The 57,671-nt window shown below is 32.2% G+C and carries 37 protein-coding genes, 5 tRNA genes and 2 pseudogenes; 18 read left to right on the forward strand and 26 right to left on the reverse strand.

All coding sequences use genetic code 11. The features are described from left to right. Positions 1–679 precede the first annotated feature (679 nt). The 4 genes and pseudogenes from cobO to CFPG_RS05500 form a co-directional block, all read right to left on the reverse strand. Positions 680–1,195 carry a cob(I)yrinic acid a,c-diamide adenosyltransferase gene (gene cobO, locus CFPG_RS01895; RefSeq protein ID WP_012573353.1) on the reverse strand — a complete coding sequence of 172 codons (516 nt, stop codon included), beginning with the start codon at positions 1,193–1,195 and terminating at the stop codon, positions 680–682. Beyond that, a pseudogene (locus tag CFPG_RS05795) lies at positions 1,195–1,655 on the reverse strand (anaerobic ribonucleoside-triphosphate reductase activating protein). The gene cobO and the pseudogene CFPG_RS05795 overlap by 1 nt, the downstream one beginning before the upstream one ends. 69 nt (positions 1,656–1,724) lie before the next feature. Next, positions 1,725–3,293: pseudogene (nrdD, locus tag CFPG_RS05495) on the reverse strand (anaerobic ribonucleoside-triphosphate reductase); the annotation flags it as partial. A 13-nt stretch (positions 3,294–3,306) separates the two neighbouring features. Continuing rightward, complete coding sequence (locus tag CFPG_RS05500; RefSeq protein ID WP_265348040.1) at positions 3,307–3,483, reverse strand: hypothetical protein; 177 nt, start codon at positions 3,481–3,483, stop codon at positions 3,307–3,309. Positions 3,484–4,457: 974 nt separating this feature from the next. On the opposite strand from CFPG_RS05500, the gene mutY reads away from it, so the two are divergent. From mutY to CFPG_RS01920, 4 genes are all read left to right on the forward strand, one after another. After that, positions 4,458–5,549 (forward strand): A/G-specific adenine glycosylase, encoded by a 1,092-nt coding sequence (gene mutY, locus CFPG_RS01905; protein WP_012573354.1) that lies wholly within the window; start codon positions 4,458–4,460, stop codon positions 5,547–5,549. 78 nt (positions 5,550–5,627) lie between these two features. After that, on the forward strand, positions 5,628–6,086 hold the full coding sequence (locus CFPG_RS01910; RefSeq protein WP_012573355.1) for a single-stranded DNA-binding protein: 459 nt from the start codon (positions 5,628–5,630) through the stop codon (positions 6,084–6,086). 76 nt (positions 6,087–6,162) lie between these two features. Next, positions 6,163–7,230 (forward strand): tRNA 2-thiouridine(34) synthase MnmA, encoded by a 1,068-nt coding sequence (gene mnmA, locus CFPG_RS01915; RefSeq protein ID WP_012573356.1) that lies wholly within the window; start codon positions 6,163–6,165, stop codon positions 7,228–7,230. A 90-nt stretch (positions 7,231–7,320) separates the two neighbouring features. Next, positions 7,321–8,394 carry a mannose-1-phosphate guanylyltransferase gene (locus tag CFPG_RS01920; protein ID WP_012573357.1) on the forward strand — a complete coding sequence of 358 codons (1,074 nt, stop codon included), beginning with the start codon at positions 7,321–7,323 and terminating at the stop codon, positions 8,392–8,394. A 194-nt stretch (positions 8,395–8,588) separates the two neighbouring features. Here CFPG_RS01920 and CFPG_RS01925 read toward each other — a convergent pair whose 3' ends face one another. Beyond that, a complete protein-coding gene (locus CFPG_RS01925; protein WP_012573358.1) occupies positions 8,589–11,210 on the reverse strand; it encodes a valine--tRNA ligase in 2,622 nt (873 codons plus the stop codon). A gap of 186 nt (positions 11,211–11,396) precedes the next feature. Between CFPG_RS01925 and CFPG_RS01930 the strand changes: the two genes are divergently transcribed. After that, positions 11,397–11,705 (forward strand): HU family DNA-binding protein, encoded by a 309-nt coding sequence (locus tag CFPG_RS01930; protein WP_012573359.1) that lies wholly within the window; start codon positions 11,397–11,399, stop codon positions 11,703–11,705. A 468-nt stretch (positions 11,706–12,173) separates the two neighbouring features. Here the strand turns inward: CFPG_RS01930 and ilvC are convergent, their stop codons facing one another. Then, positions 12,174–13,220, reverse strand: a complete 1,047-nt coding sequence (gene ilvC, locus CFPG_RS01935; protein ID WP_012573360.1) for a ketol-acid reductoisomerase — start codon at positions 13,218–13,220, stop codon at positions 12,174–12,176. Positions 13,221–13,496: 276 nt separating this feature from the next. On the opposite strand from ilvC, the gene secA reads away from it, so the two are divergent. The 4 genes from secA to CFPG_RS01955 all read left to right on the forward strand — a co-directional run bounded on the left by secA (position 13,497) and on the right by CFPG_RS01955 (position 21,885). Next, positions 13,497–16,856 (forward strand): preprotein translocase subunit SecA, encoded by a 3,360-nt coding sequence (secA, locus tag CFPG_RS01940; RefSeq protein WP_012573361.1) that lies wholly within the window; start codon positions 13,497–13,499, stop codon positions 16,854–16,856. Positions 16,857–17,202: 346 nt separating this feature from the next. Beyond that, complete coding sequence (locus CFPG_RS01945; protein ID WP_012573362.1) at positions 17,203–18,759, forward strand: Rne/Rng family ribonuclease; 1,557 nt, start codon at positions 17,203–17,205, stop codon at positions 18,757–18,759. A gap of 76 nt (positions 18,760–18,835) precedes the next feature. Further along, entirely contained in the window at positions 18,836–21,565 is a 2,730-nt protein-coding gene (ppdK, locus tag CFPG_RS01950) for a pyruvate, phosphate dikinase (RefSeq protein ID WP_012573363.1), read from the forward strand. Between the two features lie 245 nt (positions 21,566–21,810). Beyond that, positions 21,811–21,885: transfer RNA gene (locus CFPG_RS01955), tRNA-Gly, on the forward strand. Between the two features lie 360 nt (positions 21,886–22,245). On the opposite strand, the gene CFPG_RS01960 is transcribed toward CFPG_RS01955, so the two are convergent. Further along, a complete protein-coding gene (locus CFPG_RS01960; RefSeq protein ID WP_041572512.1) occupies positions 22,246–23,949 on the reverse strand; it encodes a glutamine--tRNA ligase/YqeY domain fusion protein in 1,704 nt (567 codons plus the stop codon). A gap of 86 nt (positions 23,950–24,035) precedes the next feature. Here CFPG_RS01960 and CFPG_RS01965 point away from each other — a divergent pair, with 86 nt between their 5' ends. Continuing rightward, positions 24,036–24,344 carry an FtsB family cell division protein gene (locus CFPG_RS01965; RefSeq protein WP_012573365.1) on the forward strand — a complete coding sequence of 103 codons (309 nt, stop codon included), beginning with the start codon at positions 24,036–24,038 and terminating at the stop codon, positions 24,342–24,344. Between the two features lie 297 nt (positions 24,345–24,641). On the opposite strand, the gene CFPG_RS01970 is transcribed toward CFPG_RS01965, so the two are convergent. Beyond that, complete coding sequence (locus CFPG_RS01970; protein WP_012573366.1) at positions 24,642–25,751, reverse strand: NAD(P)H-dependent flavin oxidoreductase; 1,110 nt, start codon at positions 25,749–25,751, stop codon at positions 24,642–24,644. Positions 25,752–25,861: 110 nt separating this feature from the next. On the opposite strand from CFPG_RS01970, the gene nadB reads away from it, so the two are divergent. Further along, positions 25,862–27,430 carry an L-aspartate oxidase gene (gene nadB / locus CFPG_RS01975; protein ID WP_012573367.1) on the forward strand — a complete coding sequence of 523 codons (1,569 nt, stop codon included), beginning with the start codon at positions 25,862–25,864 and terminating at the stop codon, positions 27,428–27,430. An 802-nt stretch (positions 27,431–28,232) separates the two neighbouring features. On the opposite strand, the gene gap is transcribed toward nadB, so the two are convergent. The 6 genes from gap to CFPG_RS02005 all read right to left on the reverse strand — a co-directional run bounded on the left by gap (position 28,233) and on the right by CFPG_RS02005 (position 35,295). Further along, positions 28,233–29,231, reverse strand: coding sequence for a type I glyceraldehyde-3-phosphate dehydrogenase (gap, locus tag CFPG_RS01980; RefSeq protein ID WP_012573368.1), 999 nt, complete (start codon positions 29,229–29,231; stop codon positions 28,233–28,235). Positions 29,232–29,482: 251 nt separating this feature from the next. After that, on the reverse strand, positions 29,483–30,490 hold the full coding sequence (gene mltG / locus CFPG_RS01985) for an endolytic transglycosylase MltG (protein ID WP_041572392.1): 1,008 nt from the start codon (positions 30,488–30,490) through the stop codon (positions 29,483–29,485). A gap of 51 nt (positions 30,491–30,541) precedes the next feature. Beyond that, positions 30,542–31,444 carry a GTPase Era gene (gene era / locus CFPG_RS01990; protein ID WP_012573370.1) on the reverse strand — a complete coding sequence of 301 codons (903 nt, stop codon included), beginning with the start codon at positions 31,442–31,444 and terminating at the stop codon, positions 30,542–30,544. Further along, positions 31,434–32,390, reverse strand: coding sequence for an N-acetyl-gamma-glutamyl-phosphate reductase (gene argC, locus CFPG_RS01995; RefSeq protein WP_012573371.1), 957 nt, complete (start codon positions 32,388–32,390; stop codon positions 31,434–31,436). Before argC ends, era begins: the two co-directional genes overlap by 11 nt. 1,113 nt (positions 32,391–33,503) lie before the next feature. Continuing rightward, complete coding sequence (locus tag CFPG_RS02000) at positions 33,504–34,706, reverse strand: argininosuccinate synthase (RefSeq protein ID WP_012573372.1); 1,203 nt, start codon at positions 34,704–34,706, stop codon at positions 33,504–33,506. Between the two features lie 49 nt (positions 34,707–34,755). After that, entirely contained in the window at positions 34,756–35,295 is a 540-nt protein-coding gene (locus tag CFPG_RS02005) for a GNAT family N-acetyltransferase (protein ID WP_012573373.1), read from the reverse strand. 216 nt (positions 35,296–35,511) lie between these two features. Between CFPG_RS02005 and CFPG_RS02010 the strand changes: the two genes are divergently transcribed. Next, complete coding sequence (locus tag CFPG_RS02010; RefSeq protein WP_265348042.1) at positions 35,512–35,742, forward strand: hypothetical protein; 231 nt, start codon at positions 35,512–35,514, stop codon at positions 35,740–35,742. A 2,244-nt stretch (positions 35,743–37,986) separates the two neighbouring features. Here CFPG_RS02010 and trxA read toward each other — a convergent pair. Beyond that, complete coding sequence (trxA, locus tag CFPG_RS02015; protein ID WP_012573374.1) at positions 37,987–38,301, reverse strand: thioredoxin; 315 nt, start codon at positions 38,299–38,301, stop codon at positions 37,987–37,989. Positions 38,302–38,355: 54 nt separating this feature from the next. Next, positions 38,356–42,045: a DNA polymerase III subunit alpha gene (dnaE, locus tag CFPG_RS02020; protein WP_012573375.1), complete on the reverse strand. Its 3,690-nt coding sequence runs from the start codon at positions 42,043–42,045 to the stop codon at positions 38,356–38,358. A gap of 523 nt (positions 42,046–42,568) precedes the next feature. Here dnaE and CFPG_RS02025 point away from each other — a divergent pair. Together CFPG_RS02025 and CFPG_RS02030 are read left to right on the forward strand one after the other, a co-directional pair. Next, positions 42,569–43,516, forward strand: a complete 948-nt coding sequence (locus tag CFPG_RS02025) for an AEC family transporter (RefSeq protein WP_012573376.1) — start codon at positions 42,569–42,571, stop codon at positions 43,514–43,516. 45 nt (positions 43,517–43,561) lie between these two features. Next, positions 43,562–43,637, forward strand: a tRNA-Thr gene (locus CFPG_RS02030). 216 nt (positions 43,638–43,853) lie between these two features. Here the strand turns inward: CFPG_RS02030 and CFPG_RS02035 are convergent. The 3 genes from CFPG_RS02035 to dapB are packed head-to-tail and all read right to left on the reverse strand — an operon-like array spanning position 43,854 to position 46,620. Beyond that, positions 43,854–44,477, reverse strand: a complete 624-nt coding sequence (locus CFPG_RS02035) for a WbqC family protein (RefSeq protein WP_012573377.1) — start codon at positions 44,475–44,477, stop codon at positions 43,854–43,856. After that, a complete protein-coding gene (gene lepB / locus CFPG_RS02040; RefSeq protein ID WP_012573378.1) occupies positions 44,477–45,895 on the reverse strand; it encodes a signal peptidase I in 1,419 nt (472 codons plus the stop codon). The genes CFPG_RS02035 and lepB overlap by 1 nt, the downstream gene beginning before the upstream one ends. Before the next feature lie 23 nt (positions 45,896–45,918). After that, positions 45,919–46,620, reverse strand: a complete 702-nt coding sequence (gene dapB / locus CFPG_RS02045) for a 4-hydroxy-tetrahydrodipicolinate reductase (RefSeq protein ID WP_012573379.1) — start codon at positions 46,618–46,620, stop codon at positions 45,919–45,921. 169 nt (positions 46,621–46,789) lie between these two features. Between dapB and CFPG_RS02050 the strand changes: the two genes are divergently transcribed. The 3 genes from CFPG_RS02050 to CFPG_RS02055 all read left to right on the forward strand — a co-directional run bounded on the left by CFPG_RS02050 (position 46,790) and on the right by CFPG_RS02055 (position 49,690). After that, positions 46,790–46,863: transfer RNA gene (locus CFPG_RS02050), tRNA-Ile, on the forward strand. A 2,480-nt stretch (positions 46,864–49,343) separates the two neighbouring features. Continuing rightward, the gene (locus CFPG_RS05505; protein WP_265348043.1) at positions 49,344–49,466 is read left to right on the forward strand and encodes a hypothetical protein; all 123 of its coding nucleotides are present in this window, start codon (positions 49,344–49,346) and stop codon (positions 49,464–49,466) included. 23 nt (positions 49,467–49,489) lie between these two features. Beyond that, positions 49,490–49,690, forward strand: coding sequence for a hypothetical protein (locus tag CFPG_RS02055; RefSeq protein ID WP_041572394.1), 201 nt, complete (start codon positions 49,490–49,492; stop codon positions 49,688–49,690). A gap of 544 nt (positions 49,691–50,234) precedes the next feature. Here CFPG_RS02055 and CFPG_RS02060 read toward each other — a convergent pair. The 7 genes from CFPG_RS02060 to CFPG_RS02090 all read right to left on the reverse strand — a co-directional run bounded on the left by CFPG_RS02060 (position 50,235) and on the right by CFPG_RS02090 (position 57,411). After that, positions 50,235–51,437 (reverse strand): pyridoxal phosphate-dependent aminotransferase, encoded by a 1,203-nt coding sequence (locus CFPG_RS02060; protein ID WP_012573380.1) that lies wholly within the window; start codon positions 51,435–51,437, stop codon positions 50,235–50,237. A gap of 156 nt (positions 51,438–51,593) precedes the next feature. Continuing rightward, positions 51,594–51,848 carry a 30S ribosomal protein S20 gene (gene rpsT / locus CFPG_RS02065; protein ID WP_012573381.1) on the reverse strand — a complete coding sequence of 85 codons (255 nt, stop codon included), beginning with the start codon at positions 51,846–51,848 and terminating at the stop codon, positions 51,594–51,596. Positions 51,849–51,882: 34 nt separating this feature from the next. Beyond that, a tRNA-Val gene (locus CFPG_RS02070) sits at positions 51,883–51,957 on the reverse strand. Positions 51,958–52,012: 55 nt separating this feature from the next. Next, positions 52,013–53,788: a (E)-4-hydroxy-3-methylbut-2-enyl-diphosphate synthase gene (gene ispG / locus CFPG_RS02075; protein ID WP_012573382.1), complete on the reverse strand. Its 1,776-nt coding sequence runs from the start codon at positions 53,786–53,788 to the stop codon at positions 52,013–52,015. 31 nt (positions 53,789–53,819) lie between these two features. Further along, entirely contained in the window at positions 53,820–54,326 is a 507-nt protein-coding gene (purE, locus tag CFPG_RS02080; protein WP_012573383.1) for a 5-(carboxyamino)imidazole ribonucleotide mutase, read from the reverse strand. Between the two features lie 647 nt (positions 54,327–54,973). Beyond that, on the reverse strand, positions 54,974–55,615 hold the full coding sequence (locus CFPG_RS02085) for an MBL fold metallo-hydrolase (RefSeq protein ID WP_012573384.1): 642 nt from the start codon (positions 55,613–55,615) through the stop codon (positions 54,974–54,976). 143 nt (positions 55,616–55,758) lie between these two features. Beyond that, positions 55,759–57,411, reverse strand: coding sequence for a S41 family peptidase (locus CFPG_RS02090; RefSeq protein WP_265348044.1), 1,653 nt, complete (start codon positions 57,409–57,411; stop codon positions 55,759–55,761). Between the two features lie 92 nt (positions 57,412–57,503). Between CFPG_RS02090 and CFPG_RS02095 the strand changes: the two genes are divergently transcribed. After that, positions 57,504–57,578, forward strand: a tRNA-Asn gene (locus tag CFPG_RS02095). The last annotated feature ends 93 nt before the right edge of the window (positions 57,579–57,671 follow it).

Genomic DNA, 57,671 nt, shown 5'->3' on the forward strand with positions numbered 1-57,671 from the left:
TACTAACGTTGCCTGCTCAATATTTTTCACAGACTTTTTTCAATTCACGCTGGTTATCAATGTGCAGATAGCCGAGGTTGTGCGTTCGCATATTTTTAACTTTTAATGGATGATAAATCAGCTAAAAGCTCTTTTGAACTCAATGCTTTATATGAATAAACAAAGGAGAAAAGACATGAGTTTGCCATAGTAAACGCCAAATAGAAACGAAAAGCACACTAACTCGACTCTACTTTTTACAAAAGTATCGTCAAGCCGGATTAAAGAAAGTCTTCTGGATTACTCTATTTCATGTATATTTCATCAATCGAAAGTAGTTGTATTGTACAGAACTCTTTCATAGTTTATAATTGTACGACAGTCCGTGATTTTCAAACGATTCCATTTCAATTAAAAAAGTAAAAGAATAGCTTATAATAGCTAATTATAATTGTAAGTTTCATGGAGAGTAAAAGTAAGTATATTGCTCGATAAGAATAATAACGTAAAAAACATTTTTATACTATGGAGCTTTTATTCAAATCAATATTTAGCAGTTTGGTAGAAATAGGAATTGATATAAAGTAAAAAATTAAAAAATTCGAAAAATGGGAAAGTTTTAATTGGTGGCATATACTAAGATTGTTTATTATCTACATACATTTTCTGACAAAGTATATTTGGCAGATTTCGAATATTTTCAATATTCTATTCCTAATCGGGCTTTAATCCCTTTGTTGTAATAATGTTTTATTTCTTTCATTTCCGTTACTAAATCGGCTATTTCTACTAGCTCAGGGACAGCATACCTACCCGTTATGATGATTTCGGTTTCTTCTGGTTTTTGCTTTAATATCTCAATCAGTTCTTGTACTGAAAAAAAATTATAGAATATAGCAATATTGGCTTCATCAAGTACAATAACATTGTATTTACCAGAAAAGATAGTATCGGTTATTTCTTGAAATCCTTTCTTCGCGGAATTTATGTCTGTCTGCGTTGGTTTGTTGTATATGAAGTAATTCGAACCATATTGTCGAATCTCTATCAAGGGAATGTATTGCTGCAAAGCTTTAATTTCCGAATAGATTTGTCTTTTTAGAAATTGAGCAAAAAATACTTTTTTACCAGCTCCTGTGGCTCTCAATGCTAAACCAAGTGCCGCAGTAGTCTTTCCTTTTCCGTTACCTGTATAAATTTGAATATATCCTTTCATTATTTTTTACAAAATATTCTTGTCATGTCTACCATCGTTTCGTTTTCGATGCAGTAAAATAGTTGGTTGGTAGATGTACTGTCCAATCCGCCTAAATGTTTTATGTAAAGGCCTAACTTGATAAAATCAAAGTGTCGAAAACCAAAGTTTTCAGGCAAATGCTGTTTACCAGAATACCAAGCCGTTTAATGCAATTATTGGTTATCTCATGAAGGAAAATTGACAGTTTTTCAACTTCCTGTGGGGCAAAACATCACCTCTCATAAAACAGACACAAGTAATAGCATTACTGTATTTTTTAAGTAGTTCTATGAGAATATCTTCATCTAATATTTCATCCATATCTGTCATTAGGTAGGGCTGTGACATCCTTTACAAAAAAATTGGGCAAGTTGGAAATATTAATAGCCAAGGTTACTTCTCCGGGGATTTCCTGAAAGACTACGTCATAATTGTGAATCTTAGCATAATGACGCCGTTTAGCCTCTTCTTGCCTAGTTTTTGAAAAATTGCTGACACGTTTCAAATATCCGATAATGCGAGTCAAATAGTCTACGTTTTGACTTTTACATGAAGGACATATTTTCAGGTTGTATTTGTCTGTATGTCCGCAATCGTTACAAACCGTATTTGGTATATTGAACGTAAAATAATTACATCCTTCCTGTACTGCTATATATAGTAATTGTTTGTATTGTTTTTTATCTAAAAACTCTTCCAGATTCAAATGCAGGGCAGAACCTCCTGTCAGGTGTTCTATGTCCCTGCGACCATGTAAGCGGAACTTATCTATAATATTCACAGAGCTGTTTTCCACAATATAAAAATAACTATTATAACATTTACGCTTAACAATATATCCATCCAGTTTGTCCCATTTGGTATGTTTTACACCTACGTTTTCGGCAGGAATCATTTCACAGTTAAACATCACTTCTTTTATCCGGTATTTTTTGTTGTATCGCTTTATAAGTATCAATACTTGCTGAACAAAATTTTCATATTTAAGATTGTCATTTATTTCGATTCCCAGAAACTCTGTAGCTTCCACTATACCGTTCCACTCCTATGGTCAAGTTATGGTCAAGTATTGACGGTTAAGGCTAATATAACCTGCATCAAACAAGGGCAACATTCCTTTTTCATTCAGATATTTCAAGTTTTCGTTATATGTCAACTGTGCCTTATGTACCAAATCCATTATTTCTTCCAAAAAAGGTTGAAATGGTATCTCTTTGCCGACAGCGTGTTGATGCAGAGGGTCAAGTTGATAGTCAGTACACTTTTTGATCCTGTAGAAATACCACCCTGCTCCAAGTGTATAACTGAACTCGTTATCCTGAATTTCGTTTCGAAGTCGGCAACAGCTACTTAAAGAATCGGCATTATCACTTATGTAAGTGAAGAATGAATGTCCCTCGGAATACATTTCGGCAGTAAAATCACTGTATTCTCTATCTTTCATTTCTCCATTTTTAGTTAATAATGCCATTGTTTCAATGGGGAACGTTAGAATAGAACGTGTACGCTCCTTATTAAACCATTTCATAAAACGCTTTTGCAACCAACTAAATGATTTCCAATCAGGAAAACTTTTGTCAGGAAATACAAAGTTTCCGAATAAAGATTTGAAATAAAAGTGGTCGTAATACGAAATATTCCAAAATATTGCCTGAAGGTTTCTTACTCCGTTTGGTTGATTGATAGAGTAGACATTTTGTCCCAAATGGTCGGTAATAACTTTATCAACAGTGCGTTGTTTTTCAGATAAACAGACTACTTTATCAGTATGCAAATAATAATCCTGATCGTATTCCAAACGGATGAAATAGTTCATATACATCAAGAATTCTGGAGTAGCACAAGCTCCGCTTAACATACTAGCAACCATAAAGACCATGTTCACAAATCCATCGCAGAATGACCGAAGGTTATTTGGTGCTTTCGAGTTGCTACCTATGGAAATTGTTCCACCAATCAACCAAGGATGCATGGTTATGCTAGTACAGTAATTGGCTAAACTAGTTTCGTCATTTTTATAAGTGTAGTGGTTATTCAGTAATTCTATATATTTATCAGCAGTTCTTCTACCGAACATTTCTTTCAGACGTTCATTCAAAATAAGACGATTCAAATGTATAAAATTGCGTTTGGGCAGCTTCTCCTACAAGTGTAACTATATTCTTGTTTTCTACATTGGCATTTGCATCAAACTTACTGCTTGAGGCAGCATTCGCTGTGCCACAATAATCTAAATAATCTATTAGAAATTTGAGATTGTTGTACATTCCACGTTTTGTTACTATAATTGATGAATTGGCACTTGCATAAGAGCGATCATAAGAATTATGAATATTTAAACTGTATGAAAAGTGGCTTCTCCGTAAGAAAATATGTAAGTTATTGAGAGTTATACAGTGTTGCTATACTTTTCATTCGTAGTGATAGAATGAAATCAAATTTCATATACCAGTCTACCAGTCCAACTGAATTCTTAAATGGTTTCAACTTTTTCCACAAGAAAAATACTTTTTTTAATAAAATCAGTAATAGTTCTAAACCATTCGGCAAATATAAATATTTTACTGATTTTATATAATCATCGATAGTCGATTATAGTCAATTAAACAAATACAGCTTTATTAAGATATTGAATACTGCTTGATAGGTCTTTAAAAAAATTTTACTAATACAGTAGATAGTCATTAGGCATTATTACACTATTTCGTCTCATCATATGGCATTCATCGCAGATTTGATTGAATATATTATTCATACTTATATAGTTAGGCTAACTATATGATATAGAAAAGAAGTAGATTTTTATAAAAAAAAGGCGATAGTCATGTGTTAAATAACACATGTTATTCAGAATACATGTTATTCAGACATATATAAAAGATATACACAAGATTTTTTGTTGGCGTTTTTAGCTGAAATTTTTAAATGAATTACTACAATAGTAAATCAGTATGGGTATACCTTGTTGCCATACAATAGTATGATTTAATATGATTTGTAATGCTTAATGATTTGTTCTTATCTTTATTTTTAGTTATTGAGAGTAAGGAAATACTGAATGGAACATTTAATTAGAAATGAAATAATGAGTTATTGCTATTTTTAGTTATGATTCTAAAAATCGGTAAAAATTATGATTTCTAACTTTTTTATGTTTTATCAACAAATAATATTTGCACCTAATTTTGTCATCATTGTATTGTAAGGTCTCTATTTTATCATTTATAAAAATGTGTAATTAATGAAAGATTTTAATTTTTTTAGTAAAAAATTAATTACATGGTATAGTAGTCATAAAAGAAATTTGCCGTGGAGAGGCATTTATGACCCATATAAAATATGGATATCAGAAGTCATTCTCCAGCAAACACGTGTTACTCAAGGTTTGAAATATTATAACCGTTTTATTAAACGATTCCCTGATATAGAATCTTTAGCGGGAGTAGAAGAACAAGAAGTACTCAAATATTGGCAGGGATTGGGATATTATTCCAGAGCACGTAATCTTCATAGAACAGCCAAAACTATTATGGATAAATATAATGGAGTATTTCCAAAAGATTATTATACAATTCTGAAACTAAAAGGAATTGGTGAATATACAGCATCTTCTATTACTTCCTTCGCATGGAATATGCCTCATCCCACAGTTGACGGCAATGTTTTTCGTTTTTTATCTCGTTTATTTGCTATTGATTGTCCTATTGACACGATAAAAGGGAAAAATCATTTTACAGAATTAGCAATACAATTGATGGATAAATCGAAAGCTAGAATATTCAACCATGCAATAATGGAATTTGGAGCACTACAATGTATTCCCTCATCTCCTGATTGTACCGTTTGTTCTTTCAAATCAGTATGTTTAGCTTATATTAATCATACTGTTGTTCAGTACCCAGTGAAACAATATAGAACAAAAATTAAAGAAATTTATTTTTACTACTTCCATATTCATGATTCTGATCATTTGTATTTAAATATGAGGAAAGAGAAAGGAATCTGGCAAAATCTGTTTGAATTTCCCTTGATAGAGTCAGATATTTTAATGGATTTTCAACAATTGAGCAATACTGATCAATTCAGATTATGGTTTCCAAAAAAACATATCTATCATTTTGAATTAATTGTGAAAAATCAAAAACATATTTTGTCTCATCGAATACTGTATGCTTATTTCTACAAAGTATTTATGAAAAGAATACCTAATAGTTTTGATACTTTCAAGAAAGTTAAATTGATGGAAATAGATAAGTATCCTATTCACCGATTAATGCAGTTTTATTTGGGAAAAATTTTGCCGTTCAATCGTTTTATCTCTACCTTTGAGTAGGATAGCTTGAACTTTCACTTCAATCAATCAATATTTTTATCAATCAATCAATCAATCAATCAATATTTTTAGTATTTTATGCCAGTAAATAAAGTTATTCTAGTTGGCAATGTAGGTAAGGATCCTGAGACAAGATATTTTGATGATGGAAGAGGTGTTGCCAATTTTTCTTTAGCCACCAATGAAAAGGGTTATACTACTGCTAACGGTATACAAATTCCAGATCGTACAGAATGGCATAATGTTGTAGTATGGAGAAAAGGACTAGTGGGAATTGTTGAGAAGTACGTTCATAAAGGTTCAAAAATTTATATTGAGGGTAAAATTCGCACTCGTTCGTATGACGATGGACAAGGTGTCAAACGATACATAACAGAGATATATGTAGACAACATTGAACTGTTAGAGCGTATAGATCGTAAATTGGATGGGGAAAATAAATCTCCTTTTCTTGAATCTTCTATAGAGATAAATCCTACCCAAGAAAACATTATAAATCCTTCGATAGAGCAGGAAGAAGACGATTTGCCATTTTAATCGAATTTAGATTAATAAATATTAGATCTGGAATAGAGACTATATTTCTTCTGTTCCAAATCTAATATGATAAAAGATGAAAATTGCAGCATTAGTATCAGGGGGAGTGGATAGTTCGGTTGTTGTCCATCAATTAAAAGATATGGGTTATGATCCGGTTATTTTTTATATCCAGATAGGTATGGAAAATAATGAAGGATACATTGACTGCTCTTCAGAGGAAGATATAGAAATAACTACTTTTATTGCTCGAAAATATGGATGTCGAATAGAAATTGTTTCCCTTCAAAAGGAATATTGGGAAAATATAATTGCTTATACTATTGATACTGTTCATAGAGGATTGACTCCTAACCCGGATATAATGTGTAATAAACTTATAAAATTTGGAATCTTTGAACAAAGGTGGGGATATGAATTTGATAAAATTGCAACTGGTCATTATGCAACTACTACTGAAATAAACGACGAAATTTACCTTTCTACTGCTTTCGACAAAGTGAAAGACCAAACTTATTTTCTTGGGCAAATAGATTATTTGCAGATATCAAAACTAATGTTTCCTATTGGACATTTGCAGAAAAGTGAGGTACGAATAATTGCTGCTAAACAAGATTTACCAAGTGCTTTTCGAAAAGATAGTCAAGGTATTTGTTTTTTAGGGAAAATCAATTACAGCAATTTTATACGAAGATATCTAGGTGAAAAATTAGGCAAAATCGTAGAATTGGAAACAGGCAAAATATTAGGAAATCATAAAGGTTATTGGTTTTACACTATTGGCCAACGCAAAGGATTGTATTTAAGTGGTGGTCCCTGGTTTGTGATAAAAAAAGATGTTCAACAAAATATTGTTTTTGTTTCCAACGATTATAAATCAAAAATACGATATAGTAAAAGTCTTAATCTAGAAAGAGTTCATTTTATCACTAGAAATATTTTCGATGACTTTATTGATACAAAGGAAATCGCATTTAAAATAAGGCATACACCAAAATTTACCTTTGGCAAAATTAGACATATAGGTAATGTTTATAGAATAGAATCGGAAAGTAAGATACAGGGGATAGCTGCAGGACAGTTTGGTGTTATATACGACAAAAGATGTAAACTATGTCTGGGTAGTGGTGTAATTATTGAGTAATTTTTATTAGGATAAGATTTTTTTATTATTCTCCCTCTAATTTTAAAGCATACTTTTTTACAAACGTTAATTCAATAATCATATAAAAAAATGAAAGGTAATTATTGTGTTATTATGAGTGGGGGAATAGGTAGTCGTTTTTGGCCTTTTAGTTTGGGGAAAAAGCCGAAACAGTTCCTTGATTTTTTCGGAGTAGGTCGTTCGCTTTTACAACAAACTTTTGATCGCTTCAGGCAAATAATACCTATAAATAATATCTTCATTATTACTAATGCAAAGTATTCGGGTTTGATAAAAGAACAACTTCCTGATTTGAATGTGGATCATATATTATTAGAACCCATTCGTAGAAATACAGCTCCTTGTATTGCGTATGCTTCTTATCGTATTAGGTCTATTGATCCGAATGCTAATATTGTAGTTTCTCCTGTTGATCATTTGATTTTGCAAGAGCAAAATTTTCTAAAAAACATTCAGACAGGGTTGGATTTTGTTAGTAAATCCCCCTTATTACTAACCTTAGGTATAAAACCAACACGCCCAGAGACAGAATACGGTTATATACAAACAAATGAAAAGGAGCATTGTATTCGAAAGGTGAAAACTTTCACAGAAAAGCCTAATTACGAATTGGCGAAAATATTTTTTGAATGCAATGATTTTTTTTGGAATTCAGGAATATTTATCTGGAATGTCAGTACAATCTTAGAGGCTTTCGATCTGTATTTATCAGATATTAGCATGTATCTTGGAAAAAGTTTAGATAAATACAATACTTCAGAAGAAAAGGTATTTATTGATGAAACATATTCAAAATGTCCAAATATTTCTATTGATTATGGTATAATGGAAAAAGCCAGTAACGTATACATGTTGGTGGCAGAATTTGGTTGGTCGGATTTGGGGACATGGAATTCGCTTTATGATTTACTAGAAAAGGATTCCCATCATAATGCTTCTCTTAAATCCCGAACACTTTTTATTGAAAGCGAAAATAATTTAGTAACACTTCCTAAAGATAAGCTTGCTATAATACAGGGTTTAAATGATTATATAATAGCAGAATCTGATAATATATTGCTGATTTGCAAAAAATCAGAGGAACAACGAATTAAACAATTTGCATCGGATGCTAGCATAAAATATGGGAAAGAATATTCTTAAAATAGATTCTTTTCAAAAAAACAGTAACTATCCAGATAATAACTTTTGGTTTTTTTAGACAAACTGTCTTAACTGTTAGGAAATGGACAATATTCTATAGTAATCTATAGTAATTCGAATGATGACCTTTCAGATGATTCCTAAAACAAAAGAACTGAATAAAAACAGCTAGCAATGAAATACATGGGATATATTCACTTCAATAATGCAATGCTTTCTTCTAACGATTTGATTTTACTTTCTGCATCGGCTTGCTTTTTATATTCTGCTTCAATAATTTGTATTGGAGCTTTGGAAACGAAATTTTCATCATTTAATTTTCTCAATATCAAGGATAAAAAATCACGATAATATTGCAAATCTTTTTCCAATTTATTCAATTCATCTCTTTTATGAATGTTGTATTTCATTGGAACAGCGCATTCAATCGTCTTTACTAGAAAAGGGATAGATCCAACAGTCTTTTCTTTTACTTGTTCAATAGTAGAAAGATTTGACATTTTAATAATTACTGAATTATAATCAGTTTTATAATTTCCCACAATCTGTAATACAAGTTTTTCTTTATTAGAAATTTTTTTTTGCAATCGTATTGTGCGAATATTTGAAACAATTTCCTTTGCTTCTTCCATCCTTACTAGATTTCCTAACCCAGATTTAGTAATTGGCATTGCTGATATCATAATACTTTCGCCATCCTTTCGTTCTTCCAAGGATTGCCATAATTCTTCAGTAATAAATGGTATAAAAGGGTGAAGAAGTTTAAGTAACGAATCAAAAAATCCTAATGTTATTTGATATGTCTTTTTGTCTATTGGCTGTTCATACTCTGGTTTTATCACTTCTAAATACCAAGCTGAAAATTCATCCTTGAATAATTTATAAATATCTACCAAAGCTTCCGAAATTCGGTATTTAGCGAATGAATTATTAACATTTTTAGCAGTTATATTCAACTGTGATTCAAACCATTGAATAGTTAAAGCAGAAGATTCTGGTTGTTCAATATCTGCTGTTTGCCATCTCTTGAGTAATCGGAAAGCATTCCATATTTTGTTATTAAAATTTCTGCCTTGTTTGCAAAGAATTTCGTCAAAAAAAATATCATTGCCGGCTGAAGCGGACAACATTAATCCCATACGGACACCATCGGCCCCATATCGATCAATCAGGTCTAAAGGTTCCGGAGAGTTACCCAATGATTTGCTCATCTTGCGCCCTGATCTATCACGGACAATTCCAGTGAAGTATACATTGTGAAAACATGGCTTTTGTCGAAATTCATAACCAGACATAATCATACGGGCTACCCAAAAGAAAATAATATCCGGACCCGTCACCAAATCAGAGGTTGGATAATAGTATTCAATTTCCTTATTATGGGGTTTATTTACACCATCAAACACAGAAATGGGCCACAACCAACTAGAAAACCATGTATCCAATGAATCTTCATCTTGATGTAAATCAGATAACTGTAATTTTGGATTACCTGTTTTTTCTTTTGCTAATACCAATGCTTTTTCTAGGGTTTCGGCTACTACAAATTTCCCTCCAGGTAAAAAATAAGCAGGGATTCGATGTCCCCACCACAATTGACGAGAAATATTCCAATCTTTTACATTTTCCATCCAATGACGATAAATATTTTTGAATTTAGATGGATAGAACAGAATTGTGTCATTCATAACGGATTCCAATGCTGGTTTTGCTAAATTTTTCATTTTCAAAAACCACTGCATAGATAGTTTAGGTTCAATAGGGACGTTAGTTCGTTCCGAAAAACCAACCTTATTTTCATAAAATTCAACTTTTTCCATCAATCCAAGTATTTCTAAATCTTTTTCTATTTGATCCCGTACAAGGAAACGATCTTTTCCTTCATACTGTAGTCCATGCTTATTTAGTGTGCCATTATCGTTGAATGTATCCAATATTTCAAGCCCGTGTTTTTTACATAATATGTAGTCATTTATGTCGTGTGCCGGTGTTACTTTTAAACAACCTGTACCAAATTCAATATCTATGTAATTGTCTTCAATAATAGGAATTTCACGTTTAGCAAGTGGAACAATTACTCTCTTTCCTTTCAAATGTGCGTTTTTTGAATCATTGGGATGAATACACACAGCCGTATCTCCGAATATAGTCTCTGGACGAGTGGTAGCAATTATAGCATAATTATTTTCTCCCACTATTTTATAACGGATATAATACAACTTTCCTTTTTGCTTTTTATAAACTACTTCTTCGTCTGATATTGCAGTCTTTGCTATAGGATCCCAGTTAATCATTCGTATATCTCTATAAATCAAACCTTTATTATATAAATCCACAAAAACTTTCGTAACACTCTTTGATCTTTGTTTATCCATTGTAAAACATGTTCGTTCCCAATCGCAGCTTGCACCCAATTTTTTTAGTTGTTCTAAAATAATTCCTCCGTGTCTGCGTGTCCAATTCCATGCATACTTTGAAAATTGTTCCCGTGTCAAATTGGTTTTGCTGATACCTTTTTTAGATAGTTTGGCAACTACTTTAGCTTCAGTGGCAATTGAAGCATGATCTGTTCCTGGGACCCAACAAACATTTTTCCCTAACATTCTTGCTCTACGAACTAATATATCCTGAATTGTATTATTTAACATGTGTCCCATATGCAAAACACCTGTTACATTAGGTGGTGGAATAACTATTGTGTAAGGTTGTCGACTATCTGGAACAGAGTGAAAAAATCCTTTCCTTATCCAATAGTCATACCACTTACTTTCTACTTCCAAGGGGTTATATTTTGTAGCTATTTGATCACGTGGCATATTTAAAATAATCTGTACAAAAATAATTTGAGATATGATATAAAAATAATGAAGAGTCAGTATTTACGTCATCACAAAAATAGCATTTTGGAGAAGATTAGCTTACTATTTGTTTATTAACAATAGATATTTTACCTTTGACAAGGTAGTAATCGTTTTTCTACTTTATTATAAGCTGTTTCATATATGACAAAAAAAGAGATCGTTGTTACAATTGCAGAGAATACTGGTATAGATAGAGAGAGCGTTTTAGCTGTAATAGAAGAATTCATGAGGGAAGTGACTTTTTCTTTAAGTTCAGGGGAAAACATATATCTACGTTTTTTCGGTACTTTTAAAGCAAAAAAAAGAGCCGCTAAGCCTGCGCGCAATATAAAAAAGAATACGACGATTTTTCTTCCCGAGCGTTACGTCCCACATTTTAAACCTTCCGACTATTTTAAAAATAAGGTAATAGACGGGATGAAGAAGATTGAAGGGGGAAGAGGCGGTTAATATAAGCCCGTGTATTATATGCTACATGTGTGTAGCATGACTGAATTAAGCTAAAAAAGTCTTTCCTTTCCTTTCCTTTCTCACACTGTATATCGATACATTATTACTGTGATTTAATTTTTTACAGTATACATTCCATAAGGCAAATATACTACCAACAGGCTATATAAAAAAAGCTCATCTACCTAATGTGATGGAAATGAGGATGATCTTTCCTTTTTTCCCATAAAGTTTATTATCAAACCTTTGTCTTAAGTAGACTGGCCAAAAGTCTACAACAATCAAGTGAGTAAAGTCACCACCCAAAAGCATTTGAATCAAAACTCCAGCCCGATTATGTATTCAATCGGGAATTATGCAAGACGAAACAAACCAAGCGGAATTAACTTTCCGCTTAAAGTATAAACATTAGATACAATTGCTTAAGCCTACTACTTATTACTTTATTACTTACAAAGTAATCTAAAGCTAATTATTCTCTGGACGCAATTTTCTAACAACAGCACCAACTTGCCACATTTCACTTTCGTGTAAAGCTTTTAATTCATTGGTCAAGCTTTCTCGATAATCTAATTTGGAATTAGCATCAATAGAACGTTGAGCTTCGTTTCCGGATGCAACTTCTTTATATAATTTTTCAAATACAGGTTTTGTAGCATCATGGAAAGGCCCCATCCAATCTAATGCCCCCCGTTGAGCGGTTGTGGAACAGTTAGCATACATCCAATCCATACCATTTTCGGCAAACAGAGGCATCAAAGATTGTGTCAATTCTTCTACTGTTTCATTGAAAGCTTCGCTTGGAGTATGTCCATTTTCACGCAAAACTTCGTATTGAGCCAAAAGAAGACCCTGGATTGCTCCCATCAAAGTGCCTCGTTCGCCTGTAAGATCTGAGTATACTTCATGTTTAAAATCGGTCTCAAACAAATATCCTGAACCTACTCCAATTCCTAACGCAATAACTCTCTCCAGCGCTTTTCTAGTAGCATCTTGAAAAATAGCATAACTAGAATTTAGTCCTCGTCCTTCAAGAAACATTCGACGAAGAGATGTACCTGAGCCTTTAGGAGCCACTAATATTACATCAATATCCGTAGGAGGAACAATACCTGTTTTTTCTCTGTAGGTAATTCCAAAACCATGTGAAAAATATAGTGCTTTCCCGGCAGTAAGATAGGACTTAATACGAGGCCAAACTTCAATTTGAGCAGCATCAGAGAGAAGGTACTGAATGATTGTAGCACGCTTAACAGCTTCTTCGATTTCAAAGAGAGTTTCTCCAGTCATCCAACCATCAGCAACAGCTTTATCCCATGTTTTCCCACCTTTTCTTTGTCCAACAATCACTCTAAAACCATTGTCTCGCAAGTTTAACGATTGACCTGGACCCTGTATTCCATAACCAATTACAGCAATAGTTTCGTTTTTTAAAACTTCTTGTGCTTTCTTTAAAGGGAATTCCTCGCGGGTAATGACCTTTTCGTCGACTCCGCCAAATTTCATTATTGCCATATAAAAATGTTTTTAAGCATTCAAAATTCTCAAAGTTTAGCTAATTTAAAAAAAAAATATCAATTCAATTTACCCATTAATAATTATTTAGCTTATCCGAATCTTTTCAAGAAGCTTTTTACTTTTTAGCCTAATTAAATTAGGGTGGGAGACGTATCAAAATCTCAACTATAAGGTACTATTTAACTATAATATAAGTTACTATTTAAGTAGCCGAGGTGTATCTTTTTGTATTAAATTTACCACAATTCTTTAGAATTTGATAATGAAAATATTATGAATTTTAGTAACATTCTATCCAATTTTTTTGGAAACAAGTCTCAACGCGATTTGAATGAAATTAGTCCGTTTGTGCAAAAAACATTAACTATTTACTCTTCAGTTGAAAATTTATCAAATGACGAACTACGGGGCCGAACACGAGAGCTGATGATACTTCTTCAAAAAGAAATAGAAATGGAAAAAAATAAGATAGATGAATTGAAAATATTAGTAGAATCTCTTGAACTAGAAGATAGAGAAACAGTATGGAATGAGATAGATGAAATAGAAAAAGATATTATTGAAAAACAGGAAAGAATATTAGACAAAATATTGCCAGAAGTATTTGCTATAGTAAAGGATACTGCTCGCCGATTTGCAGAGAATGAGACCATTGAAGTTACCGCAACGGATTTTGACAGGCAACTAGCTGTTTTTTACGATTTTGTATCTATTCAAAATGACAAAGCAATCTACCAGAATCATTGGTTTGCCGGAGGAAATGAAATTATTTGGAATATGATTCATTATAATGTACAATTATTTGGTGGTATTGTGCTACACAATTGTAATCCAAAAAAGTATATAAAGGATATAGAGGGTCATAATTTTAGCAAAAAAATAAAAGGATATATTGCAGAAATGGCTACGGGAGAAGGGAAGACCCTTGCAGCTACCCTTCCAGTATTTTTGAATGCTATGACCCATAATGGCGTGCATGTAGTAACGATAAATGATTATTTGTCCAAACGAGATTCAGAATGGATGGGACCACTATACATGTTTCATGGGCTTTCAGTTGATTGTATTGACAAACACCGTCCCAATTCCAATGAGCGTCGTAAAGCTTACGAAGCTGATATTACTTTTGGGACAAATAGTGAATTTGGGTTTGATTATTTACGAGATAATATGGCAGTTAATCCTCAAGATTTAGTACAACGTAAACATAACTATGCTATTATAGATGAAGTGGACTCTGTATTGATTGATGATGCTCGTACTCCATTGATTATTTCAGGGCCTGTTGCTAAAGAGGACGACCAATTGTATGTTCTATATCGTTCCAGAGTTGAAAATTTGGTAAATGTTCAAAAAAAATTAACTAATAATTTGTTAATAGAAGCTAAAAAACTTATGGCTTTGGAAGATCCTAAACAACATGAGGAAGGATTGAAACTCCTATTTCGTTCCTATAAAGGAATGCCAAAGAATAAAGCTTTGATAAAATATTTGAGTGAACCTGGTATAAAAATGTCTATGTTAAAAACTGAAGAATTCTATATGCAACAACAAAATCGAGAAATGTATATTATCACTGACGAATTGTATTTTGTAATTGACGAAAAAAATAGATCTGTAGAACTAACTGATAGAGGGATTGACATTTTAACCGGGAACTCTGATGATCCTGAATTTTTCGTTTTGCCGGACTTAGGAACAAAATTTGCCGAAATCGAAAACGAACTAATCACAAAAGAGGAAAAACAGTTAAAAAAAGATGAATTGATGCAAAGTTATGCTGCAAAATCGGAGCGTGTTCATACAATTAATCAATTGTTGAAAGCTTATTGCTTATTTGAAAAAGATGATGCATACGTTGTTCTTGACAATAGAGTAATGATTGTAGATGAACAAACCGGGCGTATTATGGAAGGAAGACGCTATTCTGATGGATTGCATCAGGCAATAGAAGCTAAAGAACATGTAAAAATAGAAGCAGCTACTCAAACTTTTGCCACGATTACTTTACAAAATTATTTTCGTATGTATCGCAAATTGGCGGGTATGACCGGTACAGCCGAAACTGAAGCTGGCGAATTTTGGGATATTTACAAGCTAGATGTAGTAGTTATCCCAACCAATCAATTAGTTATACGAAATGATAAAGATGATAGGCTTTATAAAACTGCTCGTGAAAAATATGCCGCTATCATTAATGAAATTATCACTTTGCGAGAGCATGGTCGTCCAGTTTTGGTAGGAACTACATCAGTAGAAATATCGGAATTATTAAGCCGCATGTTAAATATGCGTAAGATCCATCATAACGTATTGAATGCTAAACTTCATCAGAAAGAAGCAGAAATTGTAGCTCAAGCTGGTCAGACAGGAACGGTAACCATTGCTACCAATATGGCAGGACGTGGTACGGATATAAAACTTTCGACGAAAGCAAGAGATGCTGGAGGATTAGCAATTATCGGTACAGAAAGGCATGACTCTCGCCGAATAGATAGGCAATTACGTGGTCGTTCTGGTCGTCAAGGAGATCCTGGTTCTTCTGTGTTTTTTATATCCCTTGAGGACGATTTAATGCGTTTATTTGCTTCTGAACGTATTGCAAAAATGATGGATAAAATGGGATTTAAAGAAGGTGAAGTTCTAGAAGCGAAAATGCTGAATAATGCTGTTGAACGAGCACAAAAAAAGGTAGAAGAAAATAATTTCGGTATTCGAAAAAGATTGTTGGAATATGACGATGTAATGAATTCACAGCGAGAAGTAATATATAAAAGACGACACCATGCCTTAATTGGAGAACGAATTGGTCTAGATATCATAAATATGATTTATGATGTAGTCAATTCTATTGTAGAACAATATTCTAATTTCAACGATTATAAAGGGTTAAAATCTGAATTATACAAAACATTAGCGATAGAACCTCCTATTTCTGAGGAAGAGTTCAAAAATATGAAAACTACTCATTTAACTGAAGTAATTTTTAACACATCTATCGTAAACTTCAAATGGAAAAATGAGCAAATAGTCCAGATTGTTCAGCCACGTATAGAACGTGCTTATAAAGAGGTTGGAAACAAATATCAAAATATTATAGTTCCGATTACAGATGGGAGAAAGATATATAATGTCAGTTACCATTTGAAAACGGTTCACGATACAAAATCTAGAGAAATTATAAAATCGTTTGAAAAGGCTGTTTTGCTTTCGTCTATAGATGAAGCATGGAGAGAACATTTAAGAGAAATGGATGAATTACACAACTCTGTTCAAAATGCAAGTTATGAGAACAAGGATCCCTTGTTGATATATAAATTAGAATCATTCAATTTGTTTAAAAATATGATTGATACTATGAATAAAAGAGTTATTTCTATATTGATGAGAGGACAGATATATATTAAAAATCAAGAAGTTCGTGAAGCTACTCCAGAAAAAAAGACTAATTACAATCATTATAAAGTGCGGAAAGATGAATTAATAGAAAGTGGCCGAATTCAAGGGAGAACGGCCAAACGCGATACTCGCATACTACAAAAAATAGAACCTATTCGTGTAGAAAAAACTGTGAGAAGAAATGACCCATGTCCTTGTGGAAGTGGCAAGAAATATAAAAACTGTTGTTTTTGACAAATTTACAGTAGTTTCGCTAATTTTGTTCTGGATCAGTTCCCTTTTGAGGGAATACGCGTAATTAGTTTGGAGCTTTATTGATTGGAAATAAATTATACTATATATTTGTGTAATAATGTTTTTGACAAGATAAAATCCATATAAACAATGCCAAGTGGAGAAAAAAGGAAGAGGCATAAAATGTCTACGCATAAAAGAAAAAAAAGGTTGAGAAAAAACAGACACAAAAAGAAAAAGTAGTTTTTTTATTTTGTTAATTTTTTTCGATTTTGGGGTTGAAGGTACGCAAATTCAATGTTGGTGTGTCTTTGACCTTTGATTTTTAGTTAAAAAAGCTAGTACTGTGATAAGTGAGTTAGTGATTGATGTTCAACCTCAAATAATATCTATTGCTGTTCTTGAGGATAAAAATCTGGTTGAATTTCGTAAAGAAGTGCGTGATTTATCATTTTCGGTAGGGAACATTTATCTCGGTAGAGTAAAAAAAATGATGCCGGGTTTGAATGCTGCTTTTGTGGATATTGGAGGTGAAAAAGGAGCTTTTCTTCACTATCGTGATTTGGGGGGTAATATTAATAGTTTAAATACTTTTTTAAAGAAAGTCTTCAGTGAGAAAAGAATACCACCTATTGGAAAGTTTCTATGTTCATCTGCTGAGGTAGCTAAGGATATTTCTATTACCGATATTTTGAAGCAAGGTGATAATGTGTTGGTACAAATTGTCAAAGAGCCAATTGCTACCAAGGGGCCTCGTCTTACTTCAGAGCTCTCCATTGTGGGAAGATGTCTTATTGTTATCCCTTTTGGGGATAGGGTAAGTATTTCGTTAAAGATTCAATCTGACAAAGAGCGTATTCGGTTAAAGCAGCTAGTATGTAGTATTAAGCCTAAAAATTTTTCTGTGATTGTTCGTACATCGGCGAAAGGGAAACAGGCGTCTGAACTTGATAAAGAATTAAAAATATTAGTTAAGCGTTGGAACGATAATATCGTAAAGCTTATTAACAGTAAATCTCCATCTTTGATTTATGAGGAAACTGGAAGGGTACTAGCATTGTTGAGAGACAATTTTGATTCTTCTTTTGAACACATTTATATCAATGATGAAAATATGTTCAATGAGGTGCGCGATTATCTTAGTTTGATTGATCCTCAAAAATCAAATATTGTAAAACTTTATAAAGGGGAATTTCCGATCTTTGACAATTTTGTTATTACCAAACAACTCAAATCGAAATTTGGAAAAATAATTACTCTTAAAAATGGAGCGTACCTTGTTATTGAACATACGGAAGCAATGTATGTTATTGATGTGAATAGTGGAAATCGCTTAGCATTAACTGCTAATACTAATCAAGAGGATGTTATAGTAGATGTGAATATGAGCGCTGCCGAAGAAATTGCAAAACAGTTACGACTTCGAGATATGGGAGGTATAATTGTGATAGATTTTATTGATATGTATGAACAGGTGAACCGTCAAAAGTTGTACGATTCTATGTGTAACTTTATGGCCAAAGATAGGGCAAAACACCATGTTTTTCCATTAAGTAAAGTTGGATTAATGGAAATTACTAGAAAAAGAATACGCCCAGCCTTGGATTTTAATGCTATGGAAACTTGTTCTGTCCCCCTTGGAAAGGGGACCATTAAACCATCTATTTTTTTTACAGATATGTTAGATGAGAAAATTAAAATCGTTGTAAAAAAAATGGGTGTAAAAGAATTCAGTTTGCATATTCATCCATATGTGGCAGCTTTTGTTAAAAAAGGGTTTTTCTCTCTAAATATGAAATGGAAAATTAAATACTCTGTTGGAATACGAATTATTCCTGATCAAAGTTTGGAAATATTGGGATATAAATTTTTTAATAAGAAAAAGGAAGGAATAAATATATAGATATGATCCTATGGGTAAGGATTTTTTGTATTTTTACAAAGTTTTAGAAATTTACGTAAATTATGTTTAGGTTGTTATGAATAAAAAGAGAGTTTATTTATTTGGTAATGGAGATGCTGAGGGTAAGGCAGATATGAGAGATCTTTTGGGTGGCAAGGGAGCTAATTTGGCTGAAATGAACTTGATTGGTCTTCCTGTTCCTCCAGGTTTTACTATTACTACCGAAGTTTGTACAGAATATAATCAGTTAGGTAAGAATGCTGTAATTGAATTGATTAAATTGGAAGTAGAAGAATCTATTAAAAAAATAGAGGAAGCTACGAGTACAAAGTTTGGGGATAGAGATAATCCATGTCTTGTTTCTGTTCGTTCTGGTGCAAGAGTATCTATGCCGGGCATGATGGATACTGTTTTGAATTTGGGTTTGAATGATGAAGCTGTTGTAGGAATTGCTAAAAAATCGGGGAATGAACGTTTTGCATGGGATTCTTATCGTCGTTTTGTTCAGATGTATAGTGATGTAGTTTTGGGAATGAAATCAAATTTTAAATCAGAAATCGGCCCGTTTGAAAAAATTATAGAAGAAGTAAAAAAAATACGTGGAGTGGAATTGGATACCGAATTGACCCTAACCGATTTAAAAGAATTAGTGGTTAAATTCAAGATTGCTGTTAAAAAACAGACTGGTAGGGATTTCCCAAACTCTCCATGGGAACAGCTTTGGGGGGCCATCTGTGCTGTATTTGATAGTTGGATGAATGAGCGAGCTATTCTTTATCGTCAAATGTACCGTATTCCGGAAGAATGGGGGACTGCTGTTAATGTGCAGGCAATGGTTTTCGGAAATATGGGAAGGACTTCTGCCACTGGTGTGGCTTTTACTCGTGACGCTGCTACTGGAGAAGATATTTTCAATGGAGAGTATCTAATTAATGCACAGGGAGAAGATGTTGTGGCAGGTATTCGTACTCCTCAACAAATTACTATCGAGGGATCTAAGCGTTGGGCAATTCAACAAGGCGTCTCTGAAGAGGAACGCAAAGTACGATATCCTTCTCTGGAAGAATCTATGCCTGAATGTGCAAAAGATTTGATTGCAATCCAACAAAAATTAGAAAATTATTTTAAAGATATGCAAGATCTTGAGTTTACTATTCAAGATGGGAAATTATGGTTGCTTCAAACTCGTAATGGAAAGCGAACTGGCACTGCGATGGTAAAAATTGCCATAGATATGTTAAAGCAAGGTATTATTGATGAAAAAACGGTTTTGCTGCGTCAGGAGCCAGAGAAATTAGATGAATTACTTCATCCTGTTTTTAAAAGATCAGCACTAGCGTCTGTTATGCCTATTACAAAAGGGTTGCCTGCATCTCCTGGTGCAGCTACTGGTAAAATTGTATTCCATGCTGAAGAGGCTGAAGAGTTTGTAGCAAAAGGTGAAAAAGTTATTTTGTGTCGTATTGAGACTTCTCCTGAAGATTTACGGGGCATGGCTGTCGCAGAAGGCATTGTGACAGCACGCGGTGGTATGACCTCTCATGCCGCTGTAGTTGCGCGTGGTATGGGCAAATGTTGTGTATCAGCTGCCAATGATTTACAGATAGATTATAAATCTAAAAAAATGGTGATAGGTGGTAGAGTGTTATTGAAAGAAGGTGATTGGATTTCTTTAAATGGTTCCACCGGTTTAGTATACGCAGGTAAGATAGAGACACAAGAGGCAGAATTGAATGATGATTTTAGCGAAATAATGCGTTTGGCAGATAAATATGCTCGTTTAGAAGTAAGAGCTAATGCGGATACTCCTCACGATGCTATGATTGCACGTAAATTTGGTGCTCAGGGAATTGGGCTTTGTCGTACAGAACACATGTTTTTCGAAGGAGACAAGATTATTGCTATGCGAGAAATGATTTTGGCTAAAGATGAGAATGGACGTCGATATGCTTTGGCTAAATTATTGCCTTTACAACGTGCTGACTTCATTGGTATCTTTGAAGTTATGGAAGGTCTTCCTGTAACGGTTCGCTTGTTAGATCCGCCTTTGCACGAATTTGTCCCTCATGATGAAATTGGACAAAAGGAAATGGCTCAAGTAATGGGTATTTCTTATGAAGAAATTCACAATCGTGTTGAAAGTTTGCTGGAGCAAAATCCAATGTTAGGACTTCGTGGTTGTCGGTTGGGTAATTTATATCCCGAAATTACTGAAATGCAAACTCGTGCTATTTTAGAAGCTGCATTAGATTTGAAGGCCAAAGGGATCGAAACATATCCAGAAATTATGGTTCCATTAACTGGTATCCTTTATGAGTTCTTGGCTCAAAGAAAAATTATTGACGATACAGCAAAGGTTATTTTTGAAGAGCGAAAGGATAAAATAGACTACAAAGTAGGAACAATGATTGAAATTCCACGTGCAGCATTAACTGCTCACCGTATTGCTACTTCTGCTGAGTTTTTCTCATTTGGTACTAATGATTTAACTCAAATGACATTTGGTTATAGTCGAGATGATGTGGCTAAATTCTTGCCGATGTATTTGGAAAAAGGTATTCTAAAGGATGATCCATTTGCTGTATTAGATCAAAAGGGTGTTGGACAGCTAGTGGAATTAGCAACGAAAAGAGGTCGTGAGGTGAAGAAGGAATTGAAATGTGGTATTTGTGGAGAACATGGTGGTGAGCCACGTTCTGTCAAGTTTTACGAAAAGGTTGGATTGAATTATGTGAGTTGTTCTCCATTTCGTGTACCTATTGCACGGTTGGCTGCATCTCAGGCTGCTATCGGGCAGAATAAATAATTAATTTATACGTAAAAGTCGTAAGATCCTTTCTTAGTGTTTGAAATTTGAGTTATTGGTAGTTTTCCTTGGAAATGGAAAACTGTCGACGATTTTTCTTGGAAAAGCTAAGATATTTTTTTATTACTAATGATTAATTGATTTTTTTTTAAAATCAAGTATGTGTGTAAGCCTGTATCATTTACAATGAATATATATAGTAAATGTATAGACATATTAAGCATGGAATTTGCTTATTTTAAGTTGCGAAAATAGCTCAGTTGGTAGAGAGTATAACCTTCCCAAGGTTAGGGTCGCGGGTTCGAATCCCGTTTTTCGCTCTGATGCTTTGAGAGATATTAGAAGGGAGGAACAAGGAATAATGTTTTTTTGATGTAATATGGAAGTTTTTCATTCTATTGGTATAATGAAGGACAAAAAATAGATAAAAAAGCAGGAGAGAGTTGCTTCTTTTCGAAAAATTTTATGTACAACTCACGAAATATAAAAGAGATTCTAGTGTGAAAACGGTTAGGATTTAATTTTTGGAGGTTGAATTGTTCCTTTTTTCTCTCTAACTCTAACAGATTTTTTTTGAAAGTTGACTTGAAATATTCCCCTCTTGAGATTCTCAGGAGGGGGGAGCATATTCACTTGATATATATATATATCAAGTGAATGGGGCTAAAAAAACAGTTTTTTTATGGAAAAACTTTGCCCTTTGAATCTTTCAATGAAACGGTACGATTAAAAATCAATTTTCCTTTCTTGGAATCAAGATCTACATTGAAGTATCCTAATCGTTGGAATTGAAAGTTTTCTAATGGGTGAGCATTTTCCAATTCTTGTTCTACTCTTGCTCCAGTTTTTACAATCAATGAATAAGGATTTATTAACTTGTGAAAATCTTTTTCCTCAGAAGGATTTTCTACAACAAAGAGGCGATCGTATAATCTTATTTCAGCCGGAAGGCTGTGTTCTGCAGAAACCCAATGTAGGGTACTTTTTACTTTTCGATTGCTTGCAGGTAATCCGCTTTTTGTTTGTGGGTCATATTCAGCATAAATTTCTTCTATAGTTCCAATTTTATTTTTTTTGACCCCTATACATTTAACAATGTAGGCATTTTTCAAACGGATTTCTCCTCCAGGAGTCATACGGAAAAAATTCTTTGGAGCATTTTCCATAAAGTCTTCTCTTTCTATATATAATTCACGAGAAAACGCAATTTGATGAGTACCAGCCAAATCATTTTCTGGATTGTTTGCAGCTTCCAACATTTCTATTTTTTTTTTCGGATAGTTGATCAAAATCAGTTTTATTGGTTCTATAATTACAGAAACACGTTTGGCTTTTGCATTCAAGTCTTCACGAACAGAATGTTCCAGCAAGGCAATATCTATTAAAGCCTCAAATTTGGTAAAGCCAATTTTTTCTACAAAATTGCGAATAGATTCAGGAGTATAACCTCTGCGGCGCAATCCAGCCAAAGTTGGCATACGAGGATCATCCCATCCTTTAACAAATCCTTCTTTTACCAATTGAAGTAATTTGCGCTTACTCATTATTGTATAAGTTAAGTTTAAACGGTTGAATTCGTATTGAAATGGTCTGTAATTCACATCTTTTGGATAAAACTCTTTCAATTGATCTATAAACCAATCATATAAGGGGCGATGAGTAACGAATTCTAACGTACAAATAGAATGGGTAACTCCTTCAAAATAATCACTTTGTCCATGTGCAAAATCATACATAGGGTAAACTTTCCATGTTTTTCCTGTCCGCTGATGTGGATGATTAACAATCCTGTAAATAATTGGGTCGCGAAAGTGCATATTAGGGTTACTCATGTCAATTTTAGCTCTTAATACCATTGCCCCTTCTGGGATTTCGCCTTTATTCATTTTATTAAATAGATCTAAATTTTCCTCTGAAGGGCGGTTCCTATATGGCGAATTTGTACCTATACGAGTTGGCGTTCCCTTTTGTAAGGCAATTTCTTCTGAAGATTGTTCGTCTATATAAGCTTTTCCTGCTTTGATTAATTGAACAGCAAAATCCCACAATTTTTGGAAATAGTCAGAAGCATAATAAATATTCCCCCAATTGAAACCTAACCATCGAACATCTTCCATAATAGAGTTTACATATTCCATATCTTCTTTTGTTGGATTAGTATCATCAAAACGGAGATTACATACACCTCCATATTTTTGAACAACACCAAAATCTATACAAATAGCTTTTGCATGACCTATATGTAAATAACCATTTGGTTCTGGTGGGAAACGTGTTTGAATTTTCCCATCATTCTTCCCTTTAGCTAAATCTTTTTCTATAATTGATTCTATGAAATTAATGCCCTTTTTTTTATTTCCTCCATTTGTAATATTTTGTGTAATATTTTGCCTATGCATAGTGCATGAAATACAAATTGAATTGCGAAGTTACGGAATTTATTTTTTACTTTTATCTAAAATAAGTTTTTATGAACAATCGTTTTACAAATATATTTAAGTGTATAAAAAGTAAATTAAATAAGTATTGGATAGCTTTTATTATGTTCACTATTGTTACTTTTTTAATAGGAGATAGTACTATTTTCAAACGAATTAGTTATGATCAACAAATTAGCCACTTAAGAAGTGAAATAGAGTTTTATACAAAACAAAAAGAGGAAAACTCGCAAAAACTTAAAGCTTTGCATGGTGACAATAAAAGTTTGGAAAAGTTAGCTCGAGAACAATACCTAATGACTAAAGCTAACGAAGAATTGTTTATTATAAAAGACAAATGAGATTTCAATTTTGAACAGAAATCTTAAATTGAAGATGTAATTTGTGAATAATGTTACAAATGGGAATTAGGTTTTTACTTTTGAAGTCAGTCTTGTTTATCAAAAATTTTCATATCAGGAATTGCAATAGTTGTAGTATCTTGTGCTATTTGGAGAGGGATGTACATTTAAATTCATTTCAGCAGTCGATTGACGACATCGTTATAGTGTAGAATCCTCTTTTATTTAAAAAAATCCGAAACCTAGGTGCAACAAAACAAACCCGCAGTATTTTCTATAATCAACTCTTATTAAGAGTCATAAAGAGTCGTACTTTTTGATATTACCAAGCTGTCTTTCTAGAGATTGCTTGGCTATTGTATATTCGGACTTCATGCTTTCAAAAACCTCTTTCACTGTATTTATTTTTTTTGCTAGGTATGCATTTGCTCCTGCAAATACATATCCTTTCTCCATATTGCCCTTAGCTGCATTATATAATACTTTAATAATGCAATAAGGACTTTGGGTACAATTACAAGTCCTAATACAATGAAATGGACACGTGCGAGGTCTTTCACTACCACTATTTATTTTTTGGATAAATTCGCTGTTTATTGCTCGACCAGGCATTCCCACTGGACTATCAATAATTACAATATCTTTTTTCGAAGAGTGAATATATACCTGCTTAAAAGCATCTGATGCATCACATTCTTTCGTTGTCACAAATATACTACCTAATTGTACTGCGGCTGCACCTAACTTCATGAAACGGTAAATATCTGCACCTGTATATATACCACCTGCCGCAATTACAGGAATATTTTTCTGTGCTTTGTATTGATTCGCCACAGCAACTACATCAGGGATTAATCTTTCCAGCGAATAATTTTCATCCTCAATTTGCTCTTTCTTAAACCCTAAATGCCCTCCTGCTTTGGGACCTTCAACTACTAAAGCGTCGGGTAAATAACTATAATTCTTATGCCATTTATTACAGATGACTTGTGCTGCTCTTGAAGAAGATACAATAGGAACTAATGCTGTTTGGCTTTTGGGTGTCAAATATGATGGTAAATCAAGTGGTAGGCCCGCACCAGAAAAAATAATATCTATTTTTTCAGAAATAGATGTATGAACCATATCTGAGAAATTGGATAGCGCTACCATAATATTTACTCCAATAATACCATTTGTCTTTTCACGCGTCTTACGTATTTCTTCTCTTAAGCCCCAAATACAATCTTTTAAATAGTTTTTCGGAGTTTTCGGATATACCAACCCAAGCCCTGCACATGAGATTACGCCTACTCCTCCTTCATTGGCTACTGCCGATGCCAATCCTGATAACGAAACGGCAATACCCATCCCACCTTGTATGATAGGCAACTTAATTTCCTTATTCCCAATGAAAAAAGGATTCATAACTATTTACTTTTAAAAGTAGATGACCAAATATTATTTTGGCACAAAGGTAAGTCTTTTTATTTAATTTTGTTTCAACTTAATATCTTATTATTAATATCTATTTTTATATGGTACATAGGTTTGATTTTTTAGTTATCGGCTCTGGTATTGCAGGATTGAGTTATTCTTTAAAAATGGCAAACAAAGGAAATGTTGCTATTCTTTGCAAAACTACCTTAGAAGAAACTAATACCTTTTATGCTCAAGGAGGAATTGCTTCCGTTACATTGCCTTGGGATGATTTTGAGAAACATATCAATGACACTTTGATTGCAGGTGATGGACTTTGTAACAGGAATGTAGTTGAAAAAGTTGTTCGCGAAGCACCTCAGCAAATAAAGGAATTGATCCGTTGGGGGGTAAATTTTGATAAAGACTCTAAAGGTTCATTTTCTTTACATAAAGAAGGGGGACATTCTGAATGTCGAATCCTTCATCACAAAGATAATACCGGACAAGAAATACAGGAAAGTTTGGTCAATGCTGTTAAACATCACCCAAATATTATTGTATTTGATCACCATTTTGCTATCGAAATTTTAACTCAACATCATTTGGGTATGAAAGTAACAAGGGATACTACAAATATAGAATGTTATGGTGCTTATGTCCTGAACGAAAGGACAAATAAAATTCATACTTTCCTTTCTAAAATTACTATGATTTGTACTGGTGGAATTGGTAATATTTATCAAACTACTACTAATCCTTTGGTTGCCACTGGCGATGGAATTGCAATTGTTTATCGAGCAAAAGGTCTAGTACGAGATATGGAATTTGTTCAGTTTCATCCAACAGCCTTGTATAATCCAATGGAACGTCCAGCTTTTTTGATTTCTGAAGCTTTGCGTGGATATGGTGCTATTTTACGAACGAAAGAGGGCAAAGAATTCATGCATCGTTATGATTCTCGTGGTTCATTAGCTCCACGAGATATCGTGGCTCGTGCTATTGATAATGAAATGAAGAGTAGTGGAAGTGATTTTGTCTATCTTGATCTTACACACATAAATGCGAAAGCAACTCGAAGATCTTATCCTACTATTTACAAGAAATGCTTAAGTGAAGGAATTGATATTACTCATACGTATATACCTGTTATACCAGCAGCTCATTACCTCTGTGGTGGTATTGTAGTAGATGAAAATGCAAAAACAAGTATTCATAGATTATATGCTGCCGGTGAATGTTCATGTACAGGATTACATGGAGCCAATCGTTTAGCTTCTAATTCATTGATTGAAGCTATTATCTATGCTGATGCTGCTGCTCAACACTCAGTTGTGCGATTTAATCAATATGTTTTTAATGAGGATATTCCTCAATGGAATGCTAAAGGGACTTCACTAACTGAAGAGATGGCTTTAATCACTCAAAGTATTAAAGAAGTTGGAGCAATTATGAGTAATTATGTAGGAATTGTTCGTTCTAATTTACGTTTGGAACGAGCGATGAAACGCTTGGAAATTATTTATCGAGAAACTGAAAATTTATTTACACAGTCAGTTGTTTCTCGCAATATTTGTGAGTTGCGTAATATTATATGTGTAGGATATCTAGTTGTTAAACAAGCAATGAAACGAAAAGAAAGTAGAGGATTACATTACAATATCGATTATCAGAAGAAAATAGTGTAATAATTCTCCAAATTCATTTTCATTTTTCTTTTTTTAATTCAAACTTTTTCCATTTTTAGAATGTACCTATGTTGTGCATTGATTTTGTAATCAACATTACCTTTATTTCAATAAATTATTTCGAAGAAAGGTTATTTAATATTTTAACAGAAAGTATGATTATTAATAATCATAAAAAGATTGGATCGAATAACATTGGATAATTTCTATAGACCGAGATTGGTAACTTAATAATTTTTCTTCTCATACTTAACTCCAAGTTTTTCATTCTTGTACTATAATACCAAAGATCTTCAGTTTCTAGTTGAAAGAGTTCTGCAAGAGGACCATGAGCAAAAATAGGCTATACGGAGCACTAAGATCAGTAATAGATTTTCATAAATCGAACCCTATTTTATTTTTTAGCTTTACACCTATATTTATCAAATATTTCAGACTTTCCATTTTTGAGATCGTTTCTTCAAGATTAATTCCATTATTATTCTTGCTATAACATTTATTTGGCGTACTCTCATGAGTTTTTTTATAAAAAAAGAAAAAGAAGGAGTATCATTTCTTACCACTCCCTTCTCTTTTTTTATTAGATACATAATCTACTTTAAATTTCTGATTATTTCTGTACGATTCCCTATTATGAGGATTGTAAGAGAGTTTATCTTTGTTTTTTAACAAAATACCATATTCGCAATCGGCATGGTAATACCATGCTAACATCAGTAACAAAACACCGACTTCTTATTAAGAAGCTATAAATTCCCCTTATTTGATTTTTAAGTTTTGTTTTTTCTCTTTCTATTGGTTTTTACTTCGCTATAATGCGAACCATTTCGAGTATTTTGTTTGAATATCCCCATTCATTGTCATACCAAGAAATTATTTTAGCAAAATTTCCGTCTAAAGAGATACCCGCCTCTGCATCGAAAATAGAAGTATTGGAGCAACCACGGAAATCACTGGACACTACAGCATCTTCGGTATATCCCAAAACACCTTTCAATTCACCTTCAGAAGCAGTTTTCATAGCATTTCTAATATCGTCCTTTGTCGCCGATTTTTCGAGAATAACGGTTAAATCTACAACAGAAACATCAGAGGTTGGTACACGAAATGCCATTCCAGTCAATTTGCCATTCAATTCTGGAAGTACCTTTCCTACGGCTTTAGCCGCACCTGTAGAAGATGGGATGATGTTTTCAAGAATACCACGTCCTCCCCTCCAATCTTTGGAAGAAGGTCCATCCACTGTTTTTTGTGTAGCAGTTGTAGCATGAACAGTTGTCATTAAACCTTTAACAATACCAAACTTGGTATGTAATACCTTTGCAATAGGAGCTAAACAATTGGTTGTACAAGATGCATTAGAAATAATGCATTGATCCACATAAGTTTTGTGATTCACCCCATAAACAAACATCGGAGTTGAATCCTTGGAAGGAGCAGATATAATCACTTTTTTAGCACCGGCTTGAATGTGTTTCCGTGCTGTTTCATCTGTCAGGAAGAATCCTGTTGATTCGATAATTACTTCAGCTCCTACCTCATTCCATTTCAAATTTACAGGATCCTTTTCAGCCGTTAAGCGAATCTTTTTACCATTTATTACCAGGTAACTTCCATTTATAGTAATTTTACCTTTAAAGTGTCCGTGTACTGAATCATGGCTTAACAGATAAGCCAAATAATCAGCAGTCAATAAATCATTGATACTTACAATCTCAATGTCGTTGGAAAAATTGTACATTGCGGCACGAAATACCATACGACCGATACGTCCAAAACCATTAATACCTACTTTTATCATTTCGATTTCTTTTATGGATTAAAAAAACAAAACTGTTACAGTTTCTTGCTATAAAGGTAATTTTTTTTTTGAAAATTTACCAAAAGGAGTTTCAATTTTCTGTCTTTGCAGTTATTCCCTATTTTGCGTAGAGAAAATAAAATTGCACGTGAATATTAATAAATTCAATAAATTATATTTACTCAATTTTTTTTTCTTTCAGTATACGAAAGCCACAACCACACAGGACAGGTATTAATTTAATTTTTTCGTTAAATATTTAGTTTGTTCAATTTTATGTGATACTTTCTTGCATTTTGAGAATGTTCGTTCAAAGTAGTTACAAAACTATGTTTTCCTGACAGATCTTCTTTCGCACACATATATAAATATGTGTGATTTTGATAATTCAACACTCCATCTATAGCACTTATAGATGGTATCCTAATAGGGCCTGGAGGTAATCCATGATTTTTATAAGTATTGTAGGGAGAATTAGTTTTTAAATACTTTAAAAATATTCTTTTTAAAGTAAAATCTTTTACAGCAAATTTAATAGTGGGATCCGCTTGCAATAGCATTCCCTTTCTCAGCCGATTTAGATATAAACCTGCTATAATAGGATATTCAGATTTGAAATTGGTTTCCTCTTCTACAATGGAGGCTAAAATAGAAACCTCTATTGGAGAGAGCAACATAGATTTTGCTTTTATTAAACGTTCTGTTGTCCAAAATTGGTTGTACTCTTTTTTCATTTTTTTCAAAAATTCATCAATAGGAATATTCCAATAAATTTCGTACGTATTGGGAATAAACATCGCAGGAATGGTTACAGTATCAAAACCAAGGGAATTTACTATGCTTGGGTTATTCAGATAGTCAAGTAAGGCTTTAGAATCTAACATTAATTGATTACCTATTTGTGATGCAAAGTCTTCTTTCAGACGAATATTGTTAAAAATCAGTTTTACAGGTTTTTGTCGCCCATTCCAAAACATTTGCATTGCTTGTAAATAGGTCGTTTGGGGTGTTATTTCATATTTTCCAGCTTTTATACTTTTTATATATTTTGTAATTAACGCCAATTGTTTGAAATAGTAGATATTTTTTATATGTGCTTTAAATTGTAATTGTAATAGCAAATCGTTATAATTTTTTGACTCATTTATGTAAATAGATACAGGGTTATTGATTTCAAAGGCCGGATAAATTATCATATAGCAATAAATAATTCTAGAAATGAATAAAACTATCATTATTAGGGGAATAATATTCCTCATGATAATTTTTTTTGTTTTTTTATCGTTGTCAAACAGCTTTTTCACTTATAGTTATTCTGATTTATAGCCATATCGTTTTAGCAAATTATCTCTGTTTCGCCAATTTTTTTCTACTTTGACATGCATTTCGAGAAATATCTTTTTATCAAAAAATTTTTCAATATCCTTTCTTGCTGTAAAGCCAATTCTCTTTAGTGCTTTACCATCTTTTCCGATAATAATTTTTTTTTGAGAATCCCTTTCTGTAATAATTATTGCTTTTATCCAGATAAGGTCTTTTTGCTCTTTGAAAAGTTCTATAGTTACTTCTACTGAATAAGGTATCTCTTTTTGATAATATAAGAGAACCTTTTCGCGGATGATTTCGGTTGAAAAAAAACGAGCAGGACGGTCAGTTATAGTGTTTTTTTCAAAGTAAGGGGGAGATTCAGGAAGTAATTTTTCAATTCTTTTTTGGAGATAATCGGTGTTAAATTGATTGATTGCTGATATTGGGATAATTTCTGCATTGGGAAGGATTTTATGATATTCTATTACTTTTTGTTCTAGTTGTTTCTGATTAAAAAGGTCGATCTTATTAAGAATTAGAAGAATAGGCAAATTAGTTTGTTGCATTTTTTTTAGAAAAAAATCAGTTTTAACTAGCTGATTCTTAATATCAGATACATAAAGTAGTATATCAGCATCTTCTAATGCTGATTCAGAAAAATTCAACATTTTTTTTTGCAATTTGTAGTTGGGTCGGAGTATGCCTGGAGTATCGGAGAAAACAATTTGTACATTGGGTTTGTTAACAATTCCTATGATTCGATGGCGAGTGGTTTGCGCCTTAGAAGTAATAATAGATAATTTCCCTCCCACTAGAGTATTCATTAATGTAGATTTTCCAACATTAGGATTACCTACGATGTTCACGAAACCAGATTTGTGCTTATTTTCTATATCAGAATGCATTTGCTTTAAGGAATAGTCCTGTTTTTTCATTCAATCCACAAATGAGATTGAAATTTTGTACTGCCTGTCCAGAAGCTCCCTTTAATAAATTGTCTATTATAGAGATAATAAATAATTTATTACCATGCTTTTCTAAGTGAAGAATACATTTGTTAGTGTTTATTACCTGCTTCAGATCAGGATTCTTATCAGAAATGAAAGTAAAAGCACTATCCTCATAATAGTTTGAATAGATTTGAACAGCATCTTTAATATCTAAATTACTTTCGGTATAAACTGTCGCAAAAATGCCTCTAGAAAAATTGCCTCTCACTGGAATGAAATTAAATCTAGATGGTTCATAATTTAGGGATTCAGTAATTTCCTTTAAGTGTTGATGGGTAAAAGCTTTATAAACTGAAATATTATTATTTCTCCAGGAGAAGTGAGAACTTGCTGTTGGCCTTACTCCTGCACCAGTTGATCCAGTAATGGCGTTTATGTGAATCTCACTTCTTAATAGATTTTTTTTTGCTAAAGGTAATAAAGCTAATTGAACTGCTGTGGCAAAGCAGCCAGGGTTAGCAATATATTGAGCTTTTCGGATAATTTCTTTGTTCAATTCTGGTAGTCCATAAACGAACCCCCCTGCATTTTCCTTATGGCGAAAATCTATGGATAAATCTATGATTTTCAATTCAGTGTGAATTGTATGAGTTTCTATAAATTTTTTGCTGTCTCCATGTGCAGAACAAAGAAACAACACATCGATTTCATTCAGATCATATGAATCAGAAAATATTAAATCCATTTCTCCAATTAAACCCGTATGAATATCTATAATTTTATTCCTCGCATTACTATAGCTATGTACAAATATTATATTTACATTAGGATGATTTATTAACAGACGAATCAATTCACCTGCAGTATACCCACCTCCTCCGATTATTCCTACTTTCACCATATTATCCGGTTATTTTTTTAACTCTAAAAGAAAAATTATCTGAATGATTACTCAAACTTCAAATTTATTATTAATAGAATTGTTTCAAACCTCTTTATTTCATTTTCGTTTTTTAATTCGATTCATTTAGCATTAAGCTTATTTGCTTATTTATTTATCAAATCTGAAAATCTGTTGAATCAGATACATAAATTGTTTCCTTCTTCCAAGAAAAAGAATCAAATATTTCCAGAAGTCTCATATTTTTCAGTCCCATAAATTTTATTTCACAGCTTAAATATGCATTTTTCATTTGTCAAGTAAATTAATTTTGCTGGTACTTTCAAGGATTTTACTCTTTACTTATGTTTATATAATTTGCAAAGATTGCTTGTATTGGTTTTTCGTTGTTTTTTTAATAGTTAAGAGATTGGAATTGAAATTATTAAGTAATGACCCCAAGTTTTTGAGAATAAAATTGATGTAATATCAAAAAAGCAATTATGTCATTAACATTTGCATTTTTTCAGAAACTTATATCCTTATACATTTTTGAACTCTATTTTATTTCAAAGTCCAAACGTTGTTGCTTAAATAGCAATCATATCGCGTTTATTTGCAAGGTTTGCATAATCCCTTTGAAATATCATATCGCACAAATTCCATTTTACTTTTTAGATCAGTTATTGCTGTAGTTCCACTACCCATGAATGGAGCCAAAATTATATCTACTTATTTATCTCTAAAATCATGTTATTTTTATGTTTCCTGGGAGTTGATCAGTTTTAATCGGTAGTACAAATAAATAGCTTCCTTTGTTCGATTTGCAAGTTCAAGTTTTCATAGAAAACACTATATAGTAGTATATAAACCAAATTCTTTTTCAATACAATATACAATAGAAGAAAAGGAGCTTTTTTACATCATTCTTTTTGCAAGCTACCCAATTCATAAAATTTCTTCTTTTTAAAGCTTTGGATTTTATCTTTAAGAAGATCTCTATATGTTTGGATAGGTAGGTAGAGTACCTATTTGGTAACTTTTGTAGAAAGATTCTCCATGAGAAATATCTCTTAGAGAGCTTCTCTGTAAAAAAACTGTATTTCAAAATCATTATTCCAGTAATACTAAAAATCACTTCTTTCTATTCTTTTCCTGTATCATATGATATATCTTACTTGGAATAGCCATTATTTTTGTAAATCCTTTAATATCATCTGGTGTCCAAGCTTTATTGATTTCTCCATATTTACCAAAATTTGTTTTCATCAGATCAAAATCACTTTCTACACCTATTAATGTGTATTGATAAGGTCGTAGGCGGATGATTACTGTTCCTGTTACATTTCTTTGTGAGCTTTGCAGAAAAGATTCAATATCTCGCATTACTGGTTCAAGGTATTGAGCTTCATGTAAGAACATTCCATACCAATTCCCTAATTGATCCTTCCAATATTGTTGCCATTTGGTCAAAGTATGTTTTTCCAACATTCTGTGTGCATTGATGATCACTAAAGGGGCAGCTGCTTCAAATCCCACACGTCCTTTAATCCCAATAATTGTATCACCAACATGCATATCACGTCCAATAGCATAACGTGATGCTATGCACTCTATTTCTTGTATTGCTTTTACTTTGTCTTGATATTCTTTTCCATTAGCAGCTGATATTTCACCATGTTCATAAGAAATTTTTAAAATTTCTTCTCCTTGTTTTTGTAGTTGAGATGGATAGGCATTTTCTGGTAAAGTTTGTTCTGATCTTAATGTTTCCTTCCCTCCAATACTTGTTCCCCAAAGACCTTGATTTATGGAATACTCCATTTTGATAAAATCAGCCTCAAACCCATGCTGTTTCAAGTAATTGATTTCATATTCACGAGTAAGTACCATATCTCTTATTGGAGTGATAATGTTAATTCCTTGTGCTAATACATCAAAGGTCAGATCGAAACGAACTTGGTCATTCCCAGCTCCAGTACTTCCGTGAGCTACATAATCAGCTTTTATTTTTTTAGTGTAGTTAATTATAGCAATAGCTTGAAAAATGCGCTCTGAACTAACTGATATAGGATAAGTTGCACCACGAAGTACATTACCAAAAATCATATATTTAATGCCTTTTTCGTAGAATTCTTTAGTAATATCAAGATTTACATGCTTTTTTGCTCCCAATTTGTATGCACGTTTTTCCACTTTTTTCAAATCTTCTTCTGTAAATCCTCCTGTATTCGCTAAAGCAGTATACACCTCATAACCCAACTCTTGAGACAGGTACATGACACAAAAAGATGTGTCCAAACCGCCACTGTATGCCAAAACTACTTTTCGTTTCATTATTTCTTAATTATTTTTGTTGTTATGATTTTGTTTATAGTTTCAGCAACTACTCTTTTTGAGGGTCATATAACATAGCTGTACAAATACAATAGCGGCGGTTTGTTCGTTGTAAGATGTCGTAATTTACACATCCTTGGCATCCTCTCCAAAATGCTTCATCATCTGTTAGCTCAGCAAAAGTTACCGGTACATAACCTAAAGCTGTGTTGATTTTCATTACTGCTGCTCCAGAAGTTAACCCGAATAATTTGGCTTTAGGGTACTTTTCCTTTGATAGTATAAAAGATTTTTCCTTGATTTTTTTTGCTAATCCTTGTCCTCGAAATTTATCTATTACGATTAGTCCAGAATTAGCAACATATTGTTTATTCCCCCAACTTTCTATGTAACAAAAGCCAGCAAACTCACCATTTAGAAAAGCAATAACAGCTTTTCCTTCCCTTATTTTCTGTTCCAGATATCCAAGAGTACGTTTAGCAATACCTGTACCTCTTACTTTTGCCGCGTCTTCAATGGTTTTCAATATCGTCGGAACATATCTAATATGATTTTCATTAGCGATTAATATTTCGATTTCCCGATTCATTCATTGAGATGACAAAAATTATAGAGGACAAAAGTAAAAAAAAAGTAATAATTTGGGATATAAATGGAAATAAACACAATAAAAATTGTACTTGATCTACTCATAACAATGAGTAGATCAAAAGTTTATTCTATTGTAAATTCATACAGCAATTAAATCATCTTTAATAGATATATATTCACTTTAATACGAGAGTTTGTCAATTTGAATACTTTTTTGAAAGTTATTTTTATTTATATATCGGAATTACTTATTTCTTATCAACATTTATTGCAAAATCTAAAGAAAGAAAGAAAGAAAGAAAGAAAGAAAAAACAGTACTTCAGTATTTATATTGAACCTGTTTACAGGATTGGAACTTTTGTAGGATGGATGAAAGCTCTCATTGGGGTATTATGTAATAGTGATAGACGAATTATTATCGATATAAATATAACTTATGCATAGAGAGTGTGAAAACACGGGAATATGTATTATTCTGATTATTTATATTGACTGTCATGCCTGTTCTTAGTGAGGGACAGACAGATATTTCAAGCACATTAATTTTTTTCTCTGATTCAAGGATAAGTGGAAATGTTATCACTTTTATTGAAAAGTGGATTTTTCTTCTAATCCAAGTCATGGAAATTTCTCATATAAAGCAATTTAGGTTACCAGAATGGGAATAATAGGCAAGAGTTGAACAAAAAGATATCTCAATTGATTTAAAATCGATTTTAATTTGAGTCTTGGTAAAGGTTTTGATTATTCAGGTAGTTCTGTTTGTATTAAATCTTACAATCTAGGATATAATACTGAAAATAAAATCTTTGCTTGTATCAATCTTAATATTTTTTTGACGATAATGAAATAGAACAGTCCAGATATGGTTGCAAAAGTTGTAATTACATCTATTTACATATGTATTCATTTATCCTAGTGGAATTTTTTTGTCTTTGTATATACAGGAAGAATGGAATACAGAAAAGTAATTATTATAATGGTGGTTCTATTGATTATTCTATGCCTGATACCATCCCACTACTACCTTTGTTTAATCCGTGTTTTGGGGTATGGAAAATAAATAAAGGTGAATACTAAGTTTTATTCAAACTGTCTGAAATAGAGTAAAAACAACTTATCGGTTGGAAGCATTTAGATCAGAGAACAAAAATTGTAAGTGATAATTCTGTAAAGAGGTTAAAGAAGAGGGGATTATCATATGATAATTTTTATGAACTATGGATACAAATAAGTATGTATACAGAGGTGATTATTTTTTTCTTTATAGATATTGAGAATATCATTAATTCCACCAAAGTCTTATTACTTACTGAATTGGACTTATGAAAAATCTAATTTAGACTACAATAAATAGATAAGATTTGCTATGTTCAAAATAGCTACTATTTTTATAAACTGGGACATTTTTTCATAAAAGTATAGGTTATAAACTATGAAATTTGTTTAAAAGAGAAAAGAAACAATTCTGTTCTCTTTTTCTTCTTTAATATTTAATGCAATGGGATATACTTTCACTATCTGAGTTTGAAAAGGTCTTCCGTTAACCTATTAAGGAAGTCTATCCTTGGAATAGACTCCATCCAGTCAATATGCACCTTCCCCAAAATGTATTATGGACAACTTTAGCTTGTTTTTGTCCTAAATTGAGACAATTGAATGGCGACAAGTATAGTTTCATTTCTCCCTTCTCAAGCATTTTATTAAACTATAATATCCTACAATTATTGCTCATAATAACCCTTTATACAACTCTTATTTATGATAGCATAAATAATTACTGACTCTTTTCTTAAAGGAAAGAAGCTTACAGGAAGAGTCCCGAAGGTGAAAGTATTGTTTTGGGTTAAATGCGACAAATGAAATATCTCTGCCTGAAAACAGGCAGGCATTCCTTTCATATTGAATTCATTCAATGCTGTTTTCTAGGATTGTCTCCAACTGAATATATAGTATAGGGAGTAGTTTGGATATTGTCTCATCAGGAATAATTCTAATGGTGACATGAAAAATTACTTTGTCCCCTCCTCTGTATCCTCTTTTTAACTAGTAGCAAAGAGGACACGGAGGAGATTCCATGCAGACTTTAGATAAAATAGAAGAAAATTTAGAAAAAAATAGATGTCCAGCCGATATGAAAAAAATCACGACATTTTTTATTCGTTCAAAATTAATCGATTATTGGAGTTTTTAAGATGATTGGAATTCTACTCAAGCGCATCAACGATACAAAAGGGGATCGGAGAATTTATTTTGAATCATTGTTCTAAACGACTATTCGTCTATGACGCTTGCCTGGATAGGCAAGCCGATAGGATCAATGTTTGAGTATTTTAATTAGAGCAACTGAGGGTGTAGAGCTTATTAAGTTTGAGAACTAGGAACGAGCGTCCAGCATATCCTCAAAGGTACTTATAATACTGAACATTATTCAGCCGAAATTCAATCCGAATTGTGCACCCATTTCACTGACCATGTCAAGTGGATGTAATTGCTCTCCGAAGAAGGACGGTTAGTTAGCAAAAACATCCAAGAAACCGTATCGACGAGTAGCTGAACTGTCGCCTGGGAGAGTAAGATTTCTACTTTAATGCCTTTTATTTTTCCCCTTTTGCTATGCCGAATAATTTCGTATTTACACTCCTTTTCACAAAGAATAATCCTTCAAAGAAGGAATCTTTATAAAGATCATAGTAAAGTTTTAATCTTGACTTCTATATCATTTTTAGAAGTTCCGCCGATTTGTTTATCTACTAATTCTCCATTTTTAAAAAAAAGAAGAGTGGGAATGCTTCGTATGTTATATTTACTAGATAACTCTTCATTTTGATCCACATTCACTTTCCCGATAATAACTCTCTCTTTATACTCCGATGCAAGTTCTTCTATAATGGGAGCAATCATTCGACAAGGGGCACACCATTCCGCCCAAAAATCCACTATCAAAGGTTTGGTTGAAGCCAGTAATTCATTAAAGTTGTTGTCTGTAATTTGTATTGCCATACTTTTAAAGTAAAAAATCAACTAAATAATCTTTTTTATTAAAACTTTCATATTTTAATTAATTTCAAATTTTATTTTGTTTTCCTCCAAATATTGCACGAATTTTTTATCTATAAAGTATTTTCCATTTTCAGATTTTAACAGAATAGATATTTGTTTTTCTTCATTATTATCCTCCAATTCATAACCTTCTCTTATGTTGAAATATAAAGAGGTATTACCATGTTTATTTTTCGTCACAGATTCTAGGTCTCTTATGACTTTTTCGTTTAAACGGTGCAAAGGTAATAAAATTGTTATTTTTTGTACAACTATTTCATTTAAAAGTTGAATAGCTTTAATTTTAAAGCTTACATTCTTAGACAATTGAATGTTAGGCATGAATGCCCCAACTATATACAAAAACACATTGGGATGACCATATTTGCGGTATTTAATGTAATCTTTCCCAAATAAAGGAATTTCTCTGCTTCCTGTAAAATCTTCTAATTTAAGAATGCCAAAAGAACTTCCTGCTTTTGTATGTCCTTCTCTATAATTCGTTACCATTCCACCCAATATTAATTCTTGTCCACATTGAGTAATTTTAGCTTTTTCAAAATCATTTATTCTTAAAGTACATATATATTTTAGTATAAGATAATATTCGTCTAATGGATGTGATGAAACATAAACCCCCAATAAATCCTTCTCCTTATTTAGACGTTCAATATTGTTCCATTCATCTTTTAGAGGAATTTCTAGTTTGGCAATTCCCATTGGGTCGGAATTTCCAAACAGAGAACCGATATCAGAATTTTTATCCAATTGAAATTTGTTTCCGTAGCGAATAAGTGTTTCAATAAAAGTTTCTCCATTTGAATTTTCGGCGAAAAATTGTTCACGTTTTATTCCTATAAAACTATCAAAAGTCCCAGAGAGACTTAATGACTCAATACTTTTCTTATTACAAGCAGTAAGATTTATTCTTTCTATAAAATCAAAGATATTTTTGAAAGCTCCATTCTCTTCGCGTTCTTTTACAATAGTTTCAACGGCATTTTTCCCTACTCCTTTTATTCCGCCTAATCCAAAACGAATATGTCCTTCTTTATTTACCGTAAAATTCAATTCTGATTCGTTTATATCAGGCCCTAATACTCTAATCCCCATTGCACGGCATTCGTCTATGAATTTAGTGATTTCGACAATATTGTCGCGATTATGTGTCAAGTTGGCAGCCAAAAATTCTGCAGGGTAATGAACTTTTAAGTAAGCTGTTTGATAAGAAATCCACGAATAACAAGTAGCATGAGACTTATTAAAAGCATACTCAGCAAATTTTGTCCAATCATTCCATATTTTTTCTAATTTTTTTTTAGGACCAAATCCATTTTTAGTTGCACCTTGTATAAACTTATCATGAAATTGTTCCATTTTATTCTTTAATTTTTTGCCCATAGCTTTCCGTAATTCGTCAGATTGTCCACGTGAAAATCCAGCTAGATCACGGCTTAGAAGCATGACTTGCTCTTGGTAAACAGTAATACCATATGTTTCTTTCAGGCGAGATTCCATTTCGGGGAAATCATAAATGATACTATTTTTCTCATGCTTCCTATTAATAAAATCAGGAATATAGGCCATTGGCCCCGGACGGTAGAGTGCATTCATAGCAATTAAATCTTCAAATTGAGTAGGTCGCAATTCTCGTAGATATTTTTGCATGCCAGATGACTCGAATTGGAATACGCCTATTGTTTGACCTCTGCTATATAGTTCATAGGTTAGTTTATCATCATTTGGAATATGATTAATATCAATTGTTTTATTTTTAGATCTTTTTACATTCGCAATAGTGTTTTTAATGATAGAGAGCGTTTTTAATCCCAAAAAATCCATTTTGATTAAACCAATAGATTCAATCATTGACCCTTCATATTGAGTAACTAATATGTCTTCATTTGTTCTTTTTTCTTTAACGGTAGCAAGAGGTAAAAAATTGGTTAAATCGTCTGCACCAATAATGATTCCACAAGCATGTATTCCTGTTTGTCGAACCGTTCCTTCTAACATTTCTGCATATTTTAATGTATCGGATAAATTTTTATTGTTGGAATATCGTACTTCTCGTAATTCGGAAATATATTTAATGCAATTCTTTATATTGATTTTAGGTATTTGTCCAGATTCATCTTCTGGTAAACGGTCAGGTATTAGTTTAGTTAACTTCTCGGTTTCAGTCATAGATAGCCCTTGTACTCTTCCCACATCTCTTATAGAGGATTTAGTTGCCATTGTTCCATAAGTAACAATATGTGCTACTTTTTCTTTTCCGTATTTTTTAGTCACCCAACGAACAATATCCATACGTCCATCATCATCAAAATCGATATCAATATCTGGCATAGAAATGCGGTCTGGGTTTAAGAAGCGTTCAAATAACAAATCGTATTTCAGAGGATCTATATCAGTAATTTCTAAACAATAAGCAACTACTGAACCTGCTACTGAACCTCTTCCAGGTCCTACTGAGACACCCATATTACGAGCTGCTTGAATAAAATCTTGAACTATCAAGAAGTATCCCGGAAATCCCATTGTTTTCATAGTTTCCAATTCGAATTCTAAACGTTCCAGAATTGCATTTGGAATAGGATTACCATAACGGTTTTTAGCTTTTTGTAAAGTCAATTCTTTCAAATAATCTGCTTCCAGTTTAATACGGATTACCTTATTGTATCCACCTAATTTGTCAAATCTGGATTTATCTTCTTTGTTGAATTCTTGTCTCAATGTTTCTTCCGTGTATTTTGTACAATAAGTTTCTTCTGTAGCAAAAGATTCGGGAATTGAAAAAATAGGCATAACAGTTTCTAAATCAATATTATAAGGTTCTATTTTATCTGCAATTTCCACTGTGTTCCCCAAGGATTCGGGTAGATCAGAAAAAATAGCATTCATTTCTTCAATTGATTTAAACCATTCTTGTTTAGTATAACGCATCCGTTTTGGGTCGTTTAAGTATTTTCCCGTTCCAAGACAAATCAATCGATCATGGGCTTCTGCATGTTCTTCTTCTATGAAATGAACATCATTGGTACAAATAATTTTAGTATCAGTCGTTTTTGCTAATTTTAATAAAGATTGATTGACAACCGTTTGTTTTAAAAAAACAGTTTGATCACTATTCTCTTTGTTGGTTTGATGTCTTTGTAGCTCTAAGTAAAAATCATTTTCAAAAACTTTTTTAAACCAGAGGATAGCTTGTTCTGCTTCTTGTGTGTTTTCTCTTTCTAATATTTTTTGTGGTATTTCTCCGCCAAGGCAAGCAGAAGTCGCGATCAACCCTTCACTATATTGTTCCAAACATTCTTTGTCAATACGAGGGCGATAATAGAATCCTTCTATCCAAGAAATGGAAACCAATTTGCAAAGATTTTTATAACCTTGTTTGTTCTTGGCAAGTAATATTAAATGCCACCCATTTGAGTCTACTTTTTTTGATTTATCAAATCGTGTTCGGCGTGCAACATATGCCTCTACACCAAGGATAGGTTTGATTTTTTGGTCTTTATGTAAATTCTTATTTTTTTTCTTGATACAATCATAAAATTCTTTGATTCCAAACATATTTCCATGATCAGTAAGGGCAAGAGCCTTCATTCTATAATGACAAGCTTTGTCTACCAGTCCTGTAATAGAAGACATGCCATCTAATTGTGAATAATAGGAGTGAACATGCAGATGTACAAAAGGTATCATTGCCTGGAAGCATTGAGGTATACATAGTATCAGATTATAAAGTTGCAATTTTTTTTAATAAATCCTTATGGGTTAGCAGATTTACTTTGCTAATTGCTTTTTTTAGAGTAAATTTGTCTCAGTAGATATGGGTTTATTGTAGTGATAAAACTGCAATAATATTTATGTAACAGTTAAAAATAAAAAATAATAATCATGCAGTCATGCAGAAAGAATTAATTATAGAAATTGAGTTTGAAAAAAATTATGATAATTTTTAAGATAAAAATATGCTCAATTATAAAGATTAGTTTATAATTCAGAGTTTAAAATATATTCAAGAATAATGATTGTATCAAAACGATCAAAATAATGGAAGATATTCTGTAAAAAAGCAATTATTTAATAAAATAGTTGCTTTTTTAATGATTTCTTAAATCTGCCCGTATTTTTAGTGTCGAGTATTCAGGATAATAATTTATTGAAGTATACCCTAGAAGTATACCCTAATAGGTAAGCAATATTCAAAGTAATATTTTTTTAAGTGGGAAGTTTTGTTTTTTCTTTCAACGTGGTTGCACCATTGTTTATCCTAATGGCAGTGGGTTATTTTTCAAAACGATTCAAATTTGTTAGCGAAGAATTTTTGCATCAATTAAATCGATTTGTATTCAATTTCTGCTTACCTATAATGTTGTTTCGAGATATAATGTTTTCCTATGAAGGAAATTTTTCTAATATGCGATTACTGTATATCACAGTTGGTGGAACGATTTGTACAATTCTTTTTTCTGTATTAATAATACCTTTTTTTGTAAAAATAAATGGACAAAGAGGAAGTATGATTCAAGGCATTTATCGCAGTAATGCTTTGATTTATGGCTTCCCGATAGTTACAGAAATGTATGGTGATGCAGTGATAGGAGATGTTTCAATGCTAATGTGTGTAATAATACCACTATACAATATAGCTGCGGTAATTATATTGGCTATCTTCTCTGAAGATAAGAAATGCAAAGTAACATTTAAAAGTATCATGCAAAATATCGCTACAAATCCTCTGATAATTGGCAGTATAGCAGGGGTGTTAGGTGGTATTAGTCGATTGAAATTTCCATATGCCATTGAAGTATCTCTTAAACAATTAGCAGGACTCGCTACACCTTTGGCACTATTTATTATGGGTGGAGATTTTAAAATCAAAAGTTTTCAAAATAATATTATCAAAGTCATTATAGCAACTACTTTTCGTCTGGTGGTTATACCTGTCAGTATAATAATTCTATGTATTTCCTGGGGATTTAGTGGGATGGATTTAGCTATAATATTAAGTTTTTTTGCGACACCTACAGCTATGGCAAGCTATATTATGGCAAAAAATATGAATAACGATCACGATTTGGCAGGACAAATCGTTGTGCTGACAACGGCTTGTTCCTGTATTACGGTGTTCCTTTTGATTTACTTTTTACGCATTTATGGCTGTTTATAGAATGGGTGATTTAACTTTTTACTCCTTCTTTTGTAGAATAACTAAGCCGTTATAGCTCAGTTGGTAGAGCAACGCATTCGTAATGCGTGGGTCATGAGTTCAAGTCTCATTAGCGGCTCCAAGTTCGGGTATAAATGGAATTATAATATCCCAAAAATCACTGCGTTATATAAACACTCTCAAAATACTCAGCTATTAGATTCAATCAACTACCATATAGAGAATATACATGCGAATAATGTCGAACCATCCATTTTACTACTGTATACAATATACAGCTCGACAATTTTGAAACTAGTTTGATTTTTGTGGTAAAAAATTATAAATCGCTCTTTCTTTATTTAATTTTAAGTATAAACAAAGCTTCCGGTCCCATATTAAAAAGTAAATCTATAATACTCAAATTAGGCTGAAACCCATACGTTTTTTCGAATACTTGATAATAAGATTTAAAATTCTTAACAAAAGATGTTTTTTTCGGGTGTATTTTTTCACGTAAATCCAATTCATTTGTGTCTGTATCTTTTATATAGACAGAGGTATAAGAGACATTGGGAGAGATATCCAATAATGAACAAATCAATTCCCGTAGTTGTTCATTGAAATCATATAAAAATTTCTGTTTCCTTTCATAAAAAGGGAAAAAAATATCCTCGTAATATTGGAAAAAGGGAGTGGGATTATAAGCTGAAACAATAGCCTTCCAATGCAGATGTCGCCAATTAACATATTCAGATATACGAATATGCTGCGTCAAACATTTATGTGAAATGGGTTTTACAACGGGAATACTCAGTACTTGTGGACCGTTAGTAGAGGCAATTATGCACCGGTTTCGATAGGTTTGTTTAACATAATTATCCTGTTTTTCAATAACTATACGTTCTGTATTAGCCAGTTGCACATAATATTCAACAGGAGCTAAATAGGCTGTGGATAAAAAAACTGTTTTTTCATTCATTAATCTTTTATAGGGCGAAAAACACGATTCCAACGAATTTTCCCACTACACCAGTTACGGTCCTTATCTATAGACATTAATATTAGTAATGGCTTACCAACAATATGGTCTTCAGGAACAAATCCCCATGCCCGAGAATCCAACGAATTGTGACGATTATCCCCCATCATAAAGTAATAATCGTAATTGAAAGTATACGTATTCGTTCTCTTCTCATTAATAAAAATTTTCTGATTATTGTCTTGACGAAGCGTATTCCCCTCGTAATTAACGATACAACGCTTGTACAAAGCCAAATTTTTCTCATTCAGAACAATAGTCTCTCCTTTTTTGGGAATCCATATAGGTCCAAAATTATCTCTTGTCCAGCCCATATCGTATTTATACGGATACGTATTCCCTCCAAAACTTTCTGGTTCCACACGAATAGATTTTACCCAACCGCTTCTTTTCAAGAAAATTAAAGCTTCCCTGGTTAAAGGGATACGATAAACCGGATTAAAATCACCATTTTTATCTGGTTTTATATCCAGAAACTTAAATACAAACGAAGCATTGATAGATTTATTGCAAAGGAATTGGTCCTCCTTGCTAACCCCTAATTTTCTGAATTGTTTTTCAGATAATAATCCACTTTTGGTTTCGATAAAATAATTAAACTGTGCATATTTGGGAGTAGGTAGAGCTTTCCCATTAATTTGAACAATATTATTTATAATCTGTAATGAATCCCCCGGCATACCAATACAACGTTTTACGAAATTTTCTTTTCTATCTACAGGACGACTAATAATTTTTCCAAATGTACTTTTTTCTTTATTTATACGTTCCCACCCTAATTGATCGACCAAATTGTAATAGTCGTAGTCTGGGTAATTAGACGCAACTGTATCTCCTGCAGGAAAGTTAAACACAACAATATCTCCCCTTTTTACCTTGCCCAAACCCCTTAATCGTTTGTAATTCCAATGAGGATAATTGGAATAAGACTTGGTATTAATAATAGGGAGAGTGTTATGAGTCATAGGAAAGGCCAAGGGTGTATTCGGAATCCTTGGTCCGTAGTCAATTTTACTGACAAATAAGTAGTCACCTACTAAAAGTGTCTTCTCCAACGAAGAAGTCGGAATTTCGTAGTGCTGAAAAATAAAAACATGTACAAAATAAACAGCTATTAAAGCAAAAACAATAGCATCTATCCATTCTGTTATTTTTCTTAAAATGTTATTGTTTGATCGCTTCCATATTCCCCAGGGAATTATTCTTAGAATATAAATATCAAAGATTAATAACAATCCTATTAAAAGCCAGTAATTATTATCCCAGATTGTAAACAATATATATAAAGTTGTAACAATAGCAAACCTCGTCCATTGAAGAATGGACACCGCTGATATTTGTTTTCTAATTCTATCCATCTCTTTCTTAAAAAGATGTACTGTTATATTAATATAGGTTTTAACAAATCGTTCATAGTTAAGAAACCAGTTTTCTTTTGGATATATTCAGCTGCTAAAATGGCGCCCAAAGCAAATCCTTTTCTATTATTAGCATTGTGCCGAATGCTAATAATATCTGCTTCAGATCTATAAATAACTGTATGAATGCCAGGCACTTCGTCTTCTCTTTTTGAACGGATAGACAGATTGGAAAAAGTTTTACGATTGATATTTTCAATTATTCCCTCTGACAATGTAATAGCTGTTCCACTAGGAGAATCTAACTTGTGAACATGATGAACTTCTTCTATGGAAACGTCATACTGAGAAAAATTATTCATCATTTTTGCCAAAAATTTACTGAGAGCAAAAAAAAGATTGACTCCAATGCTATAATTAGATGCATAGAAAAAAGTTTGCTTATTTTCCTGACATTCCTTTTTGATTTTTTCTAGGTGCTGCAGCCAGCCAGTAGTTCCCGTTACAACAGGAATATTTCTTTCGAAACATTTCATATAATTAGGGAATGCTGTTTCAGGACGGGTAAATTCAATGGCCACATCAGTGTGATGAAGAAAATCATTGGAATCAAAATCCTCCTGATTATCTATGTCTATGATAGAAACAATATTATGTTTTCGTTCGCGAGCTATTTTTTCTATTTCATGCCCCATTTTACCATAACCCACCAATGCAATATTCATAAAAATCTTATTAGAAATTTACATAACATACCGTACATAAAGATAAAAATAATGATTTAAAACAAAAATTTCATGTGTTGTAATTGTGATATTTTGGATATTCTGTTTGAATTATTTAATAACATCAATAATAATTGTAACTTTATAAAAATTCTAAATGAATTGGACAGGTCCTATAGCTCAGTTGGTTAGAGCACCTGACTCATAATCAGGGAGTCCCGGGTTCAATTCCTGGTGGGACCACTCAAAAATCGAATTGGCACGTCTTTGAATTTTTTTAAAAAAAGTAGAGTTCAGAGAAAGGTAGTAGTGCGAGAGTAAAAGGATAGAGACAAAACAATGCTGTTGTCCATTTCGGAATATATAGGATTCAAAAAAAAATATTTTACATGATATAATCAATTTATAATACAGTTTATGTGAACTTCAAAGGGAACTTTAAATTCAGCTGTTTTAAAATAGCTCACTAAAGAGTGAAGGGGGGTTGTTCTATTTAAGGTTAAGGAAGAATTTTTGTTAAAAAAATGATAAATGATTCAGAAATAGAAGAATTTTGCAAAAATCTGATAGTTGATTTTTTCGATTTGGCACATTGCAGGAATATAATTATTATGATATATAACTATTATATTGTAATAATAAGCCGAAATAGATCTATTTATTCATAATGGTAAAAATATAGGATATTACTTGTCGGAGTTTTTATTGAAGCCCAAAAACCTTCTAACTAAAAAGGAAATGATTGGCAAGGATAATTTAATCTGAATTAATAAAGTATTTTGAGAGTTAAAATTTTGTACTATCTGTGAGAACGTAATCAAATAAAAAAGGGTGGGTGGGAGTAATCCTAGATATTTTAAAAAAAATCAATGAAAGATTTGTCTTTGATGTCCAAGATCTTAAAAAACCGTTTTTATCAAGATGAACGTTTTATTTGTGAATCTGAGTAATTTGAAGGGAAAAAAATTGTTAGGAAACAAGTACAGACTTGCTTTTTTTTGAAAAATTGCAGCAATAAATAAAAAAATAACAACTTATTTTTGTGTTTATGATTACAGTGAAATACTTCACAATGGACATAAAGAGAATGATAAGAAGCTAATAGCATTATGTAACTTTTCTTCCTAGAACTGCGTATTATATATAGATTGTAGGAGGTGCAAATAAAAGGTAAATCTCAGAGAAAGAATAATTAATCGTAAGGACCAAAGGGTGAAGGAGAGATGCTGGCCCTCATTGAGAGTCCCACTGAAGTGTTGAATTTAGGTGATTTTCTTTCTAGATTATATCTAAGTATAAAATCAATACGCTTCAAAAATAAAACAGACCAACTATCCAATGGTTGGTATTGGGTTTGGGTATTATACGGATTGATCGTATTATATTTCTGGAATTATTGGAGCAACAAATAAGAAAGTAACAAGTAGTAGAATATAAGAATAGCAATAGGAAATACTCTTTTTCTTCCATTTGATGAAAGAAAAGAGTATGCTGTTTAGATGATTTTTCGAATATTGTCTTGTAAAGGGGATGACTGCAATGATGACTTTTTTGGAAAAATAGTACATAAAAGCATTTTGCCATATCTGAGTAGTTTCTTAGTTGAACTAACAGAGCAACGGGAACGTACTACTATCTCTATGTAGAGATCTTCTTAAGAATTTAGAGAGGTTGAGAATTTTTCTATATGTATAGAAGGGCAGATATAAATTAAGTAAAAGTAGCTCTGAAATTGAATATGTAAAGCTTATAAAGCTTGACATATCTTCCTTGATTTTTGGATATCTATGGACTGACTTTAGTAGTGAAAGGTCGGAATTTATTCGAGCAGAAAATAAAACACTTATATCTGTTTCACTATCAGATCTTGTTTTTGACAAGATTAATGGTTGTAAAGATGACTCTTTTTTGTACACCATGCTTTCATAATGATGTTTATGTATTACATAGTAGGATAACTATACTGTATCCGTTCTGTGAAAGCTTCAAAGAAGTATAAGAACAAAGTTGTGAAAAAATAATTGACCTTTATAGTAAAAAATATCTGGTGTTTCTTTCCTTAAAGCTAACAAAATATTTAATTTCATCCGGGATTGTGTGTCCCACGGTAGTGGCAACTTTTGTTTCGTGTTTGAATGAGATGAATTGCTCTTAGATTCTAATTGGAAAATTTTGGTTAATAGGGATAGTAAAAATTTTTAATGAGGAATTAATTGTTTGTGACTGAGAATGTGTTTTCCAACGTACTCCTAATGAATATGAAAGTCAGTGAATACAAGAAATATTTTTTCATGAAAAGTAAACAATTATAGAAAACTGTTTATTTGGAGTAGATATAAATCCGAATTTGGTAAAATCTACCAATTGCGTCTATGGATAGAGTATGTATGAAACATACATATTTATAAACTGGTGGCTTATGAACTTGAAATATTACTCAATATTGGTATATATCAATATATGGAGATTCTTTAGTTAGATGATTCTGTTTTAAGTTGGATATGAAGCTGATTCTTAAAAAAAAATTCCGGTGTTTTGGGTTACCGGAAAAATATAAACGGATACAAATATGCTAAAACAAAATAAAAAAGATCGGGAAGATTTTATCTAAAATAAAATCTTTCTCAAACAAGGAGTTTGATCTATAACATCTACTAAAAAGAAAGCTCAGTGAAAAATATGGAGAATTGTATGCATTGTTTGGGCATGAAGAATTATTTGATATGGATAAAAAAATTGAATATCAAAGGATAAGAATAATTACAAAAAGGAATAAAGGAATAAAGGAATTAGAGAATCAAGTGTCGCTATTGAAAAAGAATGCTTTTGAAGCAATGGCGTTTTGAATTTCGTTGGATTCTGAATTGAGATGGAGATTTTATTGAATTCGACTTTAATTGATAATCCATCTTTATACCCAAAAGGTGGACAAAAGTTGGTTATGGTGAAGAAACTTCGACGATATTTTGTAAAGCAAACAAATCCTTATTCGGATGTATTTGTTTTTGATGAAAAATCTATTTCATCCTTTATAATTGTGTTTGATAATGAAGAGAAGGGAATAAAATAAAAGTAGAATGAGCGCATCCGAATAATCAGAAAGGGAAGTTTCAAAGGCAATGTTCGAACGAACATAACCATCTTACTAGAATATAAAGAATTACTTCCTAGTGGATACAAAAAGGAAACTGGAATTAGTTGTGAATGGTATGCTTTACAGCGATGGAAATTCAAATGAAATTATTTAGACATTGTCACTCTTCCGCATACACCAAAAAATATCCGTTCAAAGAGAACAAGTTCTTCCCGGTTTTGTAATTTATAATAATATGGGGTATTTATTGGATAGTGTATTCATGATAACAAGAGAACATATCAGTTTTCTGACTGAATTTTTCTTGATTCATCATTTTTCAAATAAATAAAAAAACTAAATAAAGTAGCTAAATCTTTGCTGAAGAGAAATTGATGATACTATCAGCTAAATACGAAAGAGTGTAAAACGATTGGTGTCTTAATCTATTTTTTCTAATATAATTCCATTGAAATGAATTCGCTCAAGCTATGAGAAATAAATGAAAGAGTAAAAAATATCACATTATATAGATAGGAGATTAACCATTCATAATTTTATTATATTCCTCTAGTGCTTTTTCGAGTACCAACATTGCATTTTGCAATTCTTCTTTTTTTAGAACATATGCAATACGAACTGCGTTTTTTCCTGCTGTTGGATCAGCATAAAATCCAGACCCCGGAGCTATGAAAATAGTCTGCCCTTCATATTCAAAATCAGAAAGACACCATGCACAAAATTTATCTGTATCGTCTACAGGCAAGCGAGCAATTGTATAAAAAGCTCCCATTGGAATGGGAGAATAAACTCCTGGTATTCGGTTAAGAGTATCTACTGTAAAATTACGTCTCTCTAAATATTCGTCATAGACGTCTCGCATATATTCTTCAGGTACTTCCAATGTAGCTTCAGCTATAATTTGTCCAAATAACGGAGGACTTAATCTTGCCTGACAGAATTTCATGACTGTTTTTCGTAATTCTTTATTTTTAGTAATCAGCATTCCTACTCTAATTCCACATTCACTATATCTCTTGGAAACTGAATCAATCAAAACTACGTTTTCTTCAATACCTACCAGATGTAAAGCACTGATATATGGAGAGCTTGTATAAATAAACTCACGATATACTTCGTCAGAAAACAAGTATAAATCGTATTTTTTTACTAAGTCACGAATCTTATTCATTTCTGTTCTAGAATATAAATATCCTGTTGGATTGTTTGGATTACAGATAAGGATTCCCTTTGTTTTTTCGTTTATCAGTGCTTCAAACTTTTCTATTGGAGGTAAAGCAAATCCATTTTCTATAGTGGAAGCAACTCCACGGATTAATGCTCCTGCTGAAATAGCAAACGCCATATAATTAGCATAAGCAGGTTCTGGAACAATGATTTCATCTCCCGGATCTAAACAAGCCATGAAGGCAAATAATACAGCTTCCGAACCTCCAGTTGTTATAATTATATCGTCAGCATTTATATTCATTTTAAATTTAGAGTAATAAGCCGTTAATTTTTTGCGATAAGAACAAAATCCATCACTTGGACTATATTCTAATATTTTTCTATCCAAATAGCGAATTGCATTTAATCCAACTTTTGGAGTAGCAATATCCGGCTGACCAATATTTAAATGATACACTTTTAATCCTCTTGCTTTAGCAGAATCAGATAGAGGGACTAACTTGCGAATAGGAGAAGCAGGCATTACAGTCCCTCTCGTTGAAATTTTTGGCATGGTTTTTTTTGATTTTCAGAAGTAGGAAATAAATTAAGTGAATTTTAAGACTCAAAAGAAATTATATAAATAAAAAAGCCGACCCTGAGTAGACCGACTTTTCGAATACAATTTACATATTGCAATTAATTGCAACAGCATTTTGAAAAAGTTATTTTAATTTAGACTATTAACATACAAAGCCAACTTAGATTTCAAATTATTTGCCTTATTATTGTGAATAACGTTCTTTTTTGCCAACTTGTCTAGCATCTTACTCACTTTTTTATATAACACTCCCGCTTGAACTTTATCGGCTGTTCCACGAATATTTTTTACTGCGTTTCTTGCAGTTTTTGCGTAGTATTTATTTCTTAATCTCCTAATTTGCGATTTCCTAATTCTCTTTATAGATGATTTGTGATTTGCCATTTAAATACTTTTTTTTAAGTAGCGGTCTTTCTCGTGGGCGTTGACAGATTCGAACTGCCGACCCTCTGCTTGTAAGGCAAACGCTCTGAACCAGCTGAGCTAAACGCCCTTCCCTATAACCATTACGAAGGTAATATTTATTTTAAATAATATGTAACATTTAGTTATTTATTGTTTTTTATAGAAAAATTTATTACTCGCAAAAATTCATCTGCTGCTTTTTCTTCAGGAATATTTTTTCGAATACACTTTTTCCCTTTATACAAGTTTACTTTACCTACTCCAGCTCCTACGTATCCATAATCAGCATCAGCTACTTCGCCAATGCCATTTACAATACAGCCCATAACAGCAATCTTCATCCCTTTGAGATGTGGAGTTACTAACTTCACTTTTTTTAGAGTTGTTTGTAGGTCAAATAAAGTTCGACCACAGCCAGGGCAAGCAATATATTCTGTTTTTGTAATCTTTCTACTCGTTGCTTGCAATATGCTAAAAGTACAATCATCTACTGATTGTGGAAGAATACTTTTATTTTTATTTTTTATTAGAATCCCTTCTATTAATTTATTTAAAAGGAAAGGACCACAATCTATAGAAGATTTAACTTGTAGGGATTCCAGATGGTTTTCGTCGTAGCTTACCTGTAGTATAAATGAATTATTTATACCTTTATTTACTAAGGCATAAATGAATGCTCTTTGTTCGTATATATTATTTTGTATGGAATAAATAATAATAATTGTTTGCAGCTTATTTTTTAGATGAAATAATATTTCATCAGTTAATTCGGAATATCTTAAAATTATAAATTGCAGAGAGTCCTTACTATTTATCCATGCTTCTTTTTCCTGAAATTTAAACAGTGGGAATGTATTTTTCTGAGATAAAAAAACCGAGAAGTCTACGATCACTGGAATTTCATATGGTATATTTTGTACTGTTTGTTTTCCAATATAAATAAAATCAGGCATTAGGTTGGCATTTACAGAAAAATTGTCTGTGTTAGAACGATCAACTATAGCATAAATTTTATTACTTAATCGTTTTTTGATTGGAAGGGGGGAAAATATTTTTTCATTAAGCAAAGATTTTTTTTCTTCCACGTAGTTAATCAATAAATGTGCAAAGGAGATTTCAGATTCTGGATTTTCACTCAAGGAAATGCGGATGGTATCACCAATACCTTCTGTTAATAGTGTGCCTATTCCTATTGCAGATTTTATTCTACCATCCTCTCCTTCACCTGCCTCTGTTACACCCAAATGTAATGGAAAATTCATTCCTTCTTTATTCATTCGTTTTATTAATAGGTGAATTGTTTGTACCATTAAAAAAATATTAGAAGTCTTGATAGAAATTACTACATCGAGAAAATTTTCTGTAATGCAGATACGAAGAAATTCCATGCACGACTCTACCATTCCTTGCGGGGAATTGCCGTAACGATTTATAATTCTATCTGATAAAGAACCTTGATTAACTCCAATGCGAATGGCAGTGTTATTCTCTTTACAAATGTTCAAAAAGGGAATAAAGTGTTTTTTTATGTTTCTTAAACCTTGCTGATATTTCTCAAGAGTCCTAAGTGTCTTGGTTGAGTTTACAAAATTACCCGGATTAATTCGTACTTTGTCAACTATTTTAGCTGCAGTTTCGGCAATTTTGTGGTTAAAATGTATGTCAGCAATCAAAGGATTTTTATAACCCAAAGCAATTAAACCATTTTTTATATTTTTCAGGTTTTTTGCTTCACGGATATTTCGAGCTGCTAGTCTAATATATTCACCTCCTGCTTCAATAATTTGGATACATTGCTGAATACTTTTTTCAGTATCCAATGTAGAAGTATTGGTCATAGATTGGATTCGAATAGGATTTTCTCCCCCCATTGGTATATTACCAACAAGTACTGCCGAAGATTTTCTTCGTTTATACATATGATAGTGAATAATGTATCAGATTTTTATATTAGTTCGTTTTGAATCTATATTTTGACATAGCTAATTTATCATTAGACTTCAGGGTCTTATTTTTAAGATCCTCTCTGTATTTGACTAATTTTGCTTGTAGTACTTTATCCTTTAGTGCCAAAATCTGGGAGGCTAGAATGGCAGCATTGATTGCATTGTTGATTCCAACTGTTGCTACAGGGATGCCTGTAGGCATCTGCACAATAGCCAACAATGAGTCTATTCCATCAAGTGATGAATTAATTGGAACTCCAATTACTGGTAGTGTAGTCATAGAGGCGATTATTCCTGGAAGATGAGCAGCCATACCGGCTGCCGCAATAATTACTTTGATACCTCTATTTTTGGCATTTTTGGCAAAATTCTCTACTTCTTCTGGTGTTCGGTGGGCTGATAAAGCATACATTTCAAACGGAATTTCAAATTCATTAAAAAAATCAGATGCTTTTTCCATTATGGAAAAGTCGGAAATACTCCCCATTATTATGCTTACAATTGCGTTCATTGTTATTTTTGATATAGGTATTTTTGTTGGTCAATTTTTTCTATAATATATTCCTATTATTCATGGGTTGATTAGTATAGCAGATTATTTATCTTCTAATGTGCCAGCATTTAGCAAAAAAAATCCCCAAAGGTATATTCAAATAAGGATCGTTTGGACTTTTCTAGTCTTCTTATGCTGCGTATAGTTACAACTATAATTATTCTTTTCTCAAATTGTCTTCCTTTTTCAAATTATTTTTTTACTAAAAAATTACCGATTACATAACGGGGTAATATATAATTAGAAAAGAAAGATTGTATATTAATATAATATTCAACTCCCTCAAAAATAACAAAATGGTTTATTAAAATAGTTTTGATTAAAAATCAATCACCTGTTACATAAGTTCTGGATTGAAATTATAAGGTGTGAAATAAAAATAACATTCCTACTTTTATCTAGGAATTCACTCATGACTGTTTTATAGTATCACTATAAAACCATTTGGTTAATATATTTTTTGGGAGTGACTATTTCTCTTTATCTGATGAAAATTACGATTTCTAACATAGAAACATTTTTCTCCACTTTGTTCTTTCGTTTTTGTTTTTTTGCTTTTCTTTTATCAGCATAAACTCCTCCTATTTTTAAAAAATTCCCTATACCTATATGCGAATGTAAGGATTATACTGTTTTTCCTCTTCAACAGTAGAAAATTGACCATGACCTGGAAATATTTTAGTTTTATTTGGTAAAGTAAGAATTTTTTCTTTAATAGAATCAATCAATAAATCATAATTTCCACCCCACAAGTCAGTGCGACCAATTCCGTGATAAAATAATGCATCGCCCGTAAATATACAGTTGTTTTCTTTAAAATAAAACGAGAGTCCTCCTGGAGAATGGCCTGCAGTAGATAAAATCCTTAATGTAATATTTCCAAATACCGGAATAGTGTCTCCTTCATTGAGATAATGATTAGCAATTATTGGTTGATAATCAATAGAGAATCCAAATAAGGTAGCTTGTGCTTTCAGGTTAGGTATAGATTCTTCCAATTGATGATATTGTGGTCTTAATCCATAGGTCTTATATACAAAATAGTTGCCTAACATATGATCAAAATGCAAATGAGTATTAAATAAATGTTTTAATTGCAAATTGTGAAAATCTATAAATCCCTTTAATTCCATACATTCATCTTTTGTGGAAGTTCCACAGTCGATAAGAATTGCTTCTTTAGTTTCATCATAAACCAAGTAAGTGTTTACTCGTATCGAATTAAATTCAAATAATTTGACTTGCATTCTTTTTTTTTTAATCAATTGTTCTGATTTAATTATTTTTCTAGTACGAAGTGCATTTCATAAGTTTGACTAAAAAACAAACTAAACACTAAAGAGAAAAAATGTTAATCATCAGTATCCCTAAATATATTAAAGGTTATTAATTAGTTAATATTCAATGTAGAGGTGTATAGTTGTTCATTTTGAAGAACATCTATAGCTTTGTCGAGAACAGAATCGTTTCGAAGTTGGTAGCAAAGCTGTCCTTTTGCAAAATAATATTGTTTAATAATGTGCATAGCTAAATATTTGGCTATTTGCGATTTGTAAAAATCCATATCATGCATTAAATCAGATTTGAGTTTATTTTCTAAATCTTGGAATTCAGTAGCAATACTATTATAGTATCCTTCAGATTCTAGATTTTTTTTGAAATATTCCATTATTTTTTTACTCTCTTGATTATAATCCATGTTTTTTCGTGCATTTATCTTGACAAATTCTTTAAACTCATTGTAAATATTGTCCGTCAAGACAAACTCTAGTGGAGTACTTATTTGAGGATGTTTTGCTTTCCATTGAACAGCAAAATCAAAAAATATGAAGTTTGTTTCCATATAATTAACAATTGCTGGAATTTTTTCCTCTTTTATTACAAAGTCAGGCAAAATGCCTTTCCCTTCTCTAACAGGACGATTGTGAGTAGTATAATAGACCGTAGTAGTTGTATCAGGGATCTCTCCATCCTTTTTTTTATGAAAATAATCAATAGCTTGAATACAGCGTCCACTAGGAGTGTAATATTTAGCAGTAGTCAATTTTAATTGAGCATTGTAAGGTAATTGACGAGTAGACTGCACTAATCCTTTACCATAAGTACGAGTGCCAACAATGATTCCTCTATCAGTGTCTTGAATGGTTCCGGAAAGAATTTCGGAAGCAGATGCAGAGTTTTCATTGACCAGTATAGCCAAAGATAGATTAGGTTCAATAGGTGATTGGGTAGCACGATAAATTCTATCTGTTTGTTTAGTTTTCCCTTTCATAGAAAGCAGTAACTCTCCCTTTGGGAGAAAAAAGTTTAATATGTTCAAACAATCATCTACTACCCCTCCTTCATTGTTACGAACGTCTAATATTAGAGCTTTAATCTGATGATTCTTTGTTAGGTCAATTAAGGCTTTTTTTACAGCTAAAGTACTTTGAGTTGTAAAGGAAGCGAGATGAATATAGCCAATTTTATTGTTCAACACGCCATAATAAGTCACTGGATTAATACAAATAAGCTTTCTTTTGATCGTCATTTTTTTTGGTTTTTTCCATCCAAATCGTTGATATTTTATTTTTATACTTGTATTTGATTGTCCTTTTAGTTGTTCACTTGCAAACAAGGTGGTTTTTCCTACCATGCTTTTCCCATTTATTGATAAAATTTCATCACCTGGAAGCAACCCAGCTAGAGTAGCTGGCATACCCTCATATGTTTCCAAAATGATTACTTTTTCGTTTCTTATTGAAATAGTTACTCCAATTCCTTCATATCGGCCTGTTGTCCGAAATTGAAAATCAGATAAACTTTCTGCGGGGATATATTCTGTATATGGGTCTAATTGCTGCAACATATAAGTAATATTCCCCTGTATTATGTTTTTAACATTCAATGTATCAACATAATACAAACTCAATTCACTGAATAGCGAATTGAAAATTTCCAAATATTTCGACACCTCGAAACGTTGCTGTTCAGATAATCGGGGAAATACTTTGGAGGAACAAATACAAAATAAAATGAAAAATACCCAAATCCCATTTTTCATACGTTTCATATCAAGCAAAATTTGAACCTCTCGCAAATGTATTGTATAATTAGGAAAATACATTTATATTTGCTTCAATGTATAGCAGAAATTCTTCCTTAGCTCAGGTTGGTTAGAGCATCTGACTGTTAATCAGAGGGTCCTTGGTTCAAATCCAAGAGGGAGAGCAAATATATAGAGGGATATTACAAAATTGTAAAAGTAGAAGAAGCAAAAATATATAAGGAATGTATAGCAAGTCATCCTTTCTCTCTGTTGAA

The organism is Candidatus Azobacteroides pseudotrichonymphae genomovar. CFP2, assembly GCF_000010645.1.
Lineage (GTDB): Bacteria > Bacteroidota > Bacteroidia > Bacteroidales > Azobacteroidaceae > Azobacteroides > Azobacteroides pseudotrichonymphae.

Bases quoted from the DNA above. Each gene is read 5' to 3' on its own strand.
- trxA (WP_012573374.1), bottom strand. From the start codon at position 38,301: ATGGCAATACAAATTACAGACAACAACTTTAATGAATTACTGGCTTCA.
- ispG (WP_012573382.1), bottom strand. From the start codon at position 53,788: ATGTATAAACGAAGAAAATCTTCGGCAGTACTTGTTGGTAATATACCA.
- ppdK (WP_012573363.1), top strand. From the start codon at position 18,836: ATGAATAAAAAGAGAGTTTATTTATTTGGTAATGGAGATGCTGAGGGT.
- CFPG_RS01910 (WP_012573355.1), top strand. From the start codon at position 5,628: ATGCCAGTAAATAAAGTTATTCTAGTTGGCAATGTAGGTAAGGATCCT.
- CFPG_RS01965 (WP_012573365.1), top strand. From the start codon at position 24,036: ATGAACAATCGTTTTACAAATATATTTAAGTGTATAAAAAGTAAATTA.
- ilvC (WP_012573360.1), bottom strand. From the start codon at position 13,220: ATGGCAATAATGAAATTTGGCGGAGTCGACGAAAAGGTCATTACCCGC.
- gap (WP_012573368.1), bottom strand. From the start codon at position 29,231: ATGATAAAAGTAGGTATTAATGGTTTTGGACGTATCGGTCGTATGGTA.
- CFPG_RS02035 (WP_012573377.1), bottom strand. From the start codon at position 44,477: ATGAATGAAAAAACAGTTTTTTTATCCACAGCCTATTTAGCTCCTGTT.
- rpsT (WP_012573381.1), bottom strand. From the start codon at position 51,848: ATGGCAAATCACAAATCATCTATAAAGAGAATTAGGAAATCGCAAATT.
- mutY (WP_012573354.1), top strand. From the start codon at position 4,458: ATGAAAGATTTTAATTTTTTTAGTAAAAAATTAATTACATGGTATAGT.
- lepB (WP_012573378.1), bottom strand. From the start codon at position 45,895: ATGGATAGAATTAGAAAACAAATATCAGCGGTGTCCATTCTTCAATGG.
- cobO (WP_012573353.1), bottom strand. From the start codon at position 1,195: ATGAAAGGATATATTCAAATTTATACAGGTAACGGAAAAGGAAAGACT.
- CFPG_RS02085 (WP_012573384.1), bottom strand. From the start codon at position 55,615: ATGCAAGTCAAATTATTTGAATTTAATTCGATACGAGTAAACACTTAC.
- CFPG_RS01925 (WP_012573358.1), bottom strand. From the start codon at position 11,210: ATGCCACGTGATCAAATAGCTACAAAATATAACCCCTTGGAAGTAGAA.
- mnmA (WP_012573356.1), top strand. From the start codon at position 6,163: ATGAAAATTGCAGCATTAGTATCAGGGGGAGTGGATAGTTCGGTTGTT.
- nadB (WP_012573367.1), top strand. From the start codon at position 25,862: ATGGTACATAGGTTTGATTTTTTAGTTATCGGCTCTGGTATTGCAGGA.
- mltG (WP_041572392.1), bottom strand. From the start codon at position 30,490: ATGAGGAATATTATTCCCCTAATAATGATAGTTTTATTCATTTCTAGA.
- era (WP_012573370.1), bottom strand. From the start codon at position 31,444: ATGCATTCTGATATAGAAAATAAGCACAAATCTGGTTTCGTGAACATC.
- CFPG_RS05505 (WP_265348043.1), top strand. From the start codon at position 49,344: ATGGATAAAAAAATTGAATATCAAAGGATAAGAATAATTACAAAAAGG.
- purE (WP_012573383.1), bottom strand. From the start codon at position 54,326: ATGAACGCAATTGTAAGCATAATAATGGGGAGTATTTCCGACTTTTCC.
- CFPG_RS02060 (WP_012573380.1), bottom strand. From the start codon at position 51,437: ATGCCAAAAATTTCAACGAGAGGGACTGTAATGCCTGCTTCTCCTATT.
- CFPG_RS02000 (WP_012573372.1), bottom strand. From the start codon at position 34,706: ATGAAACGAAAAGTAGTTTTGGCATACAGTGGCGGTTTGGACACATCT.
- CFPG_RS01920 (WP_012573357.1), top strand. From the start codon at position 7,321: ATGAAAGGTAATTATTGTGTTATTATGAGTGGGGGAATAGGTAGTCGT.
- dapB (WP_012573379.1), bottom strand. From the start codon at position 46,620: ATGAATATTGCATTGGTGGGTTATGGTAAAATGGGGCATGAAATAGAA.
- CFPG_RS02090 (WP_265348044.1), bottom strand. From the start codon at position 57,411: ATGAAAAATGGGATTTGGGTATTTTTCATTTTATTTTGTATTTGTTCC.
- dnaE (WP_012573375.1), bottom strand. From the start codon at position 42,045: ATGATACCTTTTGTACATCTGCATGTTCACTCCTATTATTCACAATTA.
- CFPG_RS01970 (WP_012573366.1), bottom strand. From the start codon at position 25,751: ATGAATCCTTTTTTCATTGGGAATAAGGAAATTAAGTTGCCTATCATA.
- CFPG_RS02005 (WP_012573373.1), bottom strand. From the start codon at position 35,295: ATGAATCGGGAAATCGAAATATTAATCGCTAATGAAAATCATATTAGA.
- CFPG_RS01930 (WP_012573359.1), top strand. From the start codon at position 11,397: ATGACAAAAAAAGAGATCGTTGTTACAATTGCAGAGAATACTGGTATA.
- secA (WP_012573361.1), top strand. From the start codon at position 13,497: ATGAATTTTAGTAACATTCTATCCAATTTTTTTGGAAACAAGTCTCAA.
- CFPG_RS02055 (WP_041572394.1), top strand. From the start codon at position 49,490: ATGGAGATTTTATTGAATTCGACTTTAATTGATAATCCATCTTTATAC.
- argC (WP_012573371.1), bottom strand. From the start codon at position 32,390: ATGGTGAAAGTAGGAATAATCGGAGGAGGTGGGTATACTGCAGGTGAA.
- CFPG_RS05500 (WP_265348040.1), bottom strand. From the start codon at position 3,483: ATGTACAACAATCTCAAATTTCTAATAGATTATTTAGATTATTGTGGC.